The following is a 57,671-nucleotide window of genomic DNA, read 5'->3' as shown; positions in this document are numbered from 1 at the left end:
ACCACAGCACGCACGAGCTGCACCCCGACGACCGCCTCGTCGACGTCGGGCACTCCGACGCCCTCGTGCTCGGGCTCGGGCGGATCGGCGCGGCGACCTACGAGCAGCTGCGCGACGGGTACGGGCTCTCGGTCGTCGGCGTCGAGCACGACCCGGCGCGGGTCGGCGAGCTCACGGCGCGGGGGTTCGACGTGCTGCGCGCCGACGCCACGGACGTCGAGTTCTGGACGCGGGTGCGGCGCGCCGGCCGGGTCCAGATGGTCGTGCTCGCGATGCCGTTCCACAAGGCCAACCTCATCGCGCTGGCCCGCCTGCAGAAGGCCGGGTTCACCGGCAAGGTCGCCGCGGTCGCGCGGTACGACGACGACGTCGACGAGCTCCGGCGGCACGGCGCCGACGCCGTCTTCCACCTGTACGGCTCCGCGGGCACCGCGCTCGCGGACCACGCCGCCGAGGTGCTGCTGCACCGGGACGGTCCGACGCGGGCGCGTGACCCCGAGGTGCTGCTGCACCGGGAGAGCGCCCCGCGCGCGCACGAGCCGGAGGTCGCGCCCGGCGCGGCCGCCGACCGAGCCGTCGCCGACGGTCCGTGACGCCGGCCACCGCGGGACGGACGAGCCGACGTGCCCCGCGGATGGCACGCTAGGCCCCCACGGCACGACGAACGAGGGAGACCCCCATGCCCGGCGGTTTGGCTGCACTGCTCGACGACATCGCGGCGCTCGCGAAGCTCGCGGCGGCGTCGGTGGACGACGTCACAGCGGCGGCGGGCCGGGCCAGCGCCAAGGCGGCCGGCGTCGTGATCGACGACACCGCGGTCACGCCGCGCTACGTGAGCGGCTTCACGCCGGACCGTGAGCTCCCGATGATCCGCCGCATCGCGATCGGGTCGCTGCGCAACAAGCTGCTGTTCATCCTGCCCGCCGCGCTGCTGCTCAGTCAGTTCCTGCCGTGGTTGCTGACGCCGATCCTCATGGTCGGCGGCACCTACCTGGCGTTCGAGGGAGCGGAGAAGATCTGGGAGCTGGTCAGCGGGCACGGCAAGCACCAGGACGAGGCGCCCGCCGTCGTCCAGGGCCCGGACACCGAGAAGAAGATGACCGCAGGCGCGATCCGCACCGACTTCATCCTGTCCGCCGAGATCATGGTCATCGCCCTCAACGAGGTCGCCGACGAGCCGCTCGTGTCGCGCGCGCTCATCCTGATCGTCGTCGCGCTCGCGATCACCGTCATGGTCTACGGCGTCGTCGCGCTCATCGTGAAGATGGACGACATCGGGCTCAAGCTCGCCCAGAACAGGAGCGGCGGCGTCGCGTCGTTCGGGCGCTTCCTCGTGCAGGCCATGCCGAAGGTGCTCGCGGTGCTCTCGACCGTCGGGATCGTCGCGATGCTCTGGGTCGGCGGCCACATCCTCCTCGTGGGGGTCGACGAGCTCGGTTGGCACGGGCTGTACGACCTCGTGCACCACGGCGAGGAGGCCGTCCACGGCGTCGCCGGCATCGGTGGGTTCCTCGCGTGGCTCGTCAACACGCTCGCGTCGGCGCTGATCGGGCTGATCGTGGGCGCCGTCGTCGTCGCGGTCATGCACGTGATCCCGCGCAAGAACAAGCACGCGGGCGCCGCGCACTGACCCCGGGCCCTCGCGACGCGACGTCCTCGGACCTCCCGTCGCGGGGCCGGGGCCTCCCCGCCCGAGTCCCGCCGCCCGTCCCGCTCCGCGCCGCCCGGCGACCGTTGACAGCGCGGGCCGGCGGGCGGACCGTGGGAGGACGAAGGGGGTGCACCGATGCGCCGTCGACTCTCCGCCGTCCTCGCCACGCTCCTGCTCCTGGTGGGCGGCCAGCTGCTCGTCGCCCCCGGCGCCGCGGCCCACCCGTACTGCGGTCTGGTGTGGGGCTCGCAGGCCCGGTCCGCCGGGGACCTGTCCGCCGGGACCCTCGTGAACGTGCGCGCCGGGCGGCACGCGTGCTTCGACCGGCTCGTGCTCGACGTCGACGCGCCGCTCACCGGCTGGTCGGTGCGGTACGTCGACCGGCTCGTCGACAGCAGCGGCGCCGACGTCCGGGGTGGCGCGCGGCTCGAGGTCGTGGCGCGCGTGCCGGCCCTCGCGACGGACTCGTGGTTCGTCGGGCCCGGGACGATCGTCGAGGGCGGGTCGTCCTACCGCACGCTGCGGCACGTCGCGTGGGTGAGCATCGAGAGCGGCGTCTCGACGCTCGGCTACGGCGTCCGTGCCCGACTGCCGTTCCGTGCGTTCGTGCTGCCGGGCCCGGGCGACGGGTCGCGGCTCGTGGTCGACGTGGCGCACCGGTGGTGCGACGAGGGGCACCGGGTCTGCTGAGCGCGGCCGGGTCTGCCGAGCGAACGCGACGCAGCGCTCGCCCGGCGCCGAGTCGGTGGCAGCGTCTAGCCTGGCGCCAGACCCCGCCGACGGAAGGACCGCGCATGGCGCTGATCGGAGCACACGTCCGGGACGACGACCCCGTCGCCGCCGCCGGGGACGTCGAGGCGGAGGCCGTGCAGTTCTTCCTGGCGAACCCGCAGGGCTGGAAGAAGCCGGTGCCGCGCGACGACGCCGACGCGCTCACCGCCTCGGGCCTGCGCCTCTACGCGCACGCGCCCTACCTGGTGAACGTCGCGTCGACCAACAACAAGATCCGCATCCCGAGCCGCAAGATGATCGCCGACCACGCGTCGGCGGCGTCGGCCCTGGGGGTCAGCGGGCTGATCGTGCACGGCGGGCACGTCGCCGACGGGGACGACATCGCGGTCGGCGTCGACAACTGGCGCAAGACGTTCGAGCGCGCCACGTTCCCCGTCCCGGTCCTCGTCGAGAACACCGCCGGCGGCGAGAACGCGTGCGCGCGGACGCTCGACCGGCTCGCGATGCTGTGGGACGCGATCGGGGAGTACGAGGTCGGGTTCTGCCTCGACACGTGCCACGCCTGGGCCGCGGGGGAGGACCTCGAGACGATCGTCGAGCGGGTGCTGGCCATCACCGGGCGGATCGACCTCGTGCACGCGAACAGCTCGCGCGACCCCGCCGGGTCGAGCCGCGACCGGCACGCCAACTTCGCGACCGGCACGATCCCGCCCGAGCTCATCGCGCACGTCGTGCGGGAGGCCGGGTGCGACGCGGTCGTCGAGACCCCGGCCGAGCGGCAGGCGGAGGACATCGCGTTCCTGCGGGCGGCGCTCGCGGGCTGACCGCGGCGCCCGGTCGGGGAGGGTCGACCGGCGACCGGCGACCGTCGGACGCGCCTGGAGCGGGCGTGCAACCGACGCACGCGTGCGGAGGCGGGCGGACGGCCCGCGATCGTCGCGCACGTCCGGGAGCGGTGGCTCAGAGGTCGTGTTCAGCGAGCTCGCGGAACTCGTCGGGGACCGCGGCGCCGCGCCGGAGGACCGCGGGCAGGTAGCCGACCGCGTCGCCGCCGAAGCGCGTCCGGATCCGGTCCATCGACCCGTCGACGGCCCGCCGCGCCGAGCCCGTCGGCGAGCCGGGGCGCCACGGGTCCTCGGGGCGCAGGTCGAGCTCGGGCTGGACGATCAGCTGGTCGACGACGTTCGACACCGAGATGCCGAGCAGCGTGATCTCGGTGCCGGGCGGCGCGTCGTGGATCGCGGACCACGCGAGGTGCTCGGCGACCTCCGTCAGCGTGAGCGTGCTCGCGACCGGCTGGGCCAGCGTCCGCGAGCGGGTCACGGATGTCATGCCGGCGAACCGCACGCGCACGGTGATCGTGCGGCCGGCGCGGTCCTTGGCGCGCAGGCGGCGGGACACCCGGTCGGCGAGGTGCGCGAGGACCGCCCGGACGTCCTCGACCTCGGGACGGCGCCGGCCGAGGGCCGACTGCGCGCCGACCGAGCGGGCCCGGCGGTCGGTCACGACGCGGCGCGGGTCCTCGTCGTGCGCCATCGCGACGAGCTTGTGGCCGACGGCGGTCCCGAGCAGGTGCTCGACCGCGGACGACGGCGTCTGCGCGAGCTGGCCGATCGTGCGGATGCCGCGCTCGGCGAGGCGCTGCTGGTGCACGGGCCCGACGCCCCAGATGAGCCCGACGGGCAGCGGGTCGAGGAACTCGCGCTCGGTGCCGGGCTGCACGACGACGAGCCCGTCGGGCTTCGCGACCTGCGACGCGATCTTCGCGAGGTGCTTGGTGCGCGCGGCGCCCACCGAGATGGGCAGCCCGATGTCGCGGCGCACCCGCTCGCGGACGAGCGCGGCGATGGCCTCGGGCGGCCCGAACAGGTGCGTCGCGCCGGACACGTCCAGGAACGCCTCGTCGATCGAGATGCGCTCGACGAGCGGCGTGACGTCGCGCAGCACCTCCATCACGGCATCGCCGAGCCGCTGGTACTCGCCGAAGTGCCCGCGGACGAACGTGAGCGCCGGGCACAGCTTCGCCGCGCGCCAGCCGGGCATCCCGCCCTGCACCCCGAACGCCTTGGCCTCGTAGGACGCCGCGAGCACGACGCCGCCGTTCGGTCCGCCGCCGACGGCGATCGGGCGCCCGCGCAGCGCGGGGTCCAGCAGCTGTTCGACCGACGCGTAGAACGCGTCGAGATCAGCGTGCAGGATCGTCGCGCCGCCGACGGGCATGCCTCCACGGTAGTCGAACACGCGTTCGAACACGAGGGTCCGCCCGGGTGATCCGAGGCGCCCGCTCAGGCTCGTCCGGCGGCGATCGGGTGTCACCCGTGCGGCCGCGAGCCCGCGCCGAGGAGCGGGCTCGCGGCCGACGGTCGTGCGGAGGTCAGTCTCCCGCGTTGCCCTGGTCGATCCGGACGACCTTGGAGTCCGTGACCGCCACGAGGTCGAGGTCGTCGTCCCCGCGGGCGTAGTAGACGCGCGCGCTCACGCCGATCTCGGGGTACATCGAGCTCACGAGGCCACGGCCCTCGTCGAACGTGAGCTCGGGTGCCGGGACGGAGTTCGTCACCGTGACCTCGCTGGGCAGCGAACGCGTCGCGAAGTCGACGGTGAAGTCCGGCGGGATCGAGAATGTGCTCTGCCCGACGGGGGAGGAGTCGTCGCTGAAGCCCTGGAACCACGAGACCGTGACGCGGTTGGTCTGCTTCGACTGGTTGGTCACCGAGACCACGGTGGCCGAGCGGAGGCGGCCGCCGGTCTGGGAGGTCATGAACGTCACCAGGTACCGCGGGCCGCCGCGGACCAGGATGCCCGTGAGGTCCTCGAGGTGCCCGAGCTCGATCGCCTGGTGGAGCCGTCGGGCCGCGCGGCCCTCGGTCGGTGCGTGCGGGCCCTTGATGTTCAGCTCGTTCGCCATCTGTCCTGCTCCTTGGGGTGCGGCCCGGAGGGGGTCTCCCCGGCATGGGCCGCTGCGGACCGGGAGGGCCGGCGGGCGGGGTCGTGCTCCGCGCGCTGCCTGGTCGACGGCCGGGCCGCCTCGGTGATACCGGTCGGCGCCCGATCTGTCCGGCTTTCACCCGCGGTGTTTCAGCCGCCGCGCAGGTGCACTCGGTGCAGCGTTGCACCTAGTGTAGGAACCGTGACCGAGGCCCCGACCGATCGCCGCGTCGCGCTCAAGGCGCGGCACCGGCAGGCGATCGTCGACGCCGCGGCCGCGCTCATCGCGGAGACGGGCGGCCTGCGCTTCACGATCGACGACCTCGCCCGGCGGGCGGACGTCTCGCGCCGCACCGTCTTCAACCACTTCGCGTCGGTCGACGACATCGTCGCCGAGGTGTTCGGCGACGTCATCGGCACGCTCGTCGCGAGCTACGAGCGCGAGAGCGGGGCGGCGGGCGGCGCCCCGGAGACCGGGACCCCGCGCGGCAGCCGCGGGAGCCCGGCCGCGGACGGTCCGGCGCCCGACGGCGAGCCCGTCTCCGCGACGGCCGACGACCGCGCCGTGGTGTTCGACGAGCTCGCGCGGGCCGTCCGCTCGACCGACCTCGTCGCGCCCATGGCATTCCTCACCCAGTCGCTGCGCTCGCACGACGAGCACTCCCCGGCGATCGCGACCGTGCTCGTGCGTGTGCTCGACGCCGCGCGAGGCCGCCTCGCCGCGGCCGTCCTCGCCCGGCACCCCGGCGCGGACGTGCTCGACGTGCACCTGCTGGTCAACGCGGTCGTCTCGGGCGTCCTCGTCCTGCACCGGCACTGGGACACCGCGACAGGCGCGGCCGACGACGAGCCGTCCCGCGCCGTGTGGGCCGCGCTCGTCGACCGGCTCCTCGACCGCACCGGCCACGGCTTCGCGACGGACGGGCCCGCGCCCCGCTGACCCAGCCCGTCCCCCCCGACCCACCCGGCTCACCGACCCACCCCGTCCCCCCGACCACCCCGCCCGGCGGGGTCACGCTCACCACCGTGGCCCGCCGCACCGCCCGCACCGTCCGAAAGGCACACACCCTCATGGCCGAACTCCTCCTGCGGCTCGGGAGCTGGTCCGCCCGGCGCGCCCGCACCGTGGTCGCCGCGTGGCTCGTCGTCCTCGCGCTCGTCGGGGGTGCGTACGCCCTGCTCGGCGGCACCCTCGCGAGCAGCGTCTCGATCCCCGGCACCCCCACCGCCGAGGTCACCGACCGCCTCGCGACCGAGCTCCCCGCCGCCGCAGGCGGGACCGCGGGCGTCGTCCTGACGACTGCGTCCGGCGAGGAGTTCACCGCCGAGCAGCGCGAGGGCATCACCCGGCTGGCCGAAGGCGTCGCCGACGTCGACGGCATCGAGACGGTCGTCGACCCGTTCGCGACCGAGGCGCAGCGCGCCGAGCAGGCCGCACAGCTCGAGAGCGGCCGGGCGCAGATCGAGCAGGGGCGCGCCGAGCTGGCGCAGGGGCGGGCCGAGCTCGAGCAGGGCCGCACCGAGCTCGCGCAGGGGCAGGCACAGCTCGACGCCGCCCGGGCGCAGCTCGCCGCCGCCGGTGCGCCCGCGCAGGGCGGGTTCGCGGGGGAGGCGCAGCAGGCGGCCCTCGAGGCGCAGCTCGCCGCGCTCGACGCCGAGCAGGCCGCGCTCGACGCGGGCACGACCGTCATCGAGGCGGGGGCCGCGGAGCTCGAGGCCGGCGAGGCCGAGCTCGAGACGCAGAACGAGCAGCTCCGGCTCGGTGAGGCGCTGCTCGACATGGCCGCGGAGATCCGCACCGTCTCGCAGGACGGCAGCGCGGCGGTGCTCACGGTCGTGTTCACCGCGTCGCAGTTCGAGATCGAGCAGGAGACGCGCGACGCGGTCGTCGAGGTGTTCGAGTCCGGGCCGGTCGACGGCGTCGAGGTCGACTACTCCGCCGAGCTCACGAGCGGGGTCCCCGAGCTGCTGGGCGTCGGCGAGGTCGTCGGCGTCGTCGTCGCGGGCGTCGTCCTCGTCGTGATGCTCGGCACGCTCGTCGGCGCGGGGCTGCCGATCCTCGCCGCGCTCGTCGGCGTCGGCATCGGCGCGCTCGGTGCACTGTCGCTCTCGGGCGTCGTCGAGATGAGCTCGGTGACCCCGATGCTCGGCGTGATGCTCGGCCTCGCGGTCGGTATCGACTACTCGCTGTTCATCGTCAACCGGCACCGCCGCCAGCTCAAGGCCGGCTACGACGTCGAGGAGTCGATCGGGCTCGCGAACGGCACGTCCGGCAACGCGGTCGTGTTCGCGGGCATGACGGTGCTCATCGCGCTGCTCGCGCTCAACATCACGGGCATCCCGTTCCTCGGGCTCATGGGCACGGTCGGCGCGATGTGCGTCGCCATCGCGGTGCTCCTCGCGGTGACGTTCACGCCCGCGCTGCTGTCGCTGCTCGGGCTGCGGGTGCTGAGCCGGAGGGAGCGGGCGCGCCTCGGGAGCGCGGCGCCGAGCACAGCGGGCGCCACCGGGTCGTCGACCACGGGAGCCCCGGCGCCCGCGACGCCGGCCCTCGCGACGCCGGCCCCCGCGCGCCCCATGTCGACCCCCGGTGCGGTGCTCCGGGCGGTGCTGGCCGTCGCGGCGCTCGTCGTCGTCGCGATCCCCGCGCTCGAGCTGCGGCTCGGCCTGCCCGACGGGTCGTCCGAGCCGCACGACTCGACGCAGTACCGCGCGTACGCGACCGTCGCCGAGAAGTTCGGTGCGGGTCAGGCCGGCACGCTCGTCGTGGTCGCGGACCTGCCCGGCTCACCGACCGAGGAGGAGGTCCTCGCCTACCAGGTGCAGGTCGGGGAGCAGCTCTTCGCGCAGGACGACGTCGTCGCCGTCGCCGCGGTCGGCACGTCGGAGGACCGGACCGTCGCCGCGTTCCAGGTCGTCCCGGCCGAGGGCCCGACGACCGAGTCGACCGAGGAGCTCGTGCACACGCTGCGGACGCTCTCGCCGCTCGAGGGCGACATCTCCATCGCCGTCGCGGGCCAGGCCAGCGGCAACATCGACATCTCCGACAAGCTCGCCGGCGCGCTGCCGACGTACCTCGCGGTCGTCGTCGGCCTCTCGATGCTGATCCTCGTGCTCGTGTTCCGGTCGGTGTTCGTGCCGGTCATCGCGACGCTCGGGTTCATCCTGTCGTTCTTCGCGGCCCTCGGCGGCGTGGTGGCGATCTACCAGTGGGGCTGGCTCCGTGCGGTGTTCGGCGTCGAGACCCCCGGCCCGGTGCTGAACTTCCTGCCGACGATCCTCGTCGGCATCCTGTTCGGCCTCGCGATGGACTACATGCTGTTCCTCGGCTCGGGCATGCGGGAGGCGTACGCGCACGGCGCCCCGGCGCGCGTCGCGGTCGTCGAGGGCGTGCGGGCCGGCCGGGCCGTCGTGACCGCCGCGGCGATCATCATGGTCTCGGTGTTCGGCGGCTTCGTGTTCTCGCACAGCGCGATGATCCGGCCCATCGGGTTCTCGCTCGCGTTCGGGGTGCTCGTCGACGCGTTCGTCGTGCGCATGACGCTCGTGCCCGCGCTCATGCACCTCGCGGGGGACAAGGCGTGGTGGCTCCCGGGCTGGCTCGACCGGCTGCTGCCCGACGTCGACGTCGAGGGCTCCGCGCTCGAGCGCCGGCACCCGCACGTCGCGCACGCGCCGGAGCCGGAGTCTGCTCCGGCGCCGGCGTCGGGTCCCGCAGACCCCCGGTAGGCGGCGCGCTGCCCCGGTCCCGGACGCGAGCCCGGGACCGGGGCAGAATGTCCGCTGTGCCCCCCTTCGCGCGCCGGACCGCCACGCCCCTCGCCGTCGGCCTCGCGGCGCTCGTGGCGCTCGGGGGCTGCACGGGCGACGACCCGGACGCGTCGCCGTCGCCGAGCGTCACGGCCACCCCGACGCCGACGCCGACCCCCACGCCGACCCCGACCCCGACCCCCGTCGCGCCGGTGCCGTTCGAGGTCGGGGCGCCCGCCGAGCTGACCCCCGAGAGCACCCGGCTCGCGCGCGGCGACGAGGCGGTGCTGCAGAAGAACTCCGGGTTCGACCCCGCGGGCGCGCACTACACCGAGGCGCAGTGGGCATCGAAGGTCCTCGACGTCGCAGCCGCGGACCCGGCGGAGATCGCCACCGTCGCCGGGGTCGGCGCGTTCGACCCCGCGACGCAGCAGGCGTACTACGTCCGCACGAGCCACCGCCTCCTGTGGGCGCGCGGCACCAGCGACGCGTCGACGCTCGCGCCGCCGCACGTGCTCGGCTGGGGCGCCGACGGCGCGGGCGCGGGCGACCTGCTGCCGATGGGCCTGTTCGCCCCGTGCCAGACCGACCAGCTCGACGAGCCGACCGTCGACGCCGAGGTCGCCGCGTGCACGATCGCGGTGCTGCCCGCGGGCCAGCCCATCGGCTACGTCGGCGTCGAGGGCAACCCGCAGGTCACGCGCGACGCGCACGCGCCGGTGACGTCGGTCCCGGTCGTCTGGGTCCTCGAGGGCTGACGGCGCTTCTCGGGGGACGGGCGGCCCGGCGCGGGTCCGCCGTGGCCTCGGGCGCGCCCGGCACAGCACACCGCCCGGTGCCCTCACCGTGAGGAGGGGCACCGGACGGCGTGCGTCCCGGTCAGCTCGCGCGGGCCGAGGCGACGCGGACCAGCAGGTCCGCGGCGAACCCGTACTCCCCGACGAGCAGCGCGTGCTCGGCGTCGGCGAGGTCGGCAGCCCAGCCCTCGGGCGCGTCGGTCCCCGCGTCGACGACCCGCTGCTGCGCGAGGTCTCGCAGCACCGACGTGAGCGTGTTCATCTGCTGCCACGTCACCGCGTCGCTCCCGTCGAGCCGGTTCGCGGCCCGGGCGAGCGTCCGGAGCACGGCCCGCTCGTTGCCGACCTCGCCGGTCTCCGTCCAGTCGCCGCGCGCGAGGGCCTGGTCGATGTCGCCCACGGCCCGGCGCACGGCCCGGTCGCGCGACGACTCGAGCTCGGCCCGCAGCGCCTCGAGCCGGTCGAGCGCGGAGTCGGTGCGCAGGCCCCAGCCGAACGGCAGCTCGGGGTCGTACTCCGCGTCGCCGACGTTGATCGGCTCCTGGTCCTGCGTGCGCGGCCACGTCTGCCCGAGGCGGCCGGTGAACGGTGCGTCACCGAACAGCACGTCCGCGACGCCCGCACCCTCCGAGCCGGGCAGCCAGGACGCGACGAGCGCGTCGACCTGGCCGTACGGGTCGGCGACGACGTTGGGCCGGCCGGAGACGACGAGCACGACGCACCTCTCGATCGCCGAGCAGACGGTGTCGACGACTGCCTGGTCGCCCGGCGTGAGCGTGAGCTGCTTGTTCGGCTCGCGCGGCACGCCGCCGTCGGAGGGGTCCCACGGCCAGCCGGGCCCGCCGACGTCGCCGTAGCCCTCGGAGTACGGGGTCTCGCCCACGACGACGACCCCGACGTCCGCGCCGTCGGTCGGCGCCGACGCGTCCTCGCTGAACGTGACCTGCGCGTCCGGTGCGACATCCTCGATGCCCGCCCGGATCGTCGTGCCCGGGATCAGGTCCTTGACCGGCTGGCCCTGCCACGTGACGGTCCAGCCGCCGGCCTGGATGCCGATGTTGTCCGCGGCGCGGCCCGCGAGGTAGACGTTCGCGTCCTTCGCGAGCGGCAGGACGTCGCCGGTGTTGCGCAGCAGGACCTGCGACTTCGCGACCGCCTCCCGGGCGACCGCCCGGTGCTCCGCCGAGCCGATGTCCGCCTGGCCCGCGCGGTCGGTGTACGGGCGCTCGAACAGCCCGAGCTCCAGCTTCTGCTGCAGGATGCGGCGCACCGCGTCGTCGATCCGCGCCATCGGCACCCGGCCGGCGCCGACCTCGCCCATGAGCGTCGCGATGAACGGGTCCGGGGTGTTGGGCTCCATGAACATGTCGACGCCCGCGTTGACGCTCGTGCGGACCTGCGTCGGGTAGTCGCCGGGGATCTGCTCGATCGCGTTGTAGTCGCTGATCACGAACCCGTCGAAGTCCTGCTGACCCTTGAGCCAGCCCGTGATGAGCTCGGTGTGCGCGTGCATCTTGAGCGGGTCGCCCACGCCGTTCTCGGTCCAGTCGACGCTCGAGTACGACGGCATGACCGTGCCGGCGCGGTACTCCCGGACCGCGGGGACGTACGGGGACAGGTGCAGGCGCTCGAAGTCCCGCCGGCTCGTCACCGCGACGCCCTGGTCGATCGTGTACTCGCCGGTCGTGCTGCTGCCGAACTCGGTGCCGCCGTCGCCCGCGAAGTGCTTGACGGACGCGAGCACGCGGTCGGGCTGGTCGAGCTCGCTGCGTCGCGGCCCCTGGAGCCCGTCGATCGCGGTCTCGTTGAGCACGACGAGCGCGGGGTCCTCGCCGAACGACTCGTAGGTGCGGCCCCAGCGCAGGTCCCGCGCGACGCAGATGCACGGCGCGAACGACCACTGCGGACCGGTCGCGCGCGTCTCGGCCGCGGTGACGTGCGCGACCTCCTCGACGAGCGCCGGGTCGCGCATCGCGCCGAGCCCGATGTTGTGCGGGAAGACGGTCGCGCCGACGAGGTTGCCGTGGCCGTGCACCGAGTCGACGCCGTACAGCAGCGGGATCGACAGCCGGGTCGACAGGGACTGGGTCTGGAAGCCGTCGACCATGTCGGCCCACGCCTCGGGGGTGTTCGGCGTCGGGGTCGAGCCGCCGCCCGAGAGCAGCGAGCCGAGGCCCAGCGACGCGACGCGGCCGGGAGTCGCGGCGACGTTGGCCCGCTCGGCCTGGGTCATCTGGCCGACCTTCTCGGCGAGCGACATGCGCCCGAGCAGGTCCGAGACGCGCTCCGCGAGCGGCAGGTCGGCGTCGAGGTAGGGGAAGCCGTTCGCCTGGATCGCGACGGTCGCGCCGCCGGCCACCGTGACGTCGGGCGTCGTCGTGCTGAACGAGAGCGGGACCGTCTCGGTCGTCTCCGCGTCGTCGTCGGCCGTGAGCGCGACGGTGACCTCCTGCGTCGCGCCGGACTCGGCGCCGGCCGCGAACGTCACGGCGCCGCCGGTCTCGGTGTAGTCGGCCCCGCCCGTCGCGGTGCCCGTCCCGGTCGAGAAGAACACGGTCACGTCGGACCCGAGCGCGGTGCCGTCCGCGGTCGTCGCGGTGAGCGTGACGGTCGCGGTGCCGCCCTCGGCGGCCGTGACGAGCGCCGACGGCGTGACGGTCACGGGCCCCGCGGCGTGGGCGGCCGGCGCCCCGACGAGCACGAGCGGCACCGCGAGGGCCCCCGTGCAGAGTGCGGCGACGCGCCGCCGGACGGATGTGAGCACGAGCATGAGCCCCCCAGCCCTCGACCCTCGCGTGCACGTCGTCGGGCACGCGGTGCGGCGTCCGCACCCGCTCATGCTTCGGCGGCGACAGAGGGCGTGTCAACGGCTGCGGACCGCCCGCTCGGGCGGCCGTCGGACGCAACCTTCCCTGGGTCGGAGGTCCCGACCGGGCCGGCCGGGCACCGCGCCGCGGGCCGCCTTCATCAGTCCTTCATCGTCCGTGAGCAGAACGTGCGGGCGGCGCCGCCACCGTGGTGAGGGCGCCGGAGGGTCCGGCGCACGCACCGGAGGTCCCACCATGGTCGCCACCGCACCCACCACCGCCGACCGGACCGCGCAGCCGTCCGCCCCGGCGAGCACCACCCGACTCGCCGCCGTCGCCGGCGTCTGCCTCGCCGTCGCCGTCCTCGCGCTGCTCCTGCCCGCGTGGCCCGCGGGCGACGACATGGGCTCGACGCACTACATGGGACTGCTCGCGGACAACCAGCCGTGGAACCTGCTGCTGTTCATGGCGGTCCCCGTCGTCCTCGCCGAGACGATCGCCGTGACCGAGCTCGCGATCCTGTTCCGCCGCGACGTCCCCCGGGTCGTCGCCGACCTCAACCGGTACGCCGGGCTCGTCGCCGGGTTCTACTTCGTCGGCGTCGTGGTCTACCTGACGAAGCACGCCGTGATCCCGCTGACGACGTCGGGCGGCTGGCGCGGGTGGGTCGACGTCGTGGCCGTCGGCTTCTACCTGCTCGGCGTCGTCCCGCTGCTCGGGATGAGCCTGCTCGAGACGCGGGCGGTGGGCGCCGGCTGGGACGACCGGCGCCGGCTCCAGGTGCACGCGACGCTCGTCGGGCTGTTCCTCGTGGTGGCCCACGTCGCGATGATCGCGGGCATGCTCGACCCGGGCGTCGTCGCCGGGTGGGAGCCCACGCACGTCATGCACGACGGGTCGAGCATGGTCGGCATGACGCACTGAGCCGCGTCGGGGGCGGGCGTGGTCAGGCCGCCGGGAGCGTCACCGTGAACGTCGCTCCCGTGCCCGGGCCGTCGCTCGCGACGCCGATCGTGCCCCCGTGCGCGAGCGTCAGCGCCCGGCTGATCGCCAGCCCGATCCCCGAGCCGCCGCCGGACCGGTCGCGCGCGGTGTCGACCCGGTAGAACCGCTCGAAGACGTGCGGCAGGTGCTCGGGCGCGATGCCCTCGCCGGTGTCGGCGACCCGCAGCGCGACGACGACGCCGCCCGCCCCGGCCCCGGCCTCGGCCTCGGCCTCGGCCTCGGCCTCGGCTTCGGCCTCGGCCTCGGCGGTCAGCGTGATCGTGCCGCCGCGCGGGGTGTGCCGGACGGCGTTCGTGAGCAGGTTGTCGAGGACCTGGGCGACCCGCACGCGGTCGACCGCGACGTCGGGGAGGCCGCGCGCGGGGGCCAGGACGACGGACACGCCGGCCTCCGCGGCTCGCTCCCGCACGGCAGCCGCGGCGGCGGCGAGCAGCTCGGCGGGCGCGACCGGCTCGAGGTCCAGCGCCAGGTCGCCCGCCTCGGCCCGGGTCACCGCCGTCAGGTCCTGGGCGAGGTGGGTCAGGCGGGCCGCCTGCTCCCGCAGCACCGCGAGCGTCGTCGCGTCCCACGGCTGCACGCCGTCCTCGACCGCCTCGAGGTAGCCAGCGATCGTCGCGACCGGCGTGCGGACCTCGTGCGCGACGTCGGCCAGCAGCCGGGCGCGCAGCCGGTCGGCCTCGTGCAGCCGGGCGGCCATCGCGTTGAAGGACCCGGCGAGCTCGTCGAACTCGGCGCCCAGCCCTGGCGCGGGGACGCGCGACCCGTAGGCGCCCGCCCCGACGTGCGCCGCGGCGGTCGACACCGCGGCGAGCGAGCGGCCGATGCGCCGGGTCAGCACGAGCGACACCGCCGCGGACGCGAGCGTCGCCGCCCCGATCGCGAGGGCCAGCGCGACGGCGCTCGCGTCCCGGAACGCCTGCTCGGCGTGCACCACCGCGGCGTCGTGGTCGCCGACGCCCGCGTCGACCATGTGCTCGTGGAACAGCCCCGGGCCGACGGCCGACGCGACGAGCCACGCCGTGAGCGCACCGGTCGCGAGCACCGCGGCGAGGGCCGCGAGCAGCCGGGCGCCGAGGCCCCGCGCGCCCGGGCCGCGCCACCCCCTACCGCGCGGATCCGCGCCGCGTGCGCCCGAGCGCGGGTCCGGGCCCGGCGCGCCGGACGCGTCCGCCGCGGGCACCCCGGCCGGGGTCGTCATGCGCCCGTGCCGATCCGGTACCCCACGCCGCGGACCGTGCGGACGTACCGCTGCGCCTCCGCGGTGTCGCCGAGCTTCTGCCGCACGTGCAGCACGTGGACGTCGACGAGGTGCTCGTCGCCCACCCAGCCCTGACCCCACACGGTGTCGATCAGCGCCCGCCGGCTGAGCACCCGGCCCGGCCGGGACGCGAGCGCCGCGAGGACGTCGAACTCGGTGCGCGTGAGCGGCACCTCGGTCCCGTCGACGCGCACCTCGCGCGCGTCGACGTCGACCCGCAGGGCGCCGACCTCGAGCACCTCGTGCGCGTCCTCCGCTGCGGCCGACGCCCGCGCGGGCTCGGTGGGGCTCCGGCGCGGCCGGCGCAGGAGGGCCGCGACGCGCGCCATGAGCTCGCGCGGGCTGAACGGCTTGGTGAGGAAGTCGTCGGCGCCGACCGAGAGGCCGATCAGCGTGTCGACCTCCTCGGCGCGTGCGGTGAGCATGACGACGTAGCAGTCGGTGAACGTCCGCAGCCGGCGGCAGACCTCGACGCCGTCGAGCCCGGGCAGCCCGAGGTCGAGCACGACGAGGTCCGGGTCGACGTCGCGCACGAGCCCGACCGCCTCCGCCCCGTCGTGGCACACGGTCGTCCGGAACCCGTCGCGCTCGAGGTACCCCGCGACGAGGCGGGCGAGGGCCTGCTCGTCGTCGACCACGACGGCGCGGCGCTCCGCGGGCGCGGGAGCGGCGGCGTGCGGTGCGGTGCTCACAGACCCATCGTCGGCCGACGGGAGCGCCGCGGCACGGGTCCTCGGTCCGGGGTCAGCCGCGGACGCGGACCGCCCCGCCGACCGGACCGCCTCGCCGACCGGCGCGTCCTGGCTAGTGCCCCGCGCCCAGCTGCCCCGCGAGGCGCTCGTGCCGGCGGGCGCTGTCGGCGTCGAGGTTCACGATCGTCACCGTCGTCCCGCGTGCGGCGTACTTCGTGGTGATCGCGTCGAGCGCGGCGACCGTCGAGGCGTCCCAGATGTGCGCGGCGGCCAGGTCGATGACGACGCTGCTCGGGTCGCCCGCGTAGTCGAACTGGTAGACGAGGTCGTTCGACGACGCGAAGAACAGCTCCCCGGACACCGCGTAGGTGCGGGTGCTCTCGTCGCCGGTGTCGACGACCGTGACGTCGGTGAGGTGCGCGACGCGCCGGGCGAACGCGACCATCGCGACGAGGACGCCGCAGACGACGCCGTACGCGAGGTTGTGCGTCGCGACGGTCACGCCGGCGGTCGAGAGCATGACGACGAGCTCGCTGCCCGGCATCCGACGCAGCGTCGACGGCCGGACGGAGTGCCAGTCGAACGCCGCGACCGCCACGAAGATCATCACCGCGACGAGGGCCGCCATCGGGATGACGCCCACGAGGTCGCCCAGCCCGACCACGAGGACCAGAAGGAACACCCCGGCGAGGAACGTCGACAGGCGCGTCCGGGCCCCCGCCGCCTTGACGTTCATCATCGTCTGCCCGATCACCGCGCAGCCGCCCATGCCGCCGAAGAACCCGGTGACGACGTTCGCGACCCCCTGGCCCCACGCCTCGCGGGTCTTGTCCGAGTGCGTGTCGGTGATGTCGTCGACGAGCTTGGCGGTCAGGAGCGACTCGAGCAGGCCGACGAGCGCCATCGTCACCGCGTACGGGGCGATGATCCGCAGCGTCTCGAGGGTCAGCGGCACGTCGGGGAGCAGGAGCGCCGGCAGGCTCTCGGGGAGCTCGCCCTCGTCGCCGACCGTCGGGACGCTGATCCCCGCGGCGACGGTGACGACGGTCAGCAGGAGGATCGCGACGAGCGGTGCCGGGACCACGGTCGTCAGGCGCGGCAGCCCGAAGACGACCACGAGCCCGGCGGCGACGAGCGCGTAGACGGCCCACGGCACGTCCACGAGGTGCGGGAGCTGGGAGAGGAAGACGAGCGTCGCCAGCGCGTTGACGAACCCGACCATGACCGACCGCGGGACGAAGCGCATGAGCCGCGCGACGCCGAGCGCCCCCAGCGCGACCTGCACGAGCCCGCCGAGGATCACGGTCGCGATCAGGTAGTCCTGCCCGTGCTCGCGCGCGACCGGGGCGACCACGAGCGCGACGGCCGCGGTGGCGGCGGAGACCATCGCCGGCCGCCCGCCGACGACGGCGATGGTCACGGCCATCGTGAACGACGCGAACAGCCCGAGGCGCGGGTCGACCCCGGCGATGATCGAGAACGAGATCGCCTCGGGGATCAGCGCGAGCGCGACGACGAGCCCGGCGAGGACCTCCGTCCTGAGCCGGCGCGGCGAGCGCAGGGCGCTCAGCACGGAGTGCGTCGCGTCGGCCTCGGGGAGGTGCGGCCGGGCGGGTGTGGTGAGCTCGGTGGGCGCAGGGGAGGTCACGGGGTCCTTCGTCGTTCGGGGCGCGGGTCCGGCCCGGGCGCGGGGAGCCCGGCGGCGGGGGGTGCGGAGGCCACGCGGGGGAGGCGGCGGGAGCGCGGACGCTGCGCGGTGGCGGGCTCGACTCTACCGGGCGGGCCGCGGACCACCGCGGCGGGTGACGCGCACCGGTCCCCGGAACCGTCGGTCTGGTCGTCGACCTCATCGGCTGCGCCGATGCGAAGAAGTGCATCAGCGACCGCGACATCACCGCGTGCATCTCGACGGCCTTGAACGCGGTGCCCTGGGGCAAGCTGTTCAAGGCAGCCAAGGTCGCGATCAAGACCGTCGGTGTGGGCAAGCGGCTGGTCGAGGGCTGCCCGCGGCTGAGGACGGCCCAGAAGGCGTTGAGCGACATCCCCGAGGCGGGCGGCGGTGACGCGTTCGTCGCGGGGGAGATTGCGGCGCGGCTGCGCGGCGAGGACCCGGACACGGCCGGATGGTGGGGCTCGGCGGCGGCGGCGCTCACCGTGACGCACCTGGGCGGGCGGCCGGACCTCGACCCGGCACGGGTCGAGGCCACGGCGCGCGACGCCCGGCGCGAGCACGGCGGGTCCTGACCCGCCCGCGCCGGGCCGCCGGCCGACCTCAGACGGTGACCGGCTGCGGCTCGGGCGCGCGCCCGGACGTCGGTGCGTCGCCGTCGAGCACGGGGGAGCGGCGGAAGCCGCGCGTGATCAGGTACACGGCGAGGCAGATCTCCCACGAGAAGATCGGGACCGCGCCGAGCCCGGTGATCACCGACACCTGGTCGTACAGGCCGAACATCACGCCGGCGTTCGTCGCGAAGACGAGCGGGCCGCCCACGAGCCCGAGCACCGCGATCGGCCGCGGCACGAGCCCGGACCGGAGGAGCAGCGCCGCGAGGACGACCGTGTTGGTCCCGCACACGAACCCGGGCCCGACGAGGAACGTCCAGTCGTGCAGCGCGACGAGGCCCTCGGCGAGGGCGACGGTCTCCGGGCCGGGCGCGCCGGCGAGCTGCTGGCGGACCGTGACGAGAGCGAGCAGCGGCACGACACCGACCGTGATGACGGCCGCCTCGAGCGTGCGCAGGGCTGCGTAGCCGAGGGCCGCTCCCTCGTGCTGCCGCTTCACGACGGGGAAGAGCGTCACCGCGGTGCCGATCACGGCCAGCGCCAGGACCACCTCGAGCAGCGAGCCGAGCAGCACCGGGCCGTCGGCACCCTCGCCGGCGAGGAAGCGCTCGGGCTCGCCGATGTCGCGGTAGAGCAGCACGGCCGTGATCGAGGTGACGTGCGTGACGAGGTACAGCACCCCAGCGGTCACGGCGGTTCTTCTGCTCGTAGGCACGGTGGTCTCCTCCGTCGGAGGTGTACGGCGTACACCTTGATATCGAGCAGGCTAGGCGTACGCTGTACACCCGTCAAGGGAGAGCACTCGTCCGGCGGAGAGGGGACCTCGTGGCGGAGGGCGCGGAGGTGGCGCGGCGTGAGCGCCTCGACCGGGACCGGGTCCTGCGGACGGCTGTCGCGCTCGCGGACGAGCACGGGATCGACGCCGTGAGCATGCGGCGTCTGGCCCAGGTGCTCGGGGTCGTCCCGATGGCGCTCTACAAGCACGTGGCCCACAAGGACGCCCTGCTCGACGGCATGGTCGACGCGGTCCTCGCCGAGATCGACCCGCCGGACCCCGCGCTCGGCTGGGCCGACGCCGTGCGCGGGCGGATCCTGTCCGCGCGCGAGGTCATGCTCCGTCACCCCTGGGCGCGCCGCGTCATGGAGTCGCGGGCGGCGCCGACGCCGGTCGTGCTCGCGTACATGGACTCGACGATCGGGACGTTCCTCGCGGGCGGCCTGTCGGTCGACCTCGTGCACCACGTGATGCACGCGCTCGGCAGCCGGATCTTCGGGTTCACGCAGGAGCTCTACGACAACGCCCCCGGGCCCACGCCCGACGAGCTCGCCGCGCTCGGCCCTGAGGCGCTCGCCGCGATGCAGCAGACGGCGGCGATGTTCCCGAACGTCGTCGCGGTCGCCACGAGCCGGCCGCACGACCCGGGCAGCGTCGTCGGCTCCGGGTGCGACGACGAGTTCGAGTTCGAGTTCGGCCTCGACCTGCTGCTCGGCGGGGTCGAGCGGCTGCACCGGCGCGGCTGGTCGTCGAGCGGCGCGGCGTCCGTCTGAGCGGGCGTCGGGGCGGCCGCCGAGTGGGAGTCTGAGAGAATCTGCGCATGCACGCAGATACGCAGGTGAACGACCTCCCGCTCGACTCGCCCTACGTCGAGCTCGCGGTCGAGGTGTTCGCGATGCTCGCCGACGCCACGCGCGTGCGGATCATCCTCGCGCTGCGCGACGGCGAGCTCGCCGTCGGTGAGCTCGCGACGGCCGTCGGCAAGTCGCCGACCGCCGTCTCCCAGCACCTCGCGAAGCTCCGGCTCGCCCGCATGGTCACGACGCGCCACGACGGCAACCGCGTCTACTACACGCTCGCCGACGAGCACGCCCGCCGGCTCGTCGTCGACGCCGTGCTGCAGGCCGAGCACGCCATCGACTCCCACCCGCGCCACCACGGGCGGGCCGACGCGTGAGCGCGCCGGAGCAGCACGCGGGGCACGCGCACGGGGGCGACGACGGGCACGGCCACGACGACCTCCGTCACGACCACTCGCACGGTCACGGGCACGACGATGCGCACGGTCACGACCACCCGCACGACCACGACCACGACCACCCCCACGGTCACGCCCACCCGACGGGCCTGCGCGGCTGGCTGCACGAGGTGTTCGTCCCGCACAGCCACGACGCGGCCGACTCGATCGACGACGCGCTCGAGGCCAGCGCCCAGGGCATCCGGGCGGTCAAGGTCAGCCTCGTCGTCCTCGGCCTGACGGCCCTCGCGCAGCTCGCGATCGTGCTGGTCAGCGGCTCGGTCGCGCTGCTCGCGGACACGGTGCACAACTTCTCCGACGCGCTCACGGCCGTCCCGCTGTGGATCGCGTTCGCGCTCGGCCGGCGCCCGGCGAGCCGGCGGTACACGTACGGCTACGGTCGCGCGGAGGACCTGGCCGGGCTGTTCATCGTCGCGATGATCGCGCTGTCCGCGGTCGTCGCCGCCGTGGAGTCGCTCCGGCGCCTCGCCGACCCGCAGCCGCTCGCGAACCTCGGCTGGGTCGTCGCGGCCGGGGTGCTCGGGTTCGCGGGCAACGAGGCCGTCGCCGCGTACCGCATCCGCGTGGGGCGCCAGATCGGCTCGGCGGCGCTGGTCGCGGACGGCGTGCACGCGCGCACCGACGGGTTCACCTCGCTCGCGGTCGTGCTCGGCGCGATCGGCGTGGCCGCCGGCTTCCCGCTCGCCGACCCCGTCGTCGGCCTGCTCATCGCCGCGGCGATCGTCGTCCTGCTGTGGGGGACGGCGCGGGACGTCGGCCGCCGCCTCCTCGACGGCGTCGACCCGGCGCTCGTGGACCGCGCCGAGCGGACGCTGCGCCGGCTCGAGGGCGTCGAGGACGTGGGCGACGTGCGGCTGCGCTGGTCGGGCCACCGGCTGACGGTCCAGGCGACCGTGGTGGTCGACGCCGCGACGACCGTCGACCGCGGGGACGCGCTGTCCGCGGCGGCGGTTCGCGAGCTGCGTGCGGCGCTGCCGAGCGTCGGGCGGGTCGACCTCGCGGTGCGCGCCGCGCTGGTGGAGGTCGCGGCCTGACCTCGCCGCTCCGGGTTGCCGCCCGGGCGGGTCCGGGCTACCCAGGACGGGACGACGCCGTCGCACCGACCCGGGAGGCACGATGACCGACACCGCCGGAGGCACCCCCGGTACCGCAGGCACCTCCGGCTCCGCGGGCACCGCGGGCAGCCCCACCCCGAGCCCCGCGGAGCAGTCCCCACCGTTCCCGCAGCGCGCGATCGTGACGGGCGCCGACTCGGGCATCGGCCGCGCGACGGCGGTCGCGCTCGCCGGCCCCGGACGGCAGGTCGGGATCACCTGGCACGCCGACGAGGCCGGCGCCGAGGCGACCGCCGACCAGGTCCGCTCGCGCGGCGCGACGGCGCACGTGCGCCGGCTCGACCTCACGGACGCACCGTCGGGCGGTCGCGTCGTCGACGAGCTCGCCGAGGCGATGGGCGGCGTCGACACCCTCGTGCTCAACGCCGGGACGGGCACGTCGACGCTCCTGCTCGACCTGACGTTCGAGGACTGGCGGGACGTCGTGTCGGTCGACCTCGACGGCGCGTTCTGCTGCCTGCAGGCGGCCGCGCGCCACATGGTGCGAGCCGGCCTCGGCGGCCGGGTCGTCGCCGTCACGAGCGTGCACGAGCACGCGCCGCGCGTCGGCGCCGCCCCCTACTGCGCGGCCAAAGGAGGGCTCGGGCTCCTGGTCAAGGTCGCGGCGCTCGAGCTCGCCGAGCACGGGATCACCGTCAACGCCGTCGCGCCGGGCGAGATCGCCACCCCGATGACCGGGCAGGAGGACGAGGCCGTCGTCGCGGGCAAGCACCGGCCCGGGATCCCCGTCGCGCGCCCCGGTGACGCGCGCGAGATCGCGGCGGTCGTGGCGTTCCTCTGCTCGCCCGACGCTGCCTACGTCAACGGCGCGTCGTGGGCGGTCGACGGCGGCATGCTGACGATGGGCCCGATGGCCGGCTCGCACCTGCGGTCCGACGACTGGCGTCAGCCGTAGCGGGAGACGTCCGCACCGGGCACGGCCCGGTGGGGAGCACGGGGGTCGCCGAGGGGCGGGGACGAGTCGGGAGCCGCGATGCAACGGTCCGTCCGCGCCACCCGTTGACAGGGGTGTACGCACCGCCGGCAAGGCGACGATGCGGCGACCGGGAGCAACGGAGACGACGGTGGCCGGAGGAGCTCGTGACCAGGTGCTGGTGGACCTGGTGCGCGCCCGCGGCGAGGCCCTCACGCGCTACGCCTACGTGTACACGGGCGACATGGCCGCGGCGCAGGACCTCGTGCAGGACGCACTGGTCAAGGTGTTCGTCCGCAGCCGGACGCGCACGGAGCCGGAGGCGCTCGAGGCGTACGTCCGGCGCGTGATCGCGACGACGTACATCGACGGGTACCGGCGTCGTCGAACGTGGGACGGGTTCCGGCACCTCCTCGCGCGCCGTGACGACGAGGCGGCGCGCGACGACGCCGCCGCCGCGACGGACCGGCTCGACCTGCGGGCCGCGCTCGCGACCCTCGGCCGGCAGGAGCGCACCGCGGTCGTCCTGCGGTTCTACGACGACCTGACCGTCCCGCAGGTCGCCGAGGTCATGCAGGTCGCCGAGGGGACCGTGAAGCGGTACCTGAGCAACGCGCTGCACCGCCTCGAGGCGCGGCTCGGGCCGCTCGACCCGCTCGGCGCGGGCGACCGCACCCTGCTCGTCACCCACGAACCGCGACGCACCGCTAGGAGCTGACATGGGCTACGACCTCCGCCGCGGTCTGCACGACCTCGGCGACCAGCCGCCGCAGGGCGGCACCCCGCTCGACGCGGACCGGGTGCTCGGCCGGGTCCGGCGGGCCCGGGCGGCACGCGCCGCCGCGGTCGGCGTGACGAGCGCCGCCGCGGTCCTCGGCCTGACGTTCGCGGTCCAGGCGTTCCCGCTGACCGACGACGGCCCGCGCCCGGGCCCGGCGGCGACGAGCGAGCCGGCGCCGACCCCGACGCCGACCGCCGCCCCGGAACCGTCGCCGACCCCGACGCAGGCGCCGACGTCGACCCCCGAGCCGACGCAGGCGCCGCCCCTGACCCCGTTGGTCGCGGTGACCGTGTCGGGGGAGATCGTGACGCTGGACCCCGTGACCGGGGAGCGGCTGAGCACGCTGCACACCGGCCTCGGCGTCGACGACCCCTCGAAGGTGTCCGTCACGACCGACGGGTCCGGGACCGTGGCGTGGGTGTCGCACGACCCGTCCTGGACGGACCCGCAGATCCTGTACGTCCCGATGGACGGCAGCGGACCGGCGGCTCTCGGCAGCGGGTGGTCGCCCGTGGTGAGCCCCGACGGACGCCGGCTCGTCGCGCGTGCGGTGGACCCGGCGACCGACGCGTCGACGCTCGCGGTGTTCGACCTCGTCGAGGGCGGTGTGCGGTACCTGGCCCCGGGAGACGGTGGCGCCGGACGCTGGTTCGAGCCCCAGTCCTGGTCGCCGGACGGCTCGACGCTCTACCTGACCATCGGCGTGGAGGACGGCTGGGCCGCGTGGACCCTGCCGGTCACGGCGACCTCGCTCGACGAGGCGGTCCTGATCGACGCGTCGACGGACACCCCGTGGTGGACCGCGGAGAGCTTCGGGCCGGACGTGCTCGCGGTCGGCGTGCGCGAGGGTGGATGGGACCCGTCGCCCGAGGGCTTCGCGCTCCTGCTGGTCGACCGGGCCACCGGCGCGCAGGTCGACGAGATCGAGGGCGCGCGCGGCAAGGACGTCTGGCAGATCGCCGGGACGAGCGACGGCGGCCTCGTGGTCCTCGCGCGGGACGCGTCCGGCACCGGGCCGGAGGCGGACCTGTACCGGTGGGACGGTGCCGAAGGTCTCGTCCTCCTCGGTGAGGGCTTCGTCGCCGTGGACGGGTGAGCGCGGACGCCGCACACCGCTCGAGGGACGGGGCCCCGCGACGTCGTCGCGGGGTCCCGTCCTGTCCGGCCGAGGCGGAGCGTCGTCGACAACCCCGGTTCGACTGCGGCGACGCCCGGACGACGACGCGGGCGCCCCGTCCTCGAGCGGCAGCTCGACTCCGCCGGGTTCGCGGTCGAGGGCGTGTGGGCCGACTGGCACCGCACGCCCGCCGTCGCGACCTCCCCGCTCCTGGTGCTCGAGGCCCGGCGGCGGTAGCCGCGCCGTCCGATCCCCGCCAGCCGGTCGCCCGGCGACGACCTAGGGTCACGAGGTGACGTCTCCGCACCCGGCCACCACCCCCGCCGACACCACTCCCGCCGCCACGCACGCCACCGCCGCGCCGGCCCCGGCGGCGTCCGGCGGGTGGCTCGGCAGCTACGCGCTCCTCGCGGTCATGTGGGGCTGCTCGTTCGCGTTCATCGCGCTCGCGCTCGACGCGCTGACCCCGGTCCAGGTGGCGTTCTGGCGCATCGCGGTCGGCGCCGTGACGCTGCTGGTCATCGCGGCGGTCACGCGCACGCCGCTGCCGCGCGACCGCCGGACGCTCGGTCACCTGACGGTCCTGGCGCTGCTCGTCAACGCCGTGCCGTTCACGCTGTTCGCGCTCGGGCAGCAGTCGGTGTCCTCGGTGCTCGCGGGGATCATCAACGCCGCGACGCCGCTCACGACCCTGCTGTGGGTCGCGCTCTTCTTCCGCGCGGAGCGGCCCGGGCCGGCGCGCGCCTCGGGGCTCGTGCTCGGGTTCCTCGGGCTGCTCGTCGTCATGGGCGTCTGGCACGGGCTCGGCACGGGGGAGCTCAGCGGGGTGCTCGCGTGCGTCGGGGCGATCACCTGCTACGGCCTCGGGTTCCCGTACACGCGGAAGTTCCTGGCCGGCACCCCGTACCCGCCGGTGGCGCTCGCGGCGGGGCAGATTGGGATCGCCGCCGTGGTCATGACCCCCGTGGTGCTCGTGACCGGCGTGGCGCCCGTGGGGGACGTGACGACGGCGGTCGTCGTGGCCGTCCTCGCGCTCGGCGTGCTCAGCTCGGGGGTCGCGTTCATCCTCAACTTCCGGGTCATCGCGCGGGCAGGCACGACGACCGCGAGCTCGGTCACGTACCTGACGCCCGTCGTCGCCGCGGCCGTCGGCGTGCTGTTCCTCGGCGACCACGTGACGTGGAACCAGCCGGTCGGCGCGGTCGTCGTGCTGCTCGGCGTCGCGATCGCGCAGGGCCGGCTGCGCCGCCGGGGCCCCGGCACCGAACGTCGGAGCGCGTCGCTACGGTGACGTGATGGGGATCGAGGTCGTTCCTGCGGTCGGGCGCTTCGAGGACGCCGCGCGCGTCGTCGGCACGCAGAAGGCGGGCGCCGGCGGCTGCTGGTGCCAGAGCTACCGCGACGCCCGGGTCCCCAACGCCGAGCGGCCCGAGGCGCTGCGGCAGCAGTGCGCGCAGGAGCCCGGGCCCGGCGTACTGGTGTACGTGGACGACGAGGTCGCCGGCTGGTGCTCCGTCGCGCCGCGCAGCTCCTACCGGCGGCTCATGCGCTCGCGGACGATCCCGCTGCTCGACGACCCCCGGGACCCGTGGAGCGTCGTGTGCTTCGTCGTGCGGCCGGGGTTCCGGCGGCGCGGGCTCATGCACGTGCTCCTCGCGGGCGCCGTCCAGCACGCCGCCGCGCACGGCGCCGAGGTCCTCGAGGGGTACCCGGTCGAGGCGGGCGGGACGCGCGTCGACGTGATCTCGGGGTACGTCGGGACGGTCGAGCTGTTCGAGGCCGCAGGCTTCCACCGCGCGGCGCCGACGACGGGCCACAGCGGGCACCGGGAGCGCTGGCTCGTGCGCCGCGAGCTGACGACCCCGACGCCCGGCTGACCGCCCGGTCCGGACCGTCCTGCTCCCGGGACCACCGGGCACCGACGCGGTCGGCGCAATCGATGCCCTCGCCGGGACGTACCCCGAGGAGACGCAGCCCGACGGCGACGCCCGTCGCGAGCTACCCGGCGCCCGGCTCGGCGGCCGGAGGCGGCTCGGTGAGCGCCGCGGCGTCGGGCTGCACCTCGCCCGCCAGGCCCTCGCCGGCCGAGGGTGCGTCCGCGGGCGCGTCGGCCGGCGGCTCGGCCGGCCCCGGCGCCGGCGTCCCGGGGTCCGCGGGCGGACCGGACGTCGGCGCGGGGTCGGGCGTCACGGGCTCGGGCGTCTCGGGTGCCGGGCCCGGTGCCGGGGCGACGGGACCGACGGGTGCCGGGACGGGCCCGGCCGGTGCCGCCGGGGCCGGTGCCGCCGGGGCGGGGGCCGCCGGCGCGGGAGCCGCCGGTGCCGGGGGAGCGACGGGGACGTCCGGCGTCCGCGACGGCCGCAGCGCGGCGAACACGCCGCCGGGGGCACCGCCGTACTCCCAGTGCCACGGCTCCGCGGGGCCGACCCCGCCGGGGCCCGCCCAGTGCGGGTGGAACCAGCCGTGCTCGGCGGCGTGCGCCTTCATCCACAGGTACCCGGGCCGGTCGAACTGCCCGACGCCGCCGAAGCCCGCGAGGTCGACCGCGACCCCGCGTCCGTGGTTGGACCGCCCGGGCGTCGCCGCGAGGCCGGGCTTGGCGGCCTTGACCGCGACCTGCGCGGCGAGCGTGCGGTAGCTGTCGGTCACGCGCAGCGGCTCCCCGAGGTCCCGCTCGTACGCGGCGGCGAGGCGGTCGAACGCGGCGGCGGCGTCGCAGCGCAGGAGCGCGCGGGCGTCCGACGCGAGCCGGCACAGGGTGTGCGGCGGGATGGCGCCGTTCGGGTACGGGTCGCCCGAGGGGTCGATGCCGCCGGGCACGTAGGTGCCCGACGACGCCGTCGCGGACCCGGGAGCCCGCAGCGCGACGGGGGCCTGTGCCTCGGCGAGCAGCGCGTCGAGCGCGTCCAGCCGGGCGGCGGCGTCGCGCGCGGCCGCCTCGACGACCGACCGCAGCAGCGCGACCCGCTCGGCGGCCGCCTCGACGCGGTGCGTGAGCGCGGGGGTGCCGGCTCGGCGTTCGAGGGTGTCGGGCGTCCCCGGGCGGGCGACCAACGTGCCGACCGACGTCGTCGTCACGGCGTCCGAGGACACGGCGACCGCGCTCCCGCCGGGCACGCGCGCCGCCGCCCGCCCCGCGCGGGTCCGCAGCAGCGCCGGGTCCGGGGCGTCGGCCGTCGTCCGCAGCGTGCGCGCGAGGTGCGCGACGGCGGCGTCCAGCCGGGCGACGAGCTGCGGGTCGACGCCCGGCCAGGCCGCGACCGAGGCGCTCTCGACGGACTCGAGCGTCGCGAGCGCCGTGGCCCGGGCGCGGGCGTGCTCGGCGCGGGCGTGCGCCGCGGCCTGCGCCGTGAGCCGTGCGGTCTGGGCGTCGGCGGCACGCACGTCCGGCGGTCGCACCGCCGTCACGGACGTCGCCACGCCGGCGCCGGCCTCGGCCGGCTGCGGGAACCACCCCCACCCCCCGCCGGCGAGCACGAGGACCACGAGCGCCGCGAGCACGCCTGCGCGGGTCCGCGGTCCCACGCCGTGCAGGCCGACCAGGGCCTCCGCGGACGCGGCGGGGGAGCCCGCGGTGGCCGCTCGCGCGGCGCGGCGCACCGGGGTCCCCCGCGGCGCGCTGGTCACGGGGGTCCTGCGGGGCGTGCGGGCCGGGCGTGCGCTGGGCGGGACGTGGGTCATGGTGTGCCCCCGGGGCGGACGGGTGCGCCGGGTCGGCGCCGCGTGAACTTCCTTGACACCCCGGAGCCCCGACCAGACGATGAAGGATCGGGCGCGGTCGGCCCGCTCCTTCCGGGGGCGTGATGGGGGACGTGGGCACAGGGGGCACGACGCTCCCGCGGGCACGACGGTCGGTGCCGCGGGTGTCCGGGGTGCGGCGCCCCCGCCTGCTCGGCGCGCTCGACCGGGTGCTCGTCACCCGCCTGGGACTCGTCGTCGCACCGCCCGGCGCGGGCAAGACGACCCTCATGGCGCACTGGGCGCAGACCGTCGGGGCGGACGTCGCCTGGCTGCGTGTCGAGCGCGACGACGTCGCGCCCGAGCGGCTCGTGGACCGGCTCGCGCAGGCGCTCGGCGAGCTGCTCGACCCGCCGCCGACCGGTGCGTCCTCGCCCGCGGAGCTCGCCGTCGCGATCGAGCGTCGCACCGCGCCGCTCGTGCTCGTGCTCGACGACCTGCACACGATCGCCGGCTCTCCCGCCGAGGCGGCGGTCGAGCGGCTCCTGCTGCTGGCCCCCGTGAACCTGCACGTCCTCATTGGATCGCGCCGCAGACCCGGGATCAACCTCGTGCGCTCCGAGCTCCCGACCGCGGTCACCGTGACCGGCGAGGACCTCGCGATGCGGGCGTCCGAGGTCCAGCAGCTCTTCGACGACGTGTACGCCGCGCCGCTCGCGGCGGACGACGCCGCGGCGCTCGCGTGGCGCACCGCGGGCTGGCCGGCGGGCCTGCACCTGTTCCACCTCGCGACCGCCACGCTCGGGACCACCGAGCGCCGGACCGCCGTCGCCGCGCTCGCCCAGCGGTCCCGGTACGCCGAGGAGTACCTGGCGCACGAGGTGCTGCAGACGCTCCCCGGGCAGCACCGCCGCTTCCTCACGCGGACCGCGGTCCTCGAGACGCTGTCCGCGGACCGCTGCGACGCGCTGCTCGGCACGCCCGGGACGAGCCGGCGCCTGCTCACGGAGCTCGAGCGCCTGACCTCGGCCGTGACGCGCGACGGGGACGGGACCCGGTTCCGCTGCCACGAGGCGCTGCGCCGGCACCTCGAGACCCAGCTCCAGGAGCAGCTCGGCTCGACCCAGGCGACCCGCTGGTGGCAGCAGGCCGCGCGGGTGTGCGAGCAGGACGGTGCGCCCGCCGAGGCGCTGCGGCTGCACGCCCTCGCGCGCGACTGGGACGCGGTGCGCCGGCTCCTGCGCGTGGGGGGCATGCCGCTCGTGCGGTCCGCGGGGCACGGCCTGGGCGACGTGCTGCCGGTCTGGCTCCAGGAGGACGACCCGTGGGCGTCGCTCGTGCTCGCGAGCCGGCTCCTCGAGGACGGGAGCCTCGCGACGGCCGCGGCGGTCGCCGACCGGGTGCGCACGCGGCTCGTCGAGGACCCCGTCGGCTCGGCCTGGGCGGTCCGGGTGGCCGCGGCGGCCCGCACGTGGCTGCCGGGCACCGGGCGCGCGCCCGCCCCGGAGGACTGGGTCGGCCTGCTGCGCGAAGCGACGCGGCGCGCGCCGCAGGACGCCGCGGGGCGCGTCGGGCCGCTCGGCGACGAGCACCGCGACCTCGTGCGCGGCCTCGCGCTCGTGCTCGCGGGCGACCTCGTGCAGGCCCGCCCGCTGCTCGAGGCGTGCGTGCAGCGCCCGCACGCCGACGTGCGCACGTGGCTCGCGGCCCGCCTCGCGCTCGCGACGCTCGACGCGCTCGGGGGACCGGGACCGGCGGCCGGCACGGCGCTCGACCGGGTGGTGTCCGTCGCGGACCGCCACGGGCTCGGCTGGTGGGTGCGCGTCGCGCACGGGGTCGCGGTCGCGCTCGTGCCGACCCCCGGCGTCGACGGCGAGCGGGTCGCGGCCGGCCTCGTCGAGGAGGCGGACCGGCGCGGGGACCCGTGGGGCGCGGCGGTCGTCGCGTCGGCTCTCGTCGCGGCGCAGCTGCGGGCGCTCCGGCTGCGGCCCGCGCAGCTCGACCGCGGGCTCGACGCGCTGTGCACGCGCTGGCGTGCGCTCGACGCGGGCGTGCTCGAGGCCTGGGCGCGGTCGCTGCACGCCGTGGTCGCGGCCGTCGGCGACCTCCCGCACGCCGAGCCCGCCGCCGAGTCGGCGGAGGCGTTCGCCCGCGCGGCCGGCGTCCCCGGTGCGCTGTGGGTCGCGTACGGGGCGCTCGCGCTCAGCCGGCCGGGCGAGCGCGACGAGCTCCTCGAGCTCGCGTCCGCGTCGGCCTCGGCGAGCGGGTTCGGTCCGCGGCCCGCGGGCTGGGAGGACGCGCTGCGTGCGGTGCTGAGCCCGTCGCCCGCGACCGCCCCGACCCCGGACGCGGACGTGCTGCTCCCGGAGGTCGCGCCCGTCGTCGTGCGGCCCGGGCCGGAGCCCGTCGCGACCGGGCCGTTCGAGGTGCGCTGCTTCGAGGAGTTCCGGCTGCTCGCGTCCGGCGTCCCCCTCGGGCTGTCGCGGATCCGGCCGCGGGCACGCTCGCTGCTGCGGCTCCTCGCGCTGCACACCGGCCGGCTCACGCACCGCGAGCAGCTCGCCGACACGCTGTGGGGCGAGCTCGACCCGGCCGCGGCGCTGCACGGCCTGCAGGTCGCGCTGTCGAGCCTGCGCACCCTGCTCGGCTCGGCGGGCGTGACCGCGACGCTGATCGTGCGCGACGGTGACGCCTACGGCCTGGTGCTGCCCGAGGGCTCGTCGTGCGACCTGCTCGTCTTCGACGGGGCGCTCGCGGCGGCGGCCCGGGCGCGGTCGGGGCCCGGTGACCCCGGCCGGGCGGCAGGTGCGCTGCGCGCCGCGCTCGACGTGTACACCGGCGACCTGCTGCCCGAGGAGGGGCCCGCCGAGTGGGTCGTGCCCGCGCGCGAGCAGTACCGGGTCCGGGCGGCGGAGGCGGCGGCGACGCTCGCCGCGCTCGAGCTCGCGCGCGGCGACGCGGCCGCGGCGGCCGCAGCGGCGACCCGCGGCGTGGAGATCGACCCCTACCGGGACGACGCCTGGCGCACGCTCATCGAGGCGAGCCGGCTCGCGGGCGACCACGCGACGGCCGGACGCGCGCAGCGCCGGTACGACGAGGTGCTCGCGGGCCTCGGGCTGCCGCCGACGGCCGGCGGGCCGGTCCCTGCGGTCCCGGTGGTCCCGGCGGTCCGCACGGGGCAGCGCGGGCCGGCCCCGCTCGACCGCGCGCACGTCAGGGCCTCCCCAGGAACTCGACCTCGCCCAGCGACACCGACGCACCCTCGGGCACCGGGTACGCCGAGAGAACGGTGAGCCGCGCGGCGACCACGTCGTCGGCGCCGACCGGGAACTCCTGGCCGCCGACGGCGTCCGCGAGCCGCAGCTGCTCGGTCGTCTGCGTGCCGTCGGCCGAGAGCAGCGTGAGCGCGACCTCCTCGGGGCGGCCCTGGGCCAGGAACTCGGGCTGCTGCGTCGACGCGCCGGAGAACACGCGGACGTAGGCGAGGCGGAACGGCTCGTCGAACCGCATCTCGAGGAACTCGCCGACCCCCTCGCCGGGCTGCGCGGGCGCCCACGACTGGTTCGTCGCGCCGTCCATCGCGGCCGCGGCACCCCGGCCCTCGGCCTCGCTCGACGCGACGACCTGCGCGGGGTTCACCGGGCCGTTGCCGACCGCGCGGTCGACGACGGTGTCGTACAGGTCGGAGAGCCGCTCGCGCTGGGACCACACGCCCCCGACGAGCAGCACGAGGACCGCGGGGACGACGACCCACCGCGCGCGGAACGGGCGGCGGCGCACCTGGGGGCGGGCGCCCGCGGCGAGCTCGCGCGGGCGCCGGGTCAGGACCCGCTCCCGCCAGGACCGGCGCTGGACGACGGGGGCGTCGGCGAGGCTCTCGCCGCAGCGCCGGCAGAACTTGCGCGTCGCGACGTTGCCCGCACCGCACTGCCCACAGACCTGGTCGCCGGGGTTGCGCGGCGGCTCGTCGACCGGCCCGGGGCGGACCGTGCGCGGCTTCGGTGCCCGGGCGCCGGGGAGCACGGGCGCCGGGCCGTCGTGGCGCGGCTGCGTCGTGGGCGGGTCGACGGGGCGGGCGAGGAGCGCCTCCGCGCGGGAGCGCGTCGTCGCGGGCTGCGGCGCGCCCTCCGGCGCCGGGGTGGTGACGGCCGGGCGGTGCGTGCCCTGGGTGGCGGGGAGCGGCTCGGCAACCGGGGTCGTGGGGGTCGCGACCGTCGGGGTCACCACCACCGGGGCCACCGGCGCGGGCGTGTCCGCCACCTGTTCCTCGGCGCGCTCCTCGACCCGCTCGCCCTCCCACGCGAGGTACGCCCCGCACTCCGCGCAGAAGTGCTCGTCGTCCTCGTTGCGCGTCCCGCACGTGGTGCAGATCAGCACGGCTCCTCCTCGGTGCAGGCCTCGACGACCACGGTGTGCGGGACGTGCGCGGGTTTGACCGCGCTCACGGCCCGGTCGAGGCGACGGATGTCGACGGCGGCGGGGTCCGGGACCCGCACGCGCACGGTCAGCGAGAGCTCGGGCGTGCCCGGCAGCGCCGTCCCCGGGCTCGCCGACCAGCGCGTCCCGCCCGAGTCGACGACCTCGACGTCGCCGCGCGCGCCGGCGTCGTCGGACAGGCCCAGGCCCAGCGCGAGCCGCACGGCGTCCTCGATGCCGGGGCGGGTCCCGCGGCGCCGGTGCAGCGACGCGGCGCCCGCGACGATCTCGCGGCTCTGCGCGAGGCCCCACGCGTCGTCGAGCTCGATGCCGACCCACTCGCCGACCCAGGACAGGAAGTCGGGCGGGGCCAGCCGCGGGTCGACGTAGCACTCGAGGCGGTCGAGCGTGAGCAGCACGGGCGCGAGCACCTCGTCGAACGCGCCGACGAACCGCCGCACGAACTCCTCGTCCTGGTAGACGGCCGGCAGCCGGTCGACGAGCGCGACGGGGTTGGTCAGCCCGGGCACGGTCCCGCGCACGTCACACCCCCGCCGTGACGCGCACGCGGTGCTCGAACGAGAACACGAGCGCGTGCGGGTCGAGCTCGAGGCGCTGCACGGGCTCGCCGCGCTCGCCGGTCAGCGGGTCGGCGGCGAAGAGCTGGACGTCGTCGACGATCTCGGTGCCGGGCAGGCGCTGCAGCACGGCGTAGACCTCGCCGGCCTGGACGGGCCGCCCGAACGGCCAGCCCGCGCCGTCGGGCCCGCCGGTCAGCGGGTCGAGGTACCGGTGCAGCGCGGCGAGCGCGGCGGCGCGCAGCCCGTCGGTCGCGACGCGGGGCCGGGCGGTGAGCCGGGCCACGACCGTGACGCCCTGGTAGTACGGGGGCTCGACGAGCACGCGAGCGCCGACCGGCCGCCGCTCGTCGAGGTGCTGGGCGACGACCGCGAGCGCCTCGTCGGACGGCACGAGGTCCTCGAAGCGCAGGACGCCCGCGTCGTCGGGCACCGCGGACGGCACGACGAGGACGCGCAGCCCGTGCGCGTCGGGCCCGGCGGTCGCGGGGATGCAGCGCACGCGGGCGATACCGGGGGCCGCGCGGCGCGCGAGCTGCTCGTAGTCCTCCGCGGTGACCGCGCGGTCGCGGGTGCGCAGCGCGAGGGGTCCGCGCTCCTTGGCCTGCTCGACGGTCTCCCCGGCGACCCCGCCGAGCGCGGCCCGGCGGTTCTCGACCCGGTCGACGAACGGCACCGGCGTGCGCAGCACCGTGATGACGCGCGCGGCGACGTTGCCGTCGGGCCCGCCGCCGGTCCGGTACGACGGCACGCGCAGCGGCGCGCCCTTGGGCGGGACGGCGCCGTACGCGTGCAGCGTGCCGTCGGACTCCCGCACCGCGGGGGGCAGCTGGACCTCGCCCGTCGCACGGTCGACGCGCACCACGCGGTCCTCGGGGCCGGAGCCGGCGAACGAGTCGACCTCGGTCCACTCCGCCCAGCCGGACCCGTCGGCGACCTCGACGACGAACCGGCGGCCGTCGGGGACCACGGGGTGGTGCTCGAGCATGAACACCTGACCGGGGACGCCCTCGGAGAGCCCGAGGACCTCGTCGAGCACCGTCGAGGCGTGCACCGCGGCGACGGTCCCACCGATCGTGAACGCGCTCGCGGCGCCGATCGTGGGGGAGGCGCCGTACGTCGGGTAGCCCTCGACGGGCGGGACGACGCGGCAGCGCAGCCACCCGGCGCGCAGCCGGTGCACGACCGACGCGGTGTGGCTCGCGGGCACGTGCAGCACCACGTCGCCGCGCCGGTTCAGCCCGCCGGTCGCGTCGCTGTCGACCTCGCAGCGCCGCCACGTCGAGCCGTCCCAGGCCTCCCACACGAGCGGCGGGTGCCGGGGGTCGACGCCGACGCCGTGCACGTCGCAGTCGAGCCGCACGACCACCGCGCAGCCGGGCGCGGCGTCGTCGAGCCCGAGCAGCACGGCGTCGTCGACCTGCGGGGTCCGGGCGAACGCGGGGAAGTCGACGTGCGCCCGGAGGTCGTCGTCGTGGCGCACGGGCTCGCCGCCGGCCGCGTGCGTGAGGACGTGCACGAGCCGCCGGGGCGGGATGGTCAGGCGCGCGCGCGTCGAGAACACGACGGCCTCGTCGTCCTCGGTGCGCCGCGTCGAGACCGCCGTGCCGGGGCCCACCACGACGGGCTCGGGCTGCGGCGCGGACAGCCAGAACGTCACGTCCACGCTGGCTGCCGTCGGCGGGTGCAGCTGCACGCCGAGCAGGTCCAGGAACGTCACGTAGAGCCGGTCGGGCACGCGGTTGAGCCGGTACACGAGCTGGTCGACCATGAACGCGAACGCCTCGATGAGCGTCACGCCCGGGTCGGAGACGTTGTGGTCCGTCCACTCGGGGCAACGCTGCTGGACCAGGCGCTTCGCGTCGTCGACGAGGTCCTGGAAGCGCCGGTCGTCGAGGTCGGGGGCGGGGAGCACTCTCACGCACCACCTTCGTGCTCGGGGATCACGTAGAACGGGAAGACGAGGTTGCGCGGGTCGTTGGTGCCCCGCAGCGCGTAGAGGACCTCGATGAACAGCACGCCGTCGTCGACCCCGTCGAAGTGCACGACGACGTCCTTGAGGTCGATGCGCGGCTCCCAGTGCTCGAGCGCGACCCGGACCGCGTAGGCGATGTCCCCGGCGGTCGCGGCGTCAGCGGGGGCGAAGACGTACTCGTGCACAGCGCAGCCGAACTCGGGCCGCATCGGCCGCTCGCCCGGCGCGGTCGCGAGGATGAGCCGGATGCTCTCCTCGATCTCGCGCTCGCGCGTGACGAGCGCGATCCGCCCGGTCGGGTCGGTGCGCACCGGGAACGCCCAGCCGGCGCCGACGAACTCCTGCCCCACGTCCTCGTCCCCCTCCACGGGCGCGCGCCGGGCGACCGGCGGCGCCGTCAGTTGATCTTGACCAGCGAGCCCTTGACCGTCGTGACGCCGCTCGACGAGAGCTCGGCGGTGCCGTCCGCCGTGACCTTGACCGTGGCGCCCTTGAGCTCGAGCGCGCCCGTCGCGGTGAGCGAGACCTGGACGCCCTTGACGGCGACGTTCCCCGACCCGGTGCTCACCTCGACGTCCTTGTCGGCCTTCACCGAGACCGAGCCCGTCGAGACGATCGTGATACCGGCCTGCGGCTTCTGGGTGAGCGTGATCCTCTGCGCGCCGCCGTCCGTGCTGACGGTCAGCTCCTCGCCGTCGGGCGACTCGAGGAACTCGACGAGCATCCCGGTGCGGCTCACCAGGGCCCGGCGACGGACGGCGCCGTCGGTCGGGCCGACGTGGTCCGACCACGGCTTGTCGGGCTTGTCCTTGCCGTTGTAGAGCCCCCCGAGGACGTACGGCTGCTGGAAGCTGCCCTGGCCGAACGCGACGAGCACCTCGTCCCCGACCTCGGGCAGCAGCACCGCGCCGCGGCCGTCGCCCGCGCCGGCCTGGACCACCCGCGCCCACCAGCTCTCGTAGGCGTCGGAGAGCACCGGGAAGCGGACCTTGACCCGGCCGCGCTCCTCGGGGTCCTTGAGGTCGGTGACCTGTGCGGTGACGACGCCCGGGAACGTCACGCCGCCGGCGCCGCCCCCGCCGTCCCCGAGACCGCCGGTCGTGACGCCGTACAGCGAGCGCTCCGAGGTGTTCCCCACGGTGAACGACGTCAGGTAGCCCGAGTCCTGCGAGAACTCGTGCCGCGTCGCGCTCAGCGTGTACCGCCCCTCGAACGGCGCGCCGACGCCGGCGAGCCGCACCGCGGTGCCCGCGCGCAGGGCCGGGTTGCCGCGCGCCACGCCGTCGAGCTCGGCGAACCCGCCCGCGAGGTGGTCGGCCAGCGACGCCGCGGCGAGGTCGCACTGCTTCTGCTCCCCGTACGTCGACGCCGCGACGACGAACCGGGGGCTGTCGAACGTCGAGGCGAGCGTCGCGGGCGTGACGTCCCCGAGCTCGGCGCTCGCGGTGCGCGCCGGGGCGACCGCGACGAGCTCGCGCTTCGCGCCGACGTCCCACCCGCGCACCTCGACGTCGGGCACCTGGCCCGCCGACGTGACGGTCGCGCGCAGGTGCACGAGGTTGACGCCCTGCTCGAGCACGAGCGGGTCCTGGCGCGCCCCGGCCGACCCGCCGGGGGCCCGCGACGCGGGGGTCGCCCGCGTGAAGCTCAGCTTCCCGTCCGCGACCGCGACGACGGCGCCGACCTGGTCGGCGAGGCCGCGCAGGAACGTCCAGTCGTCGATTCCGTCCTGCGCGACGTGCTCGAGCACCCCGCCGGGCCCGTCGACCGTCCCGACGGCGATGCCCGCGCGCTGGGCGACGGTCCGGGCGACGTCGGACGCCGTGACGTTGACGTACGCCTCGACGCGCCGGCCGCGGAACAGCCGGTGCGACAGGTCGAGCCCGCGCACGACCGTGTGCACGCCCGCCGGCGACAGGTCGAGGTCGAGCGCGGTGACCTCCCCGGTCACGAGCGGGACCGGCCCGCCGGGGGTGCTCGACTGCATGAGCACGCGCACCTTCGCGCCGATCGTGATGCCGGCCTTGGCCAGCACGACCGAGCCCGGGTCGCTGAACCGCAGCACGAACAGGTCGGGGACGATCGTCGAGTCGTCGACGTACGCGGACACGAGCAGCGCCGCGACGTCCTCGGGCAGCGGGCGTCCCTCGACCTCGACGATCGGGGTGGTCGCGTGCTCCTCACCGTGCGGCACGGGACGGCTCCTTCCCGGGGGTCGCGCCGGGACCGGGCGCGGGGGCGCCGGCCGCTCCGGGGGCCGCGCCGGGCCGGGCACCGCGCGCACCGGGCGGCAGGCCGCCGCGCGGGCCGTGCAGCTCGTCGAGCGACGGCAGCAGCAGGTGTCGCCCGGGACGCAGGCGCATCGGGTCGTCGATCCCGTTGACCTGCGCGACCGCCCGCCACAGCGCCGCCTCCCCGTACTCGCGGTACGCGACACCGGCGAGCGTGTCGCCCTCGACGACGACGTGCATGCGGCGCGGCACGAGGCCGCCCGACGTCGGGTTCTGCCCCGGCGGCTCGCCCGCGAGCTCCTCGAGCGTCACGGTGCACACCGCGCGGATCGGCATGCCCTCCGCGGTGAAGAGCGTGTACTTCGCCTGCACGCTCGACAGGTACGCGAGGAAGCTCGTGAGCGGACCCCAGCGGAACAGCACGAACGGCGGCGAGCCCTTCTTCTGCTGGTGGGACGCCTTCGTCGGCACGCAGCACTCGAAGAGCAGCTCGACGCGGCTCACGACGCTGCTCGACTGCGTGTCCGACGCGTCGAAGAACATCTCGAGCGCGAGCTTGCCCGGCTGGGGCCCGTTGTACTGCGGCGGGCCGCTCTTCTTGCTGTTGCGGCTCGTCCCGCGGCCCCACGACGCCGTCTTGGTGAGCGCGAGCTCCTTGGGGTTGAACTGGAAGTCGAGCCGGTGCAGCTCGGGGCCGGCCTTCGTGAGTGACCCGTCGGTCGAGGGCTCGCAGATCGACAGGTACGCGTGCTCGAGCTTGCCGGGCTTCGGGGCGGTCGGTGCGCCGACGGCGCCGGGTGCGCCGGTGGAGGTCGCGGTGGCCACCGTTCAGCCCTTCTTCCCGGGCAGGAACCCGTGGTGGGCGATCTCGACGGTCTCCGTGAGGACCTTGGGCTGGTCGGCGTTGAGCGAGGGCCCCGTCCAGCGCACGGGGACGACCTTCTCGAGCTCCCACTCGGCGACGATCGCGCCCGACGCCGTCATCGCCTGGATGTGACCGGTCGCGAGCGTGTACCCCGACGCCATCCGCGAGAACAGCGCCGAGACCTGCTCGCTCTGCTTGCCGAGCGGCCGGGAGAACTTGATGTTGGGGTACTTCAGCCGGGTCGGCAGCTGCCAGACGAGACCGTTGTTGCCGCCCTCCTCGCGCGTCTCCATCACGACCTCGCAGCCCAGACCCTCACAGCTCGTGAACGCGCCCAGCGGGGCGCCGTCGATCGTGACGACGAAGTGCACGCTGACCGCGGTCTGGTCCTCGGGGAGGACGAGCTCCACCTTCGGCATCGACGTGCTCCTCTCTCACCGTGCGTCGGTGCGCCGGCCGCGGCGCTCGCGGTCCAGCAGCAGGTCGGCCCGGAGCTGCCGGGTCAGGGGCCCGACGAGCCGGCGCACCAGCGCGTCGAGCTGCTCGGGCGAGGTCGCCTCGGGGGTCGCGGGGGAGGCCGCGGCGGCCGCGCCGGGGGCGGCGGCCGGGGTGGCCGGGGGTGGGGCCTGCTCGGTGGGGGCCTCGGCTGCTCGCTGGACGTCCGGGACGTCCGGGCCGTCGGGGGCCTGCGGGACGGCGGCCGGCTGCGGGACGGCGGTGGCGCGCTGGACGTCGGCGGAGTATCGGACGTCGAGCGGGAGGTCGACGTGCGCTGCGTCCGGGGAGGTCGTCGGCGCCGGGTTCTCGGCGGCGCCGGTCGGCAGCGGGAGCGGCGTGGTCGACGACGCCGGTCCCGAGCGGGTGCCCGACGACGCGGCGGGGTCCCCGGCCGGGCGCGCGGCGGCGGTGCGCTGGAGGGCGGCGGCGCCCAGCGGCGCGGTGGACGGGCCGGCGGGGAGCACACCGACGAGGGGCGCGGTGCGTGAGTCGGGGCCGGCGCCGGTGCCGTCGGTGGCGCGCTGGGCGGTCGGCGCCGCGAGCGCGAGGGCCGACGCCGGGGCGGTGCCCGGGGTCGGTGCCGTGGAGCGCGCGACGGTCAGCGGTGAGTCGGCCCCGGGCAGCGGCGACGCGGCGGCGGCCACGGGCGACGCGCTTGCGGACGGTGACGACAGAGGCGTGGTCCGGAGCGAAGTGGCCAACGGAGCGCTGCCCGCCCCGGGCCCTGCGGAGGAGCGGCTCAGGTCAGCGGTGGCGAGCGGCATCGCGTGGGTCGGCGCGGAGGTGCCCTCGCTCGTGCGGCTCACGACCGGACCGGGCCCGACGGCGCCGTCGATCGCGCGGCTGAGGACGGGGCCTGGCGCAGAGTCGTCGGCCCAGCGGCTCAGGACCGGGCCGGACTCGGCCATGCCCTCGCTCGTCCGGCTCACGACCGGGTCCTGCTGAGCCGTGCTGTCGGCCGTGCGGCTCACGATGCCGGACGCGCCGGTGGGGGAGCTGCCGAGGTCAGCCAGCGGCAGGAGCCCCGGGCCGGACGACGGTGCAGCGGTGTCCGGGTAGACCGTCCGCTCGGCCCCGACCCCGGCCACGGACGCGGCCGGCCCGCCGGGCGACGAGGGCCCGGGTGCGGCGCTCGTGGTGGCGCCCGACCCGACGTGCGCGGAGCCGTCCGAGGTGGGGGCGGCGGTCGTAGCCGAGCGGCTGACGATCGGCAGCGCGTGCGTGCTCGACGCGCCGCCCGACGACCCGGCGGCGCCGCCGGGGGCTTCACCGGCAACGGAGCCGTGCCGCGTCGGATCCGGCGCGACGGCGTCCGGCCAACGGGCGGGACCGAGCGGCGGGAGCGCGGAGAGCGGCTCGGCGCTCGCGCCGTCGGCCGGCCCTCCGCCGTTCGACGACCCCGGCGCGAGAGGGAGCTCCACGGCGCGCGCGACGACCGGGCCCGGGGCCGCGACCGTGTCCGCCGCACCGACAGGGGCGTGCGGGCCGACGCCCGTGTCCGCCGCGGGTGCCACCGGGCCGTGGCCGACCGGACCGTCGTCGCCGAGATCCCCTCCGGCCATGCCCCCGCCGAGCGCGCCCCCGCCGAGCGCGGCGGCGTCGCGAGCGCCCCCCTCGGAGACGCCCCCACCCGCGTCGCCGTCGTGGGACGCGCTGCCCACCCCGCTGTCGCTGCGGGAGCCGTGGCCGGGAGGGCCGCTGCCCAGGGGTGCGCCGCCGTCCGCCGACCGCATCACGTCGACGGGCGCCGGACCCTCCACCGAGGCGGCGGTGTCGCCGGACCCCCGGTCGATCGCACCGGGTCCGGCGAGGAGCTCGGGAGCCACCAGCGGGAGTGCCGGGCCGACCGACCCCAGCCCGGGGACGAGCCCCGCGCCCGAGGGCGTCGAGCCGTGGTGCCCGGCGGCCCCTGGCGTCGCGTCGTGCGCGTGCGCGCGCTGGAGGGCCGCCGCCGACCCGGTCGCGCGCGCGGGCAGGTCGGAGGAGTCCCGGCTCGGGACGGGCCCGGTCAGCGGGGCACCGAGCCCGAGGCGGCGCGGCACGGACGTGCGCGGGAGTGCGGCGGAGGCGTCGCCGGACGAGCCGGCCACCCGCTGCACCGCGGCCCCGTCCGGCCCGGTCCCGAGCGAGGCCCGCTGCGTCGAGAGACCCTCCCGCTGCACCGGCGACGACGTCCCCGGAGCGGAGCTCGCCCCGCGCGCCGCGGGGGCGGTGTCCGCGCCTGCGCCCCCCTCGCCTGCGCCCACTCCGACCGCGTCCCCCTCGGCCGTGGCGCTCGCGCGCTGGACAGCGGCGGCGGGCGGACCCCCGGACAGCGTGAGCGGGACGGACGTCGACCCCGCGGCGGCTGCGGCACGCGCGATCTCCGCGGTGCTCGCTCCTCCCGTGGTGTCCGGCCCCCGGTCGGCGTCGGCCCCGGACCTCCCGAGCGTGGGTGACCCGAGCACGGACGCCCCGAGGCCAGGCGTCCCCACCTCGGCCGCGCCGAGCACGGGCGCGACGGCGTCGGAGGAGACCGGGGATGCGTCCGCCGGTCCGTCCGGGTCCGCGGCCGTGGACGCGAGCCCGTCGTCGTCCCCGACCCGGGTCGCGCCCGCGCGGGACCCCGCGTCGTCCGCCGACCCGTCGTCGCTCCCGCGGACGGCGGCAGGCACGTCCGGCAGCGCCGCGAGCCGGAGAAGGGGCAGGTCGAGCGAGCCGGCACTGACCAGCGGCGCGGGCGGGCGCACGGGGTGGGGCGCCGGCGGGACCGCGGAGCGTTGCACGTGGGGTGCCGCGGTCCCGCCGGACGGCGAGGGGTCGAGCAGGTCGGTCGTGCGCAGGGCGGGGGGCTCGGCGCTCGTGGGGCTGTGGGGGTGGGGCGGTGCCGTGGCGCCCAGGCCGCGGCCGTCGCCGTCGACGACCCCGGCAGCGACGTCGGTGCTCATGAGGTGCGACATCGGGCGCAGCGACGTCGGGTCGCCCCACGCGGCGAGCCCGTGCCGGGCGGTGTCGACCCCGGAGACGAGCGGCATGGCGGGGATGCTGCGCTGGAGCGGCGGCACGAACGCCCAGCCGGCCGCGGACGGCGCCGCCTCGGTGGCCCGCTGCACGTCGGCCCCCGCCGCGCGCGCACCGGCGCCCGTCCGCGCGTCGGCCCGGTCCGCTCCCGCACCGCGCCCGCCATCGCCCCCGCGCCCGTCGTCCCCCGCGTGCCCGCGGACGTCGTCGGACTCCGCGGGTGCGTCCCGCTGCCACGGCCACCGCACGGCTCAGCGCTCCTGGTTCGTGCGCGCGCTGAGCCGCGTGTTGATGCTCGCGATCTCCGCGACGTACCGCAGGCGCTGCCCGTGCTCGAGGTCGAGGATGTCGTCGAGCGGCCAGTGGAAGTGGTAGGCGACGTACGCGACCTCCTCGTGGATGCGGTCGGGCGCGTACGTCACGATTCCCCCAGGCGGCCACCCGCGAGGTCGACCGTCATGCGGTGCTCGCACGCGGAGCACGTGACCGCGATCCGGGTGTGCCCCTCGGCGTTGACGCGGCGGTAGAGGTCCTGCAGGAACGCGACGTCCGAGGCGAACATGTTCTCCACGACGTTCGCGGTGATCGCCGGGACGGTCCCGAGCGACGTGACGACCCGCGCGAGCAGCACGACCGTCGTGTACGCGGCGTTCTCCTGGACCCGCGCGTCGTACAGCGGCAGGAGCTCGTCGCGCGCGGTCGCGAGCCGCATGACCCCGGAGCGGTGCACGACGCCGTCGCCGTCGACGTACCCGCGCGGGAGCTCGAACGCGAACTCGGTGCGCAGCACGCCGCGGTCGGTCGCCGGGTCGGGCGACGCGGGGCCGCCCTCGTGCACGGGCTCGAGGGCGTCCAGGACACCGTTGCGCATGCGCTGCATCACGTCGCTCGGCCCCGTCTCAGGAGATCGTGGACTCGTCGTAGCAGACCGTGAACTTCTCGGTGGCCTGCTCGGCGGCGCCGGCCTTGAGCGAGTTGATCTCGACCGACCGCACCCAGCAGTTCACGAAGTTGTAGGTCTTGATGGTCGCGCCCTGGTAGTCGAGCAGCGCGACCGAGGCCGTCTTGCGGGACCCGGTGACGTCGCCCTCCATGACCTTCTTGAGCCAGTCCGTGACCGTCTTGGACTCGGTGAGCCCGCGCGTCACGGTGAACTCCCCGGGCTTGGGGCGGCCGATGAGCTGGCGGACGACGTACTTGCCGTCGGACGTCTGCTGCTTGAGCTCGATCTTGTCGACCTCGTTCTTCAGGCCGCTGACCTCGGTGACCTTGGGGATCTGGATCCCGTCGATGGTCACGATGAAGCCGTTCGCCGCCGACGAGTCGAATGTGTCGAGGGGCATCGCTGGTCACTCTCCTTCTGGTTCCGAGCGGACCGGGTCCGGCGTCACTCGTTGACGAGGCTCGTGCCGCCCGAGAACTGGGCGAGCTGGAAGATGACGAACTCCGCGGGCTTCACCGGCGCGACGCCGATCTGGCACACGACCTGGCCGGCGTCGATCCCCTCGGCGGGGTTCGTCTCGCCGTCGCACTTGACGAAGAACGCCTCGTCGGGCGTCGTCCCGAACAGCGCACCCTTGCGCCACTCGTTGACCAGGAACGCGCTGATGGTGCGGCGGATCCGCGCCCACAGCGCGGGGTCGTTCGGCTCGAACACGCACCACTGCGTGCCGATGAGGATCGACTCCTCGAGGTAGTTGAACAGCCGGCGCACGTTGAGGTAGCGCCACGACGGGTCGCTCGAGAGCGTCCGGGCACCCCAGACCCGCACCCCGCGCCCGGGGAACGTCCGGATGCAGTTGATGCCGTTCGGGTTGAGCAGGTCCTGCTCGGCCTTCGTGATCTGCGTCTGCAGGCTCACCACCCCGCGCACGACCTCGTTCGCGGGCGCCTTGTGCACGCCGCGCTCGTCGTCGTTGCGGGCCCAGACCCCGGCCATGTGGCCCGACGGCGGCACGAACCGGTTGCTGCCCGACGCGGGGTCGAACGTCTTGACCCACGGCCAGTACAGCGTCGCGAAGCGGGAGTCGAAGTTCGTGTCCTCCATGCGCCACTTCTTGATCTGCTGCGGGCTGAGGTTCGCGGGGGAGTCGAGGATCGCCATGCGGTCGCCCATGAGCTCGCAGTGGTCGATCACCGCGCGCTGCACCGCGACGACCGTCTCGAGGTCGATCGCCTCCTGCTCGTACGCGGCCATGAGGTCCGGGACGGCGACCATCGTGACCTCGTCGATCGCCTCGAGCCCGCTGAACCCGGTGCGCTCCGCGGCGTCGCCCACGTAGTCGTCGGCGCTCAGCGCGGCGACGGTCGGCGCCTCGGGCTCGGGCTCGGGGGCGAGCAGGCCGAACGTGCCCTTGTCGGGCTTCATGAGCGCGCTGCCCGAGAAGACCTCCTCGAGCGTCACGACCTTCGACTCGGCGTTGACCTTCGTCGCGACGTTCTCGGGCCCGCGCTTCGTGCTGACGTGGTCGAACGTCTCGGCGACCTTGCCGTCGGCGTGGACCACGAGCTTGAAGTGGTCCTCGGGCGGCTCGGCCCCGCCGGCGTCCTGCACCTCGACGCTCACGGACTTGTTCGCCGCCGAGGGCTGCGCGGTCACGCGGTAGCCGCCGACCATCGCCGCGGCGGGAGCGGTCACGGCCTTGCGGGCCTTCGCGGCGCCCCCGGCGCCGACCGCGGCCGAGCCGTTCCCGGCGTGCCCGTTCGACGACGCCCCGCCGCCGATCCGGACCACGTAGCAGTTGCCGCCGCCGTTGAGGAAGTACCCGTACACCGAGTGCGCGAGGTAGGACCCGGGCAGGAAGTCGCCGAACTTCTCGGTGAACTGGGTCCAGTTCGACACGAGCGTCGGCTCGTTGAGCGGGCCCTGCGCGGCGAGGCCGACGAACGCGGCGACGGCGGTGCCCACTCCCTCGATCGGGCGGGATCCCGCCTCGACCTCCTGGACGTAGACACCTGGGGAAAGGTAGGTCGGCATGCTGGTCCCTCCAGAGCCCGGTGAGCGCCACTGCGACGCCGAGACCAGCGTCACCGCGCCGCCCGGACAGCGGCACGTGCGTCGGGCCGTCGTGGAGGGAAGACGTCGCTGCCCGATCGAGCACCGGGTCTAGCCTGGTCGGAGCGGGCGCAGGGGGTGCCCGCGGGCGAGGAGGCCCTCATGCTCTGCAGCTCCCCGAGCACCTCCTGCAGCGGGTCGCGCACAAGCACGCGTCGCTCGGCATCCACCCGGACCAGTACGCGATCGTCCACGAGCACCTGTTCTGGGCCATCGTCGACGTGCTCGGCGACGCCGTGACCGCAGAGGTCGCGGCGGCGTGGGACGAGGTCTACTGGCTCATGGCGTACGCGCTCGTGAACCAGGAGCGCGGGCTGTACAGCGCGCGCGGCGTCAGCCCCGAGCGGGTGTGGCGCGAGTGGCGCGTGCAGTCGCGCCGGCAGGAGACCGAGGACGTCGTGACGTTCGTGGTCCGGCGCACCGACCACCGCTCGGTCCGCACGTCGCTGCCCGGCCAGTACGTCACGGTCAAGGTCCCGATGCCCGACGGCGTGCACCAGCCCCGGCAGTACAGCCTCACGCGGGCCGACGACGGCGAGACCCGGCAGTTCTCGGTGCGGCGGGTGCGCGGCGGGGGAGAGCGGCCCGACGGCGAGGTCTCGACGCTGCTGTGCGAGACCGTGCAGGTCGGCGACGTCCTGACGATGTCGGTGCCGTTCGGCGACGTCGTGCTCGACGACTCCGGCCGCCCGCTCGTCTTCGTGAGCGCGGGCATCGGGGTCACGCCGATGGCCGGGATGCTCTCGCACCTCGTCGCGGCCGGCTCGCAGCTCGAGGTGCACGTGCTGCACGCCGACGTCGAGGAGCGCACGTTCGCGCTGCGCGAGCGGGTGCTCGCGGACGTCCGGCGGCTTCCCGGCGGGACGCTGCACACCTGGTACGAGCGCGGCGCGGAGTCGACGCTCGGGGCCGACGGCGTGTTCGAGGGCCTCCTCGACGTGGACGACGTCGACCTGCCCGACGGCGCCGGGTACTACCTGTGCGGGCCGCTGCCGTTCATGAAGTCGGTCCGCTCGGCGCTGCTGACCCACGGGGTGCCCGCGCGCGACATCCAGTACGAGGTGTTCGGCCCGGACCCGTGGGCGGCGGACCTCGTCACCGAGGAGTCGCCGGACGCCTGACGGCGCGCGGGCGGGTCAGCGCGCGCGACGGCCGGCGGTGGTCAGGACCGCGTACGCGGCGACGGCGAGCGCGAGCCCGACGAGCACGCCCGCCCGACCGCCCCCGGCCGGTGCGTCGAGGTCCGGCACGACCGGCGCCAGCACGTCCGACGCGGACCGCGCGGCCCACCGACTCGAGCCGACGACAGCCGCCCCGAGGGACGCGACGCTCAGGCCGACGGCGACGAGGGCCGCGCCGTGCGGGATGGTCGACGACGCCGCGGTGTCCGCGAGCGCGACGACGAGCGCAGCGCCCAGCAGCGCGACCGCGAGGAACCCGGCACCGGCCAGGCCCAGCACGAGCCCGGGCACCACGTCGTTCGCCGCCCCGGGGACGTCCGCGAGGAGCCACGCGATGCCGCCGGTCGCCCAGGCCACCGCGAGGACGGCCACCCCGGCGCAGCCGACGACCGCGCTCACGACGAGTGTCAAGGTCCGGGTGGGCATGCCGTGAGTGTGGCGCAGGTTCCGGTGCCGCCGTGGCCGTTCCCGGCGCCCCCTCGCGCGGACCGTCAGCCGGCGGGTGCCTCGTCCTCCTCGGACTCCTCGCGCTGCACCGAGGTGCCGTGCTCGGACGTGCCCTGCTCGAACGCCCCCTGCACGGGCGCCTCCTCCGGGTTCTCCTCCTCCGCGTCGCGCTGCACGGCCGCCGCCGCACCGCCGTCTGCGCCCGCGCCGCCGCCGGACCGGACGGCCTGCACCGGCGGCGCCGACATCGCGCGCTCGGCGTTCGCCGCCGCCTCGCGCTCGAACCGGTCGGACGGGTCGCTCACCCGCACGCCGTCGCCGGTCGCGGTGCCGTCGACGGGCCCGTTGCGCTGCTGCACGACGTGCGTGAGCTCGTGCGCGAGCATCGTGCGCCCCGCCGTCGAGCCGGGGTCGTACTGCCCGCGCTGGAAGACGACGTCGGAGCCCACCGTGTACGCGTGCGCCTGGACCGACGCCGCGGATCGGTGGGCCGCGTCGTCCGTGTGCACCCGCACGTCCCCGAAGTCGTGGCCGAGGCGGCTCTCCATGTCGGTGCGCACGTGCGCGTCGAGCGGGCTCCCGCCGGAGCCGACGACGTCGAGCACCGGCGAGCGCTCCTCCTGCGCGAGCCCGCGCGTCCCCTGGTTGCCGACCGTGCGCTGCAGCCGGGCGAGCCCCTGCGGGCCGACGACGTCCGCGCGTCCCGCCGCCGCCGCGCGCCACAGCACGCCGTCGGGCCGCTCCTCGGTGCGCTCGGTGCGCGGGCGCTGCGCGTCGTCGTCCAGGTGCTCGTGCTCGTGCTCGCGCATGGTCGCTCCCTCGCCGGGCTCGCCGCCGGGCCGGACCCCGGTGCGGCGTCTGCTCCGAGGCTGACGCCGGCGTCCCCGAGGGCACAGGGTCGGGCGGTCGTCGTCCGGGGCAGGGCGCCTGCCCGATCGAGCACGCGCGGGGTCAGGCCCCGGTCGGCTGGAGCATCGACCAGTACCGCCCGAACTCCCCGGGCAGGCACAGCCGGCCGAGCTTGCGGTATTCATGCTCGACGGCGCTGATCACGTGCGTCATGCGCACCGTGCCGCCGTCGTCCGCCGCGAGGTAGGCCGCGGTGACGGCCGACGAGCGGATCGCGCCGCCCGCGAGCTCGAACGCGCCGGCCACGAAGTCGAGGTCGACGTCCGGGTCGCGCGGGACGAGCGCGCCCAGGCAGCGGTCCCACAGCGCGCGGCGGTGCTCGGCGTCGGGCAGCGGGAAGTCGACGAGCACGTCGAGCCGCCGCGTGAACGCCTCGTCGATGTTCGCGCGGAGGTTCGTCGCGAGGATCGCGAGCCCGTCGAACGACTCCATGCGCTGCAGCAGGTAGGCGCTCTCGATGTTCGCGTACCGGTCGTGGGAGTCCCGGACCTCGGAGCGCCGGCCGAAGATCGCGTCGGCCTCGTCGAACAGCAGGACCCCGTTGACCCCGGCGGCGGCGCCGAAGATGCGCTCGAGGTTCTTCTCGGTCTCCCCGATGTACTTGTCGACGACCGTCGCGAGGTCCACGACGTACAGGTCGAGCCCGAGCTCGTGCGCGACGACCTCCGCCGACATCGTCTTGCCGGTCCCGGAGTCGCCCGCGAACAGCGCCGCGACGCCGTGCCCGCGCCCGCCGCCCGGCCGCATCGACCAGTCGCCGAGCACCCGCTCGCGGTGCCGTGCGCGCAGGGCGACCTCGCGGAGCGCGATCAGCGGCGCGCGCGGCAGCACGAGGTCCGCCCAGCCGACCGCGGGCTCGATGCGCCGGGCCAGTCCGTCGAGCGCCGACCCGTTCTCGGCGCGCGCCCCGGCCCGCAGGTGCTCGGCGGTGACCTGCCCGTCGGGCTCCACGCGGGCCTGCGCGAGGGCGGACGCGGCCGCGCGGGCCACCTGCTCGGGGCGCAGGCGGAACTGCAGCGTCGCGGCCTCGACGGTCGCGTCGTCGATCCCGGCGGCGGCCTCGTGGCGCGCGGTGCGCGCACCGCGGCTGGGGCCCGCGCCGCCGCCGCTGCCGCCGGAGCCCCCGATGTCGTCCGTGCCCTCGCCGCCCTCGGTGGGCTGTGAGCCCGCGCCGAGCGCGCGCAGCCACATCGTCGAGCGCTCGTCGGTCGTGCTCGCGGGCACGGTGAGCAGCAGCGGCGGGCGTGTCGTCCACCCCGGGTCCCACGCGCCGCGGCCGACGAGCAGCAGCGGCTCGGGGTCGCACACCAGCGCCGCGAGCAGGCGCGGCCGGGTGGCCACCGCCTCGACCGGCCCGGCGACGAGCCCCGCGCCGCGCAGCCGGGCCTCGCGCGCGGCGGACCGGGCGAGCACGTGCGCGTCGGGCTCCGCAGCGAGCGCGTGCAGGTCGACGACGACGGCGTCCCGGCCGAGCGCCCGCAGCGCCTGCACGGCGAGCACGCGCGCCGAGCCCGTCGAGCCCTCGCGCAGGTAGGTCAGCGTCACGCCGCGGTCGAGCGCGCGGGCGAGCGGACCGGCCTCGCCCCACCGGACGTCCGGCGGGGCCACGAGCACCGGCGCGAGCGCCGCGTCGGGTGCGTCGTGGCCGAGCAGGTGCTCGACCACGCGGTCCGGGACCCGCAGCGCCCGGCCCGGGAACGGCCGGTCGGGGTCCTCGACCGCGAGCAGGCCCCCGGTCACGAGCGGGCCGTGCGTGAGCCGGGCGCGCGCGTGCGCGGACGCGAGGTCGGCGCCGCACAGCTCGAGCGCGACCGCGGTCGCCGGCCGGCGGCGTGTGACGTCGTCGTTGAGGTACCCGAACAGCTGCTCGAACCGCGCGTCGAGGTCGCACACGAGCGCGACGAGCAGGAGGTCGACGTCGAGCGGGCTCAGCCCGAAGCGGCGCACGAGCCCGCGCAGCCGGAGCCGGTCGCCCGCGCGCTCGGCCTCGTCGGCGGCGCGCTCGACCGCGGCGGTCCGTGCGTCCGCCGCGAGTCCCGGCGCCGGCCCGGGTCGCGGGCCCGCGAGCAGGCGGTCGACGGCGTCGTCGCTCAGGTAGAGGCCGCGGAACGGGTCGTCGGGCTGCGGGTCGACGGCCCGGCGCCGCGCGACGAGGTCCCGGACCCGCTCCTCGACCGTCGCGGCGCGCCCGAGCAGGTGCGCGAGGCTCGCGTCCCCGTGCTGCCCGTGCTGCCCGGCAGCCGCGTGCCCGTCGGTCTGCCCGAGCCCGCCCACGTCCACGCCCGCGTCCCCGCTCACGGCTGCGCGCCGCGCTTGCGTGCCCGCGCGCCGGAGCGCGCCCCGGCGGGAGTGGCCCGCACCGCGGGCACCGCGGGCGGCGCGGGCGCCTCGGCGCGGGGCGGCGCCGTGTGCCGCCGCCGCGGGCCGCCGCCCGAGCCGCCGACGAGGTCCTGCAGCCCGACGTACGGGCCGTCGGACACCGGCGGGCCGGCGGGGTAGACGATGCCGGTGTCGACGGGCGCGCTCACGACGACGTCGAGCGACGGCTTGAGCTCGCCGCCCAGCGCGGACCACACGTCGGCGAATGCCCGGTCCTCGGGCGGCGGCAGCCCGACGGTCACGGGGACCTCGAGCCCGGTCTCGGCGAGGTGGCCCACGACGAGGCCGCGCGGCAGCGCCTCGTACCGCAGGAAGCACGCGAGCAGCGAGTCGAGCAGCATGTGCTCGTCCTCGGGGCGCTGCGTCCACGCCGTGACGAGGTACGAGAGCTTGAAGAACCGCGGCGCCGGGCTGCGCGAGACGACCGTGCCGTCGCCCCCACGCCGCTCGGTCCAGCCGCGCTCGCGGCGCTTGACGTCCTCGCGCAGGTCGTACAGGTAGAGGTTGACCGTCGGGGTGTTGCGGCGCGACGCCCAGTCCTTGGTCGGCGCGTCGAACACGACCTCGAGGTCGGTCCCGGCGACCGCGTCGGTCCGCACGATGCTGCGCAGGGCCGCGTCGACCTGGGCGATCACCCGTCCACCCCCTCGTGCGCTCGGGCCGCTGCCGGCGCGTGTGCGCCGCCGACCGCTCCACGGTGCCGACCGCCCGCGCCGTACCGCACCTGGCGCGGGGCAGCCGATCGGGCAGCGCGTCCGACCGCCCGGGCAGCGGCTGCCCCGCTCGCGCGCCGGCCCCGGGCCGACCGCCGCCGGCCCCCGCGCGGGCACCCTCGCCCGCGCGGGGCAGCCCCGCTAGATCAGGCCCTCGCGCACCGCGTAGGCGACGGCGTGCGAGCGGTTGCGCAGCTGGAGCCGGGTCGTGACGTCGTGCAGCACGTTCTTCACGGTCCGCTCCGAGTAGGACAGCTGCCGGGCGATCTCGCTCGTGTCGAGCCCGTCGGCCACGAGCCGGAGCACCTCGACCTCGCGCGTCGCGAGCCCGGTGAACGTGAGCCCCCGCGGGCCGAGCACGTGCCGCTGCAGCCGGCCGACCTGGTCGAGCAGCCGCCCGAGCAGGTCCGGCGGGACGCTGCCCTCGCCCGCGGCGGCCGCGAGGATGACCTTGACGAGCCGCTCGGGCGTCGCCTCGCTGCGCCGCACGAGCCCGAGCACGCCGGCCTCGACCGCGGTGACGAGGTCCTCGTCGTCGAGGCGCCCCGCGACGAGCACGGTCCGGGCGACGCCCGCGCGCTGGCTGACCCGCAGGATCGTGGTGGTCTCGTCGTCCACCTGGTCGACCACGATCACGGCGACCTTCGCCTCGTGCAGCTCCGACCTGCCCACGACCCGCACCTCCGGGCGCGGCCGCAGCTGGCTCGCGACACCGGCCTCGGAGATCGGGTCCCTCGCCAGGACGTGCACCCCGATGCGCTCCATGTCCACTCCTCCCCGTGCCCTGCACGTGCCGGTCCACCCCCTCGGGGACCGCCTGCCCGGGAGTCTGCCGGTCGACGATCTTCGTGCAGTCAACACGGGCACAACGGGCACCCCCGGCTGCCCCGAAGTCCGGCCCGGCCGCGCCAGGGGACGCGGCGGGCGCCGCCCTAGCGTCGGTCCATGACCACGACTGCGACGCTCGACCCGACCCCGGTCATGCTCGACCCGGGCGGGGCTGCGGCCGTCCCGCTGCAGATCTACAACAACGGCGAGCTCGTCGAGGGCTACCACCTCGAGGTGGTCGGCCCCGCGAAGGGCTGGGCCTCGATCGAGCCCGAGGACGTCTCCCTCTACCCGGGTGCCTCGACGACCGCCACGGTGATGTTCTTCCCGCCGCGCTCGGCGGCCGTGCCCGCCGGTGAGCTCCGGTTCGGGGTGCGCGTCGTCCCGACCGAGCACCCCGAGGAGACGGTCGTCCCCGAGGGGTCCGTCGAGGTGCTGCCGTTCATGGAGACGACCGCCGAGCTCGTGCCGCGGACGTCGCACGGCCGGCGCGGGGCCAAGGTGCGGGTCGCGGTCGACAACCGCGGCAACCAGCCGGTGACCGTGGGGCTGCGCGGGTCCGACCACGCCGACGCCCTGCAGTTCGGGGTCAGGCCCGCGGTCTCGACGGTCGGGGCGGGCAACGCGACGTTCACGCAGCTGCGCGTCGAGCCCGTCCGGTCGATGTGGCGCGGCCAGCCGCGGACCCTCCCGTACACGGCGACGGTCGAGCCGCGCGACGGGACGCCCGTGACGCTCGACGGCACGTTCGTCCAGGAGCCGCTCATCCCGTCGTGGCTGCCGAAGCTGCTGCTCGCGCTGCTGGCCCTGGCGGCGGCGCTCGTCGCGCTGTGGTTCCTCGTGCTGCGCGGCGCGGTGCAGTCCGCGGCGCAGGAGGCCGTGCAGGACGAGGTCGACGTCGTGCAGGAGCAGGCCGAGGCCGCCGAGCAGGCCGCCGAGGAGGCCGGGGCCGCCGCCGGGGGAGCGGAGCAGTCCGCGCAGGTCGCGGGCGACGCCGCGGTCAAGGCGGACGAGATCGTCGGCGGCACGGTCCTGCCGCCCACGGAGATCCCGACGTCGGGCCGGCTCGAGGTCGACACGGGCGCCGGCTCGACGCTCGACGACACCTTCGTGGTCCCCGAGGGGCAGACGATCGAGCTGACCGACCTCGTGCTGAGCAACCCGCAGGGCGACTTCGGGCGCGTGCGCCTCGAGATGGGCGACCAGGTGGTCCTCGACTCGGCGCTCGAGAACTTCCGCGATCTCGACTACCACTTCATCTCCCCGATCGTCGGGGCCGCGGGCGACGAGCTCGTCATGACGCTCGAGTGCAACGAGGTCGGCAAGCCGCCCGGGCAGACCCCGCCGCCCGACGAGTGCGCCGCCGCGATCTACTTCGGCGGGCAGCTCCTGACCCCGCCGGCCCCGGTGCCCTGACGCCCGATGCCCACCGGACCGGCCCTGCGCGCGGGCGACAGCGCGCTCTGCCCGCTCATGGACGGCCCGAAGCCGCACGTCGGCGGGCCGATCACCCCGGCGGCCGCCGTCGCGACCGTCCTGATCGGCTCGATGCCGGCGGCGGTCGCGAACGCCGTCCCCGGCGGGATCGTGTGCGTGTCCCCGGCACCCAACGGGATCGCGATGGGCAGCACGACCGTGCTCATCGGCGGGTTCCCCGCGGCGCGGCTCGGCGACCAGTCGCTGCACGGCACCCCGATCGCCCCCGGCCCGGGCTGCCCGACGGTCGTCGTGGGCGGATGATCCCGGGCGGCCGCGGACCCCGCACGCGCCCGTCCGGCCGGTCCGCACGGCGGCGTCCACAATCACCCGTGCGGCCCAGGCTGGACAGTTGACCAACACCCGGCGAAGCCGCACACTTGAGCCTGACAGTGCGCATCGCCTGCCCCCTGCGCGGTGCGCACTGTTCACACGTCACGATCGGGCGGGTCCTTCCGAGGGCCCGCCCGATCGTCGTTGCGGCGGGCACCACCCACGCGGGCCCTCGCGACGGCGGACTGCCGGAGTCCGCACCCGGTGACGGAGCCCAAGGCCCCGTCGACCCGGCGCCGACCGCGTCGCCCGAGCGGATGACTTCCGCGGGATCACGCGCCTCCCGGCGTGCCATGCGGCGACGCCGGAGGGTGGCGGTTAGCGTTCCGAGGGTGATCGTCCCTGCGCGCAACCTCGGCCCCGGTGCAGGCTCGGGCTCGCGACCCGACCCGAGCGCGCCCTCCACGACCCCCTCGGCCGCCGGTGGTGCCCCGGTCGACGGCGAGCACCCGACGCCGGACCCCGCCGCGACCGCGGGACCGGTGCTGGTCGAGCCGCCGTCCGCGGAGGAGCTCGTCGCCAGTGCGCTCGCGGGCTGGCGCGCGCGCCTCGTCGAGACCGCGGGCGGCTCGACGCTCGCCGACGTCGACCTCCTCGGGGACGCCGCGCTGGACCTCTCGGCGGCGCACCCGTCGGGCATCGCGCAGCTCTTCGCGGGCCGGGAGACGCGCCTGTCGAACCTCGTGCGCGAGGGCGGCTCGCTCGCGACCGCCAAGCGCCGCGCCCGCGCCGTCGGTGCACGCGCCGAGCAGTACGCCCAGCGCTACGGCATCGCGCCGACGTACCTCGCGATCGGGGTCGCGACGTGGACCGAGCGCACGACGCCCGACGTCGCCGAGGACGACGTGGCCGCCCTGGCCGCGGTCACACGCCGGCACGGTGCCGACGCGCTCGACGGCGAGGCCCCGCTCGCCGGCACCCTCGCGGGGTCCGGGCCCACGTCCGCGAGCGAGCCGCGCACCGTGCGCGCACCCGTGCTGCTGCGTCCCGTGTCGCTGCGGGCGCGGGGGAGCGGCGAGAGCGACTACGAGCTCGTGCTCGAGCAGACCCTCGAGGTCAACCCGGTCGTCGCGCGCGCGCTGCGCAGCCGCGGTGCGCTGCTCGACCCCGGCGCCGTCGCGCGCGGCACGTTCACCGGCACGGGCTTCGACCCGCGTCCGGCCCTCGCCCGGCTCGCGTCGCTCGGCGGCGCGGTGCTCGAGGGCTTCCGGCTCACCGAGAGCCTCGTCGTCGGGACGTTCGTGCACCCCGGGCAGGTGCTCGTCGACGACCTCGACCAGCTCTCCGGGACCCTCGACCGCCACGAGGTCGTCGCGGCGCTCGCCGGGGTCGACGAGGCGCGCGAGCGCGTCCGGCGCCCGCTGCCCGAGATGCGGCGCGGCGACCGCGACCCCGACGTCGAGCGCGGCGTGGGTGACCTCGACGCCGCGCAGCAGCACGTCCTCGACCTGCTCGCGACGGGCGAGCACCTGTTCGTCGACGCCCCGACCGGCTCGGACGTGACCGGGACGCTCGCGGCGGTCGTCGCGGACGCGGCCGCGTCGGGCAAGACGGTCCTCTACGTCCCCGGGCACCGGCGCGCCGCGGGAGCCCTCGCGGCCCGGCTCGCGGAGCTCGGGCTCGACGACCTGCTCCTCGACGTCGCGCCCGAGGCCGGCTGGCGCACCGCCGCCGCGCGCCGCCTGCTCGACGCGATGACCCTCGCGAGCACCACCGTCGACGCCGCGCGCACGACGCTGCTGCGCCGGGACCTCGTCGCGCACCGCGAGCGCCTGCGCGCGTACGTCGACGCGCTGCACGCCGGGCGCACCCCGTGGGACGCGTCCGCGTACGACGCGCTGCAGGCGCTCGCGAGCCTCACCTCGACCCGTCCGGCCCCGCGCACGACGGTCCGCCTCGCGCCCGACGTCGCCCGGGTGCTCGACGCCGAGACCCGCGCCGTGCTGGCGACCGACCTGGCCCGCGCGGTGGTCCTCGGTGCCTCGACTCTCCGCCCGACGGACACCCCGTGGTTCGGCGCCGACCTGACGACCGACCACGCCGCGCGCGAGACGCTCGACCGCATCGGGCGCCTGCTCGACCACGCGCTGCCGATCCTCGCCTCGCGCGTCAAGGAGGTCGCCGCGGCGACGGGCCTCACCGAGGCGACGACGGTCGACGCGTGGGGCGAGCAGCTCGTGATGCTCGGCGGCATCCGCGGCGCCCTCGACGTGTTCCAGCCGCTCATCTTCGAGCGCACCGCCGCCGACCTCGTCGCCGCGACGGCGACGAAGGAGTGGCGCGAGGAGCACGGGATGCCCATGGGCTTCTGGCTCCGCCGGCGGCTGCGCAAGCAGGCCAAGGACATGGTGCGCCCCGGACGCCCGGTCGCCGACCTGCACACCGCGCTCATTGGCGTGCAGGAGCAGCGGCAGATCTGGCAGGCGCACTGCCCCGCGGGCGGCTGGCCGCGCCTGCCCGAGGGCCTCGCGACGATCGAGGAGGAGTACCGCGCGGTGCGGGCCGACCTCGACGCCCTCGACGCGGTGCTCGCGAGCACCCCCGGCGGGGGAGGGCTCGCCGCCCTCACGCTGCCCGCGCTCGTCGAGCGCCTGCGGCGGCTGTGGGGCGACGCGCGGGCGCTCGACGCGCTGCCCGAGCGCACCCGCCTCGTCCGGTCCCTGACCGCCGCGGGCCTCGGTTCGCTGCTCGACGACTTCGCCGCCCGCCGCATCGAGGCCGAGCTCACGGGCCCCGAGCTCGAGCTCGCCTGGTGGAGCACGGTCTTCGAGCAGATCATCGGCGACGACCCCGCGCTCGCCGACTACGACGGCGCCGCCCTCGGCCGGCTCTCGGCGCAGTACGCGGCGCTCGACCGCGCGCACGTCGCGAGCCTGTCCGGGCCGGTGCGCCGGGCCGTCGTCGGGCACGTCGCGTCCGCGCTGCGGGCCAACCCGGGGCAGACGCAGGCGCTGTTCACCGAGCTCGTCGAGGACCGCATCACGAACCTCCGCGAGACCGTCGCCCGGTACCCGGACCTCGTGCGCCGGCTGCGCCCGGTGCTCGCCGCGTCGCCGATGCTCGTGCCGCAGGTCCTGCCCGCGACGCGCACCGTCGACCTCGTCGTGCTCGACGCCGCCGCGCACCTGCCGCTCGAGGTCGCCCTCGCCGCGATCGCGCGCGGGCGCCAGGTCGTCGTGCTCGGCGACGCCCGCTGCGCGTCCGGCAGCGCGGTCCGCGAGCTCGCGGAGGTGCTGCCCGGCGTCGCGCTGCGGGCCGACGCCTCGCGCCGCGACCCGCACCTGACTGCCTTCCTCGCCGCGCACGGGTACGGCGACGTCCTGAGCCCGACGCCGCTGCCGCAGAACGCCCCGCTCGTGCGCCTCGACGTCGTCGACGGCACCGGGATGCCCGACGCCACGAGCGGCGCGGTCGACAGCACGCGCGCCGAGGTCGAGCACGTCGTCGAGCTCGTCCTCACGCACGCGCTCACGCGTCCCGACGAGTCGCTCGCCGTCATCACGCCGTCGTCCGTGCACGCCGAGCACGTCCGCGAGGCGGTCCTGACGGAGGTGCGCGACAACCCTGGGCTCGCGGCGTTCTTCGACGCGGGCGTCACCGAGCCGTTCGTCGTCGCCGACCTCGCGGGCGTCGCCGGGCTGAGCCGCGACGCGGTCGTGCTGTCCGTCGGCTTCGGCCGGACCCCGCACGGGCGGGTGCTGCACCGCTTCGGTCCCATCGGCGGGCCGGGCGGCGACGCGCTCCTGCTCGCCGCGCTCGGGGCGACCCGGCACCGGCTCGACATGGTGTCGTGCTTCCGCGCCGGCGACCTCGACCCCGAGCGCCTCCGCGGCCCCGGGCCGCGGCTCCTCGCCGACCTGCTGGCGTTCGCCGAGCGGCGCAGCGCCGACTCGGGCGAGGTGTCGTTCACGCCGTCGACGACCGCGCCGTCCGTGGCTGCGGTCGCTGCGGCGGCGCCGCCGTTCGTGTCGATCTCCGCGTCGGCAGCGCCGGCCGAGCCGTCCTCGTCCTCCGGCGGCTCGACCCCGCCCGACGCCTCCACCGGTCCGGTCGCGTCGACCGCCGGCGGTGCGGGGGCTGCCCCCGCGAGCCGATCGGCCGCGGACCCCGACACCCTGACGCTCCCGCAGCACGCGGACGAGGCCACCGGGCGCGAGCCCGACCGCCTCGTCGTCGACCTCGCCGAGCGGCTGTGGCGCCACGGCCTGACCGTCGAGCTCGACCACGGCCTCCCGGGCGGCACCCACATCCCGCTCGCGGTCGGCCACCCGGACCTGCCCGGGCGCCTGCTCGTCGCGGTCCTGACCGACGACGAGGCCTACGTCGCCGAGCCGAGCATCCGCGTGCGCGACCGGCAGGTGGGCGAGCGCCTCGAGCGCCTCGGCTGGAGCGTCGTGCAGGTGTGGTCCGCCGCGGCGTTCCTCGACCCGCAGGCCGAGGTCGACCGGGTCCGGCGCGCCGTCGAGGCCGCCGCCCCCGCGGCGGTGCGGCCCGCGGGCGGAACCCGGGCCCCGGTGCGCGTCGACGAGCCCGAGGACGACGCGGACGTGGTGACGCCGGCGCACGGCGTTCCCGTCGGGGTCGAGGCGGGAACGACGACGGGCGCGGTGCCGGACGCCGCTGGTCGCGGAGCCGGGACCGTTACGGCCGGTCCGGGAGCCGGTACGGGTGCGCCCGGTGCGACCGGCCAGGCAGCTGCCGCCGGTGCCGCCGGTGCGGAAGCCGTCACTGGTGCGTCCGGTGCGGAAGCCGTCACTGGTGCGTCCGGTGCGGAGGCCATCACTGGTGCGTCCGGTGCGGAAGCTGTCACCGGTGCCTCCGCTGCGGAAGCCGTCGCCGCTGCGTCCGCCGCCGACGCCCACGCCGACGGCCGGTCGGGCGGCTCCGCGTCCGGCGAGCCCGCGTGGGCCGAGCCCGTGACGCGCGCGCGCCGCCGCACGCCCCCGCCCGCCGCCCCGCAGAGCCCGATCACGCCGCCGCGCGGGACGCTCACCGTGCGGACGAGCCCGTGGCACGCCATCACGCCCCCGGCTCCGGCGACCCCGCCGGCCCCGGCCGAGCCGAGGACTTCGGCCGCGACGACGGGGACCCCGGCGGCCGTCGGTGCACAGTCCGGTGCCCCGCGCACCGGCCCGGTGCCCGTGCGCACGGGTGCGTGGCCCACGATCCCGGCCGCCCGCCGCCACGGCACCGACGCGGCGGACGTCTCGAGCCCCGAGCCGACGACCGGCTCGGGGCGCGAGCCGG

47 protein-coding genes (1 of these 47 running past the window's edge) are annotated in these 57,671 nt (G+C 76.3%); 22 read left to right on the top strand and 25 right to left on the bottom strand.

All coding sequences use genetic code 11. The annotated features are described in order from the left end of the window. The 4 genes from CCE01nite_RS18720 to CCE01nite_RS18705 form a co-directional block, all read left to right on the top strand. Nucleotides 1-593, top strand: partial view of a cation:proton antiporter domain-containing protein gene (locus CCE01nite_RS18720; protein WP_084142504.1) — the 3' portion only. The gene continues 1,105 nt to the left of window position 1, outside the view; only the last 593 of its 1,698 coding nucleotides appear in the window; its start codon lies off the left edge, out of view; the stop codon is at nt 591-593. Between the two features lie 86 nt (nt 594-679). Then, nucleotides 680-1,630 carry a DUF808 domain-containing protein gene (locus CCE01nite_RS18715; protein ID WP_034626342.1) on the top strand — a complete coding sequence of 317 codons (951 nt, stop codon included), beginning with the start codon at nt 680-682 and terminating at the stop codon, nt 1,628-1,630. 156 nt (nt 1,631-1,786) lie between these two features. Continuing rightward, nucleotides 1,787-2,341 carry an AMIN-like domain-containing (lipo)protein gene (locus CCE01nite_RS18710; RefSeq protein WP_034626347.1) on the top strand — a complete coding sequence of 185 codons (555 nt, stop codon included), beginning with the start codon at nt 1,787-1,789 and terminating at the stop codon, nt 2,339-2,341. A gap of 104 nt (nt 2,342-2,445) precedes the next feature. Next, nucleotides 2,446-3,207: a deoxyribonuclease IV gene (locus CCE01nite_RS18705; protein WP_034626351.1), complete on the top strand. Its 762-nt coding sequence runs from the start codon at nt 2,446-2,448 to the stop codon at nt 3,205-3,207. A gap of 136 nt (nt 3,208-3,343) precedes the next feature. Here CCE01nite_RS18705 and dinB read toward each other — a convergent pair whose 3' ends face one another. Beyond that, nucleotides 3,344-4,603, bottom strand: coding sequence for a DNA polymerase IV (gene dinB / locus CCE01nite_RS18700; protein ID WP_034626408.1), 1,260 nt, complete (start codon nt 4,601-4,603; stop codon nt 3,344-3,346). A gap of 154 nt (nt 4,604-4,757) precedes the next feature. After that, nucleotides 4,758-5,291: a hypothetical protein gene (locus CCE01nite_RS18695; RefSeq protein ID WP_034626355.1), complete on the bottom strand. Its 534-nt coding sequence runs from the start codon at nt 5,289-5,291 to the stop codon at nt 4,758-4,760. A gap of 222 nt (nt 5,292-5,513) precedes the next feature. Between CCE01nite_RS18695 and CCE01nite_RS18690 the strand changes: the two genes are divergently transcribed. From CCE01nite_RS18690 to CCE01nite_RS21600, 3 genes are all read left to right on the top strand, one after another. After that, entirely contained in the window at nt 5,514-6,251 is a 738-nt protein-coding gene (locus CCE01nite_RS18690) for a TetR/AcrR family transcriptional regulator (RefSeq protein ID WP_034626358.1), read from the top strand. Nucleotides 6,252-6,382: 131 nt separating this feature from the next. Continuing rightward, nucleotides 6,383-9,040: an MMPL family transporter gene (locus CCE01nite_RS18685; protein ID WP_034626360.1), complete on the top strand. Its 2,658-nt coding sequence runs from the start codon at nt 6,383-6,385 to the stop codon at nt 9,038-9,040. Nucleotides 9,041-9,096: 56 nt separating this feature from the next. Then, nucleotides 9,097-9,819, top strand: a complete 723-nt coding sequence (locus CCE01nite_RS21600) for a hypothetical protein (protein WP_034626363.1) — start codon at nt 9,097-9,099, stop codon at nt 9,817-9,819. A 121-nt stretch (nt 9,820-9,940) separates the two neighbouring features. Here CCE01nite_RS21600 and CCE01nite_RS18675 read toward each other — a convergent pair whose 3' ends face one another. Continuing rightward, a complete protein-coding gene (locus CCE01nite_RS18675; protein ID WP_052103634.1) occupies nt 9,941-12,628 on the bottom strand; it encodes a glycoside hydrolase family 3 protein in 2,688 nt (895 codons plus the stop codon). Nucleotides 12,629-12,920: 292 nt separating this feature from the next. Here CCE01nite_RS18675 and CCE01nite_RS18670 point away from each other — a divergent pair, with 292 nt between their 5' ends. Next, on the top strand, nt 12,921-13,589 hold the full coding sequence (locus CCE01nite_RS18670) for a DUF6803 family protein (protein WP_141372820.1): 669 nt from the start codon (nt 12,921-12,923) through the stop codon (nt 13,587-13,589). 22 nt (nt 13,590-13,611) lie between these two features. Here the strand turns inward: CCE01nite_RS18670 and CCE01nite_RS18665 are convergent, their stop codons facing one another. The 3 genes from CCE01nite_RS18665 to CCE01nite_RS18655 form a co-directional block, all read right to left on the bottom strand. Next, nucleotides 13,612-14,868 (bottom strand): HAMP domain-containing sensor histidine kinase, encoded by a 1,257-nt coding sequence (locus tag CCE01nite_RS18665; RefSeq protein WP_084142506.1) that lies wholly within the window; start codon nt 14,866-14,868, stop codon nt 13,612-13,614. After that, nucleotides 14,865-15,620, bottom strand: a complete 756-nt coding sequence (locus CCE01nite_RS18660) for a response regulator (RefSeq protein ID WP_034626366.1) — start codon at nt 15,618-15,620, stop codon at nt 14,865-14,867. Before CCE01nite_RS18660 ends, CCE01nite_RS18665 begins: the two co-directional genes overlap by 4 nt. 112 nt (nt 15,621-15,732) lie before the next feature. Further along, a complete protein-coding gene (locus CCE01nite_RS18655) occupies nt 15,733-17,268 on the bottom strand; it encodes a SulP family inorganic anion transporter (protein WP_034626369.1) in 1,536 nt (511 codons plus the stop codon). A gap of 275 nt (nt 17,269-17,543) precedes the next feature. Here CCE01nite_RS18655 and CCE01nite_RS18650 point away from each other — a divergent pair, with 275 nt between their 5' ends. Further along, on the top strand, nt 17,544-17,864 hold the full coding sequence (locus CCE01nite_RS18650) for a PfkB family carbohydrate kinase (RefSeq protein ID WP_034626373.1): 321 nt from the start codon (nt 17,544-17,546) through the stop codon (nt 17,862-17,864). 28 nt (nt 17,865-17,892) lie between these two features. Here CCE01nite_RS18650 and CCE01nite_RS18645 read toward each other — a convergent pair whose 3' ends face one another. Further along, nucleotides 17,893-18,594, bottom strand: coding sequence for a DUF4386 domain-containing protein (locus CCE01nite_RS18645; protein WP_246056727.1), 702 nt, complete (start codon nt 18,592-18,594; stop codon nt 17,893-17,895). 134 nt (nt 18,595-18,728) lie between these two features. Here CCE01nite_RS18645 and CCE01nite_RS18640 point away from each other — a divergent pair, with 134 nt between their 5' ends. The 8 genes from CCE01nite_RS18640 to CCE01nite_RS18605 all read left to right on the top strand — a co-directional run bounded on the left by CCE01nite_RS18640 (nt 18,729) and on the right by CCE01nite_RS18605 (nt 25,739). Then, entirely contained in the window at nt 18,729-19,451 is a 723-nt protein-coding gene (locus tag CCE01nite_RS18640) for a TetR/AcrR family transcriptional regulator (protein ID WP_034626375.1), read from the top strand. Nucleotides 19,452-19,498: 47 nt separating this feature from the next. Next, nucleotides 19,499-19,855, top strand: a complete 357-nt coding sequence (locus tag CCE01nite_RS18635) for an ArsR/SmtB family transcription factor (protein ID WP_034626377.1) — start codon at nt 19,499-19,501, stop codon at nt 19,853-19,855. Next, entirely contained in the window at nt 19,852-20,970 is a 1,119-nt protein-coding gene (locus tag CCE01nite_RS18630) for a cation diffusion facilitator family transporter (RefSeq protein WP_084142507.1), read from the top strand. Before CCE01nite_RS18635 ends, CCE01nite_RS18630 begins: the two co-directional genes overlap by 4 nt. An 82-nt stretch (nt 20,971-21,052) precedes the next feature. Then, complete coding sequence (locus tag CCE01nite_RS18625; RefSeq protein ID WP_084142508.1) at nt 21,053-21,946, top strand: SDR family oxidoreductase; 894 nt, start codon at nt 21,053-21,055, stop codon at nt 21,944-21,946. 169 nt (nt 21,947-22,115) lie between these two features. After that, nucleotides 22,116-22,682 carry an RNA polymerase sigma factor gene (locus CCE01nite_RS18620; protein WP_246056725.1) on the top strand — a complete coding sequence of 189 codons (567 nt, stop codon included), beginning with the start codon at nt 22,116-22,118 and terminating at the stop codon, nt 22,680-22,682. 1 nt (nt 22,683) lies between these two features. Next, nucleotides 22,684-23,841: a TolB family protein gene (locus CCE01nite_RS22245; RefSeq protein WP_034626379.1), complete on the top strand. Its 1,158-nt coding sequence runs from the start codon at nt 22,684-22,686 to the stop codon at nt 23,839-23,841. Between the two features lie 313 nt (nt 23,842-24,154). After that, a complete protein-coding gene (locus tag CCE01nite_RS18610; protein WP_211254521.1) occupies nt 24,155-25,153 on the top strand; it encodes a DMT family transporter in 999 nt (332 codons plus the stop codon). 4 nt (nt 25,154-25,157) lie between these two features. After that, nucleotides 25,158-25,739: a GNAT family N-acetyltransferase gene (locus CCE01nite_RS18605; RefSeq protein WP_034626381.1), complete on the top strand. Its 582-nt coding sequence runs from the start codon at nt 25,158-25,160 to the stop codon at nt 25,737-25,739. 121 nt (nt 25,740-25,860) lie between these two features. Here the strand turns inward: CCE01nite_RS18605 and CCE01nite_RS18600 are convergent, their stop codons facing one another. After that, nucleotides 25,861-27,489, bottom strand: a complete 1,629-nt coding sequence (locus CCE01nite_RS18600; RefSeq protein ID WP_141372818.1) for a M15 family metallopeptidase — start codon at nt 27,487-27,489, stop codon at nt 25,861-25,863. A 245-nt stretch (nt 27,490-27,734) separates the two neighbouring features. Between CCE01nite_RS18600 and CCE01nite_RS18595 the strand changes: the two genes are divergently transcribed. After that, nucleotides 27,735-30,833 carry an AfsR/SARP family transcriptional regulator gene (locus CCE01nite_RS18595; protein ID WP_141372817.1) on the top strand — a complete coding sequence of 1,033 codons (3,099 nt, stop codon included), beginning with the start codon at nt 27,735-27,737 and terminating at the stop codon, nt 30,831-30,833. Here CCE01nite_RS18595 and CCE01nite_RS18590 read toward each other — a convergent pair. The 12 genes from CCE01nite_RS18590 to CCE01nite_RS18535 are packed head-to-tail and all read right to left on the bottom strand — an operon-like array spanning nt 30,754 to nt 44,080. Next, nucleotides 30,754-31,917, bottom strand: a complete 1,164-nt coding sequence (locus CCE01nite_RS18590; RefSeq protein WP_141372816.1) for an NADase-type glycan-binding domain-containing protein — start codon at nt 31,915-31,917, stop codon at nt 30,754-30,756. The genes CCE01nite_RS18595 and CCE01nite_RS18590 overlap by 80 nt on opposite strands. Then, a complete protein-coding gene (locus CCE01nite_RS18585) occupies nt 31,911-32,498 on the bottom strand; it encodes a phage tail protein (protein ID WP_141372815.1) in 588 nt (195 codons plus the stop codon). Before CCE01nite_RS18585 ends, CCE01nite_RS18590 begins: the two co-directional genes overlap by 7 nt. Before the next feature lies 1 nt (nt 32,499). Further along, nucleotides 32,500-34,455, bottom strand: a complete 1,956-nt coding sequence (locus tag CCE01nite_RS18580) for a putative baseplate assembly protein (RefSeq protein WP_246056723.1) — start codon at nt 34,453-34,455, stop codon at nt 32,500-32,502. Continuing rightward, entirely contained in the window at nt 34,452-34,859 is a 408-nt protein-coding gene (locus CCE01nite_RS18575) for a GPW/gp25 family protein (protein WP_141372814.1), read from the bottom strand. Before CCE01nite_RS18575 ends, CCE01nite_RS18580 begins: the two co-directional genes overlap by 4 nt. A 47-nt stretch (nt 34,860-34,906) precedes the next feature. Continuing rightward, nucleotides 34,907-36,703 (bottom strand): VgrG-related protein, encoded by a 1,797-nt coding sequence (locus CCE01nite_RS18570; RefSeq protein WP_141372813.1) that lies wholly within the window; start codon nt 36,701-36,703, stop codon nt 34,907-34,909. Next, the gene (locus CCE01nite_RS18565) at nt 36,690-37,565 is read right to left on the bottom strand and encodes a CIS tube protein (protein ID WP_170223991.1); all 876 of its coding nucleotides are present in this window, start codon (nt 37,563-37,565) and stop codon (nt 36,690-36,692) included. The genes CCE01nite_RS18570 and CCE01nite_RS18565 overlap by 14 nt, the downstream gene beginning before the upstream one ends. A gap of 3 nt (nt 37,566-37,568) precedes the next feature. Beyond that, the gene (locus CCE01nite_RS18560; protein WP_141372812.1) at nt 37,569-38,024 is read right to left on the bottom strand and encodes a phage tail protein; all 456 of its coding nucleotides are present in this window, start codon (nt 38,022-38,024) and stop codon (nt 37,569-37,571) included. Between the two features lie 15 nt (nt 38,025-38,039). Further along, nucleotides 38,040-41,351 carry a hypothetical protein gene (locus tag CCE01nite_RS21485; protein WP_170223990.1) on the bottom strand — a complete coding sequence of 1,104 codons (3,312 nt, stop codon included), beginning with the start codon at nt 41,349-41,351 and terminating at the stop codon, nt 38,040-38,042. Between the two features lie 3 nt (nt 41,352-41,354). Further along, nucleotides 41,355-41,525, bottom strand: a complete 171-nt coding sequence (locus CCE01nite_RS18550) for a DUF6760 family protein (protein WP_141372811.1) — start codon at nt 41,523-41,525, stop codon at nt 41,355-41,357. Beyond that, entirely contained in the window at nt 41,522-41,974 is a 453-nt protein-coding gene (locus tag CCE01nite_RS18545; protein ID WP_141372810.1) for a hypothetical protein, read from the bottom strand. Before CCE01nite_RS18545 ends, CCE01nite_RS18550 begins: the two co-directional genes overlap by 4 nt. A 28-nt stretch (nt 41,975-42,002) precedes the next feature. Further along, the gene (locus tag CCE01nite_RS18540) at nt 42,003-42,446 is read right to left on the bottom strand and encodes a phage tail protein (RefSeq protein ID WP_141372809.1); all 444 of its coding nucleotides are present in this window, start codon (nt 42,444-42,446) and stop codon (nt 42,003-42,005) included. A 44-nt stretch (nt 42,447-42,490) separates the two neighbouring features. Further along, nucleotides 42,491-44,080 (bottom strand): phage tail sheath family protein, encoded by a 1,590-nt coding sequence (locus CCE01nite_RS18535; RefSeq protein ID WP_141372808.1) that lies wholly within the window; start codon nt 44,078-44,080, stop codon nt 42,491-42,493. Nucleotides 44,081-44,100: 20 nt separating this feature from the next. On the opposite strand from CCE01nite_RS18535, the gene CCE01nite_RS18530 reads away from it, so the two are divergent. Then, nucleotides 44,101-45,279 carry an FAD-binding oxidoreductase gene (locus CCE01nite_RS18530; RefSeq protein WP_246056721.1) on the top strand — a complete coding sequence of 393 codons (1,179 nt, stop codon included), beginning with the start codon at nt 44,101-44,103 and terminating at the stop codon, nt 45,277-45,279. 15 nt (nt 45,280-45,294) lie between these two features. Here the strand turns inward: CCE01nite_RS18530 and CCE01nite_RS18525 are convergent, their stop codons facing one another. The 5 genes from CCE01nite_RS18525 to CCE01nite_RS18505 form a co-directional block, all read right to left on the bottom strand. Further along, nucleotides 45,295-45,765: a hypothetical protein gene (locus tag CCE01nite_RS18525; RefSeq protein ID WP_141372806.1), complete on the bottom strand. Its 471-nt coding sequence runs from the start codon at nt 45,763-45,765 to the stop codon at nt 45,295-45,297. 65 nt (nt 45,766-45,830) lie between these two features. Continuing rightward, a complete protein-coding gene (locus tag CCE01nite_RS18520) occupies nt 45,831-46,595 on the bottom strand; it encodes an eCIS core domain-containing protein (RefSeq protein ID WP_141372805.1) in 765 nt (254 codons plus the stop codon). Nucleotides 46,596-46,737: 142 nt separating this feature from the next. Beyond that, the gene (locus CCE01nite_RS22240; protein WP_246056718.1) at nt 46,738-48,993 is read right to left on the bottom strand and encodes an AAA family ATPase; all 2,256 of its coding nucleotides are present in this window, start codon (nt 48,991-48,993) and stop codon (nt 46,738-46,740) included. Then, nucleotides 48,990-49,709 carry a Pvc16 family protein gene (locus CCE01nite_RS18510; protein ID WP_141372804.1) on the bottom strand — a complete coding sequence of 240 codons (720 nt, stop codon included), beginning with the start codon at nt 49,707-49,709 and terminating at the stop codon, nt 48,990-48,992. Before CCE01nite_RS18510 ends, CCE01nite_RS22240 begins: the two co-directional genes overlap by 4 nt. Before the next feature lie 219 nt (nt 49,710-49,928). Then, on the bottom strand, nt 49,929-50,552 hold the full coding sequence (locus tag CCE01nite_RS18505; RefSeq protein WP_141372803.1) for a response regulator transcription factor: 624 nt from the start codon (nt 50,550-50,552) through the stop codon (nt 49,929-49,931). 180 nt (nt 50,553-50,732) lie between these two features. On the opposite strand from CCE01nite_RS18505, the gene CCE01nite_RS18500 reads away from it, so the two are divergent. The 3 genes from CCE01nite_RS18500 to CCE01nite_RS22235 all read left to right on the top strand — a co-directional run. Further along, a complete protein-coding gene (locus CCE01nite_RS18500; RefSeq protein WP_141372802.1) occupies nt 50,733-52,031 on the top strand; it encodes a COG1470 family protein in 1,299 nt (432 codons plus the stop codon). 6 nt (nt 52,032-52,037) lie between these two features. Then, on the top strand, nt 52,038-52,355 hold the full coding sequence (locus CCE01nite_RS18495; RefSeq protein ID WP_141372801.1) for a PAAR domain-containing protein: 318 nt from the start codon (nt 52,038-52,040) through the stop codon (nt 52,353-52,355). A gap of 401 nt (nt 52,356-52,756) precedes the next feature. After that, nucleotides 52,757-57,671, top strand: a 4,915-nt coding sequence (locus CCE01nite_RS22235) for a PDDEXK-like endonuclease domain-containing protein (RefSeq protein WP_246056717.1), incomplete at its 3' end; no start/stop codon positions are given.

Origin of the sequence: Cellulomonas cellasea, from assembly GCF_006538745.1 — a bacterium.
GTDB lineage: Bacteria > Actinomycetota > Actinomycetes > Actinomycetales > Cellulomonadaceae > Cellulomonas_A > Cellulomonas_A cellasea.
This window is presented reverse-complemented; position numbering and strand designations above follow the sequence as displayed.

What these genes read in the sequence shown, in the direction of transcription:
- CCE01nite_RS18715 (WP_034626342.1), top strand. Translation starts at nt 680, where the DNA reads ATGCCCGGCGGTTTGGCTGCACTGCTCGACGACATCGCGGCGCTCGCG.
- CCE01nite_RS18710 (WP_034626347.1), top strand. Translation starts at nt 1,787, where the DNA reads ATGCGCCGTCGACTCTCCGCCGTCCTCGCCACGCTCCTGCTCCTGGTG.
- CCE01nite_RS18705 (WP_034626351.1), top strand. Translation starts at nt 2,446, where the DNA reads ATGGCGCTGATCGGAGCACACGTCCGGGACGACGACCCCGTCGCCGCC.
- dinB (WP_034626408.1), bottom strand. Translation starts at nt 4,603, where the DNA reads ATGCCCGTCGGCGGCGCGACGATCCTGCACGCTGATCTCGACGCGTTC.
- CCE01nite_RS18695 (WP_034626355.1), bottom strand. Translation starts at nt 5,291, where the DNA reads ATGGCGAACGAGCTGAACATCAAGGGCCCGCACGCACCGACCGAGGGC.
- CCE01nite_RS18685 (WP_034626360.1), top strand. Translation starts at nt 6,383, where the DNA reads ATGGCCGAACTCCTCCTGCGGCTCGGGAGCTGGTCCGCCCGGCGCGCC.
- CCE01nite_RS18675 (WP_052103634.1), bottom strand. Translation starts at nt 12,628, where the DNA reads ATGCTCGTGCTCACATCCGTCCGGCGGCGCGTCGCCGCACTCTGCACG.
- CCE01nite_RS18670 (WP_141372820.1), top strand. Translation starts at nt 12,921, where the DNA reads ATGGTCGCCACCGCACCCACCACCGCCGACCGGACCGCGCAGCCGTCC.
- CCE01nite_RS18665 (WP_084142506.1), bottom strand. Translation starts at nt 14,868, where the DNA reads ATGACGACCCCGGCCGGGGTGCCCGCGGCGGACGCGTCCGGCGCGCCG.
- CCE01nite_RS18635 (WP_034626377.1), top strand. Translation starts at nt 19,499, where the DNA reads ATGCACGCAGATACGCAGGTGAACGACCTCCCGCTCGACTCGCCCTAC.
- CCE01nite_RS18625 (WP_084142508.1), top strand. Translation starts at nt 21,053, where the DNA reads ATGACCGACACCGCCGGAGGCACCCCCGGTACCGCAGGCACCTCCGGC.
- CCE01nite_RS22245 (WP_034626379.1), top strand. Translation starts at nt 22,684, where the DNA reads ATGGGCTACGACCTCCGCCGCGGTCTGCACGACCTCGGCGACCAGCCG.
- CCE01nite_RS18605 (WP_034626381.1), top strand. Translation starts at nt 25,158, where the DNA reads ATGGGGATCGAGGTCGTTCCTGCGGTCGGGCGCTTCGAGGACGCCGCG.
- CCE01nite_RS18560 (WP_141372812.1), bottom strand. Translation starts at nt 38,024, where the DNA reads ATGCCGAAGGTGGAGCTCGTCCTCCCCGAGGACCAGACCGCGGTCAGC.
- CCE01nite_RS18545 (WP_141372810.1), bottom strand. Translation starts at nt 41,974, where the DNA reads ATGCGCAACGGTGTCCTGGACGCCCTCGAGCCCGTGCACGAGGGCGGC.
- CCE01nite_RS18540 (WP_141372809.1), bottom strand. Translation starts at nt 42,446, where the DNA reads ATGCCCCTCGACACATTCGACTCGTCGGCGGCGAACGGCTTCATCGTG.
- CCE01nite_RS18535 (WP_141372808.1), bottom strand. Translation starts at nt 44,080, where the DNA reads ATGCCGACCTACCTTTCCCCAGGTGTCTACGTCCAGGAGGTCGAGGCG.
- CCE01nite_RS18525 (WP_141372806.1), bottom strand. Translation starts at nt 45,765, where the DNA reads ATGCCCACCCGGACCTTGACACTCGTCGTGAGCGCGGTCGTCGGCTGC.
- CCE01nite_RS18520 (WP_141372805.1), bottom strand. Translation starts at nt 46,595, where the DNA reads ATGCGCGAGCACGAGCACGAGCACCTGGACGACGACGCGCAGCGCCCG.
- CCE01nite_RS18505 (WP_141372803.1), bottom strand. Translation starts at nt 50,552, where the DNA reads ATGGAGCGCATCGGGGTGCACGTCCTGGCGAGGGACCCGATCTCCGAG.
- CCE01nite_RS18500 (WP_141372802.1), top strand. Translation starts at nt 50,733, where the DNA reads ATGACCACGACTGCGACGCTCGACCCGACCCCGGTCATGCTCGACCCG.
- CCE01nite_RS18495 (WP_141372801.1), top strand. Translation starts at nt 52,038, where the DNA reads ATGCCCACCGGACCGGCCCTGCGCGCGGGCGACAGCGCGCTCTGCCCG.